The following is a 42,324-nucleotide window of genomic DNA, read 5'->3' as shown; positions in this document are numbered from 1 at the left end:
GGTTAACGTGCAGGACAGACTCGCTACTCACTTCCCGGTAGTAGATCATGCCCGGCTCCTGGGGAAAAGTCTCCAACTGATAGGTCCGCCTGGTCTCCAGTTCTCCCCTCGGGTGTGGGTCAACGCTGATGGTGGTCACCGTCCTGCCCTGGAAGGTGGAGAGAAGAGTTGTACCTCTTCCTCCCCGCACATCTTGGGCGTACCTCTCGATCTGCCTCTCCGCCCTGCGGTGCAAATCGCTCCGGTGGTAGTAGGTAATGGGCTTCAGTTCGTAGACCTCCATCCATCCGGTACGAAGCTCCGCCACGAGATCCGGCCTGCGCTTCAGGGACGAGTCGTCAATAATGGCAGAGATCGGTTGGTTAGCCCATATATATCTAACCCCCCGCAACGCTTCGCTCGTGAATAACAGCGTTGCCAGTTTCTTGAACTCACCGTGGACTTGGACACCCTCTTGGCAAATCCTAATCTCCCCGGTGGGGTCCACGTAGATAACCGGATTGTTCCCGCAGTATACGTACGGGTGCAGCGTTCCGGGATCGGCCAGTTCTCCTGGATAGGTGTCCCTAGTCAAGAAGCGCCCGGCAACCGGGTCATAATACCGTGCTCTAAGATAGATGAGCCCGCTCGGGTCCTGCCACTCCCCGGTGAAGAGGACCGGGTTATGGTAGACATCGCCGGTAACGGACCGGATGCTGCCGAAGGCGTCGTATGTATAGTGAACCAGCGGGGTGGCATAGACATCGCTGATGACGCTGGTGCTGCCCAGGGCGTCCGGGTGATAAAAGATTAACCCCTCCGGGCCTTCCCTGGCTATTAACCTTCCGGCGTAGAAGTAACTGTTTCCGGAACCGCTCAGCTCGTCTTCTTCGACCAGTACCCTGGCGATTCCTCCCAGGGGATCGTTGAGGTAGGTGTATTCAGCATAGACACTGCCGGCAACGCTCATTCCGACGCGGTTGCCGTCGCCGTCGTAGCTGAAGGTAAGCGTTTTCTCGCCGTCGGTGTAACTGATTAACCGGTTGGCGGCGTCGTAAGCATAGTAGACGGCGTCTCCCACGGAGAGGAGGTTGCCGTTGGCGTCGTAGGCGCAGGGGGTGCCGTCGATGTCCACCAGCCGGTCGGCGGCGTCATAGATGTAGGTGGTGGTGCCCCGGGAGCTGGTCAGGGCCGTCCGGTTGCCAACCGCGTCGTAGGTGTAGGTGACGTTCTCCCCGTCCGGGTAGGAGACTTCCGTCAGCCGGTACAGGTCGTCGTATGTGTACCTGGTAATCTGATCATCTTGATCCGTTACGCTCAGCCGGTTGCCCACGTCGTCGTAGGTGTACTCGAACCTCGCCAGAACCCTCCCGTCGTAGACGTGTTCCAGCACCGTGAGACGCCCGGCTTCGTCATAGGCATAGTTTACGATAACACCATTGGGCATGACCTCCCGCACGCGGTTGCCCACGGCGTCGTACGATACGGTCAACTCGTAGACCATTCCGGACACTGAGATGAGGCGGTTCACGGGGTCGTACCCATAAGACAGTCGCCTGCCGCCCGGGTAGGTGAGGGCCGTCAGGTTGTCGTTCCCGTCGAAGGCATAGGCGATTGTCCGCCCGTTCCGGGTAACGGCGGTGAGGCGGTTCTTGTCGTCGTAAGTAAAGACAGTGCCGCCATTGGGATCGTCCACGCCTACCCGGTTCCCCGCCGGGTCGTAGGTGTAGGTGACGGTTTGCCCGCCGGGGTAGTGGATACGTGATAACCGGTTGGCTTCATCGTATGTAAAGGTGGTGGTCCTTCCCAAGGCGTCGGTAAGACTTGTCCTGTTGCCCGCCGCGTCGTAGGCGTAGCTTGTGGCGTTGCCGAGCGGGTCCGTTATTCGGGTCAGGCGGTTCAGTTCGTCGTATTCATACGTTCGGGTGTGGTAGGCGGCGTCGGTGACCGAGGTGAGATTGCCGTTGAGGTCGTAGGCGTAGGTCCAGGTGTTCCCCAGGGTATCGGTAACGGCCGCAAGCCGGTTCAGTTCGTCGTAGGCGTAGGTGGTGGTGTTCCCGTTGGGGTCGGTGACCGTGGTCCGGTTGCCGTTGTTATCGTAACTATAGGTAACAGTATGCTATAATTTGGAAGGCAAGGTAGGCAAGAGTTAATTTTTGTCGTTTTTTGTCAAAGCCCCATAAGCTAAGCCGTCCGGGATCAAATCCCCCGGACGGCTTTCTTACTACCCACCACTGTCGCTACCCCATGCGTTTTACCCCCCGCAGGCGGCGCGGCCGGCGGTGGTCCGGCGGCGGCGGGCGACAAAACGCTCCATCCGCTTGAAGGCCTCGGTCAGCTGTTCGACGGAGGCGGCGTAGGAGCAGCGCACGTGGCCCTCCCCGCTCTCGCCGAAAGCGTTGCCCGGCACGACGGCCACCTTCTCCTCCATCAGCAGCCGCTCCGCGAATTCCTCGGACGTAAGCCCGGTGACGCCGATGTCCGGGAAGGCGTAGAAGGCGCCCCCGGGCTCGAAACAGGGCAGGCCCATGGCGCCGAAGGCCTCGATCACCAGGCGGCGCCGGTAGTTGTACTGGTTGACCATGCGCCGCATCTCGTCCCGGCAGTGCTTGAGCGCCTCCAGGGCGGCCATCTGGGCCGTGATCGGGGCGCAGAGCATGGTGTACTGGTGGATCTTATTCATGGCGGCGATGACGTCGGCGTGGCCGGCGGCGTAGCCGATGCGCCAGCCGGTCATGGCGAAGGCCTTGGAGAAGCCCTGCAGGAGGATGGTGCGGTCACGCATCCCCGGCAGGGAGGCGAAGCAGGTGTGTTCCCCCTCGTAGGTCAACTGGGCATAAATCTCGTCGGCGATGACGATGAGGTCGCGCGCCGCCGCCGCCTCGGCGACGGCCGCCAGCTCCGCCCGGGGCATGACCGCCCCGGTGGGGTTGCTCGGGTAGCAGAGGAGCAGGGCCTTGGTGCGCGGGGTAATCGCCCGTTCGATCTGCCCGGCGCTGACGCGGAAACCCTGTTCCAGCGTGGTCGGGACGACCACCGGCCGTCCCCCGGCCAGGGCCACGCAGGGCCGGTAAGAGACGTAGCAGGGCTCGGGGACCAGGACTTCGTCCCCCGGGGCGATGACGGCCCGCAAGGCCAGGTCGAAGGCCTCGCTGACGCCGACGGTGACCAGGACCTCGCCGCGCGGGTCGTACGTCACGCCGAAGGCCTCCTCCACGTAGCCGGCGATGGCCTCCCGCAGGGCCGGCAGGCCGCTGTTGGCGGTGTACATGGTGTAGCCCCTCTCCAGGGCGTAAATGCAGGCCTCGCGCACCCGCCAGGGGGTGACGAAGTCGGGCTCGCCCACGCCGAGGGAGATGACGCCCTTCATCTCGGAGGCCAGGTCGAAAAACCGCCGGATGCCCGAGGGTTTGATCTCCCGGACGGTCGGGTTCAAGCGCGCGCTCCAGTCGGTCATGGCGACACCACCAGCCTGTGGTCGCCCTCGCCGTCCTCGACGATGACGCCCTCTTCTTTGAAGGTCTGGAGCACAAAGTGGCTCGTCGTGCTGGTCACGCCCTCCAGCGGGGCGAGCTTGGTGGCCACGAAGAAGGCGACCTCCTGCATGGTCTTCCCCTCGACCAGCACGGCCAGGTCGAAGGCCCCGGACATAAGATAGAGGGTCTTGACCTCCGGGAAGCGGCCGACCCGCTCGGCGATCGCCTGGAAGCCCACTTCGCGCTGGGGGGTCACCCGGACCTCGATCAGGGCCAGGACGCGTGAGCGGCCCGCTTTATCCCAGTTGATGAGGGTCCGGTAGGCGAGGATGGTGTGGTTGGCCTCGAGTTCGGCGATGGCCGCGCACACCTCCTCCTCGGGCTCGCCGAGCATGACCGCGATCTGGCGCGCGGTCAGGCGGGCGTCGTTCGCCAGGAGTTCCAGGATCTCGAGACGGCGGTCGGCGTTCATGGTGTGGGGATCAGCCTCCTCCAATGAGATGTGGGATGCGGGAGGAATGAGAAGCCCCGCCCTGATCTAAGGGCGAGGCTCTCTTTCCTCGCGGTACCACCCTAGTTGGCTCCCCCTTCCCTCGTAGGGCGGGAGCCCGCTCCGGCCCGGTAACGGCGGGCGTCCGGAAGGGCTTGGCGGCGCGGCGGCCGTTCGTCCTTCGGCTCCGGGGTGGCCCGGGCGCCGGGAGGGCCGGGCTCCCACCGCCCCCGGCTCGCTATCCCGTCCCGCTGTGCGCCCTTCTTCCCTTCACAGCCGTTGCAGCAGAAAGTTTGCTTGTAACTGTAGCATCCGGCCGGGGATCTGTCAAGGGGTGGTCAACCTGTCAGCGGCGGCTTCGGCGCGGGGTCTTGCGTCACCCGCCGGCAGGCCCGCACCAGGGCGAGGAGCAGGCCTCCAAGGACCGCCAGGGCCGCAGGCAGGTTGAAGCCCCAGAAGACGGAGAACACCAGGATGCCCACGAGGACGCTCCCCAGGACCCTGAGCACAAACCGGTGCGCCCGGTCCGGGCTTTGTCCCTCCTCAAACGGAAGTTCTTCGGCCTCATCCAGGACGTGCGTCAGGCTCTTCCGCAGGAGCCAGACGAGAACGGCGCTGAGCCCCAGGCCGGCGGCGGCCAGAGCGGCAAGAACATACGGGTCGCGCAGGCCGAAGGCCCGGATGACCACCGCCAGGTAGGCGATGAAGGCCCCGGCGAAGAGGTAGCGGTACGACGGCGGCTTCACCCCGTACAGGTCGGGGAACATCAGGGGGCCCATGGCGTTGGAGAACAGGATCAGCGCCCTCTTGATCCGCCGCGGCAGAAGCGAGCTATAGAAGGCCTTGATGCGACGGGCGTTGCGCATCATCAGGGGCGCCAGCAGCGTCATGGTGAAGACGTACGCGCCGGTCAACTGGTAGAGGTCGGAGCTGATGGCCCCCGCCTGCTGTCCCAGCGCGGCGTAGAGCATGGCGTATTCGCCGCGGGACACCAGGCCCGTCCCGACGGCCACGGCGCCGGCCGCCGGCAGGCCGCTCAGGAAGGCCAGCGATGAGCTGACCACTAACTCCACGGCCAGCGATATGCCGACGACGGCCGCCAGCAGGCCCAGCACCGGCGGGATCATCGCCGGGTCGATGAGCATCCCGAAGGCCAGGAAGAAGACCACCAGGAAGGCGTCGCGGAAGGGAGCGATCTTCTGGTGGATCCGCTCCTCCAGGGCCTTGTTGTTGACGATCATGCCGAGGACGAAGGCCCCGGCGGCCGACGGCAGCCCGGCGGCCACCGCCCCCGCCCCGGCCAGGAGCACCGCGGCGGCGACGACGGCCACAAACAGTTCCTCGGAATCGACGGCCTCCAGCCAGGCGGCGATCCGGGGGAAAACCTTGGCCGCGACCAGGATGGCCAGGGCGTAAAACAGGAAGACCTTGCCGACGGTGACCGCCAGGGGGCCGGTCTGGACCAGCCCCGTGGCCGCGATGCCGATGAGGGCCCCCATGGCGACGATGGCCACGAAGTCCTCAAAGACCATGATCCCCATCAGGACCTCGGCGTCCCGGGTGGCGGTGCGTTTCAGGTCGAACAGGAGCTTGGCCGTGACCCCGCTGGAGCTGATGGCGATGATGGCGGCCAGGAACCAGCGGTCGATGTCGCTCCAGCCGAGGGCCAGCCCCAATAAGAGCCCGGCACCCATCTGGGCGGCGATTTTGGCCGAGCCCACGACCAGGGCCGAGTTCTTGATCTGCGCGAAGCGCGCCACGGAGAACTCCAGGCCCAGGAAGAACATGAGGAAGACGACTCCCAGTTCGGACAGGACGTGTATCAGGCCGTCGTCCCCGACCAGCCCGAGGACGTTCGGGCCGATGACGGTTCCCAGGACGATGTAGCCGACGATAACGGACTGTCCCAGCCGGGAGGCGAGCCAGGCGCCGAGAAAGCCGAAGAAGAGGACGAGGCCCAGATCAAGTAACAGGCTGTGCTCCGTCAATAAGCCCTCACCTCCTTGTCAGTCGTCAGTCGTCGGACGTCGGGGGAGCAAAGACCCCACGGGCGATGGAAGGTCTCCGGTGCCCGGGCGCTGTTTTCCAGGATAGCTACTACTTGCCTTGTAGAAATTGGCGGAAGTCTTTGAAATGCTTCGCCAGGGCGACGATGGTATCGCCCTCCTGCAGGACGCAGTCCGGACCCGGGTTGGGAATGCTGTCCTCGCCCCGGATGATGGCGATGATCGAGACCCCGGTCTTGTGCCGGATGCCAAGCTCGCCGATGGACCGGCCGGCGAGGGGGGAGCCCTCCGTCAGCTTGAACCACTCGATACGCAGGCCCTCGATGGCGACCTCCAGGTCCTCCACGGCCTTCGGCTTGAAGAAGGCGCCGGACAGGATGGCCCCCACCTGGCGGGCTTCGTCGTCCTGCAGAGTGATGCTGGCCAGGGGCTCATCGTGACGGTCCATGATGTATAGCTCGCGCTTGCCGTCGTGGTGGATGACAATGCTCAGGTTCTCTTTGCGGTGCGTCCGCAGGCTGTACTTTTTCCCCAGACCGGGCAGGTCCGCCTCACGGAAGTAACCCACTCCCGCACAACCCCCTTATCCCTTTTATTCTGCGACACGTAGCTTAGATCCACTTGTTCAGGCGGAAAACGGCGTACATCCAGATTGACACCCCGAGCAGGCCGGCGGCGATGACCACGGTCGACCAGAGCGTGTGCTGCCCGGGCAGCGGGACGTTCATGCCGAAGAAACCCGTGAGGAAGGTCAACGGCATGAAGATCGTCGAGATCACCGTCAGGATGCGCATGGTGTGCGCCGTACGGGCGCTGATGATGGAGTTGTAGGTCGCCATCGCCCCGTCCACCAGGTCCTTGAAGGAGTCCACGGAGTCGGTGATGCGCTCGATGTGGTCCACCAGGTCCAGGTAAAAGGGAACGTTTTCCTCGGCCATCGGAAAGGGCAGCTTCCCGTTGGCGCCGGTGAGCATGCGCTTCTGGGGCAGGATCGCACGGCGCATGGCCAGGATGGTGCGCTTCAGGGAGAGGAACTCCTCGGTGACCTCCTGGTTGCGCCGGTCGTACATCCGGTCCTCGATCTCGTCGATGCGCTCGTCCACCCGTTCCAGGATGGGGAAATACTGGTCGATCAGCCCCCCCAGGATGGCGAACAGGAAATGGTCCGGCCCGTGCCGCATGCCCTCCAGGTTGTTGGCCAGGCAGTCCCGGGCGATGCGGCCCAGGGGCGGCAGGGTCCGCCGGTGCAGGGTGACGACGTAGTTGGGCCCCAGGTAAATATTCAACTGCTCAAGGGTGATTTCCTCGTCGCTGTCCTCTTCGTAACGGATGGCGTGCAGCGTGAAAAAGTGGTAGCCCTCGTAGCGGTCGATCTTCGCCCGGGGGCTGTAAGTCAAGCAGTCCTCGACGGTCAACGGGTGGAAACCGAAGACGCGGGCCACCCTGTTGATCTCGGTCTCCGTGAAGTTGAAAAGGTCGACCCACAAGAGGTTCTCTTCGCCCGCCAGGAGTCCGGTGCCGTCCAGTTTGATATCGTGCAGGATGCCGGCGCTTTCGGCATGGTAGCAGTAGGTCTTGATCATGGTCTTCCCCTCCCTCGGCGGTGAAATGCGCAGGATGCACCGCCCCGCCGGCCGGTGCGGTCGCGGGTATCGACATGGTACTCGGGTAGCCGTCGTCCATGCGCATTCACCTCCCGGGGGAAAACGCCCAAACAAAAAGCCTTCTCGCGGCAAGATCGGGAAGGCCTAAGTGAGCGCACCCACGCCTTCTCCACTCGTCCCAGCTTTGGCTCTCCACGGCTAGAGAGGAGATCTCAGCCGCATAGGTAGAACCTTAAGCCGGTAGTACCTGTTGACCCGTTAGCGTCTCTCGACGTTTCCGGGCAGCGGCATGTGTCCGTGCAGTAGCCTCACCTAACGAAGAACTACGGTGGGTATGTGTTTTTCTGTTCTTAGAGTACTACTTTTTAGGGCCGGTGACAACGAAGACTTACATCGTCAGCGTGCCCTGGGGTTGCCCGACCAGCTCCAGGATTTTCTCCTCCCGCCCGTTTTCGGCGTTGATATAGACCAGGTAGGTGTTCCCGCCGGCCGTGCCCCGGAACTCCCAGGTGAGTATCTCCTTGCCCCCGTCGGTAGGGATCACCGCCAGGCGGGAGGCCGTGACCTGCAGGTTGGAGCTGAGCTTCTTCCGCGCCTCGGCCTCGGACAGCTTCGGCTTCAGGTCGGCCCGCGGGTGGTGCATCATCAGCCAGCCGGCCTGCTCCAAACCCACCACCTGGCCGTTGTCCAGGGCGACGGTAACCTTCACCAGGTCCGGGTAAAGAACGACTCCGTCCTTCAGGCCGGCGAAGTTGTAGACCACCGTGTTCCACTGGCGCTGGTGGAAGGTGGGGGTGGTGTTCGCCCGCCCGCGGGCGGCCAGGAAGCGTTCCGCCCGGGCCTGGGCCTCGGCGACGGAGATCCGCGCCGCGCCGATCGGGCGGCTGGAGAGGTACCAGACCGTCTCCCCGCCTTGCTTGGTAAGGTCGGCGACAATGATCTCGTCACCTCCCTGGCGCTTGCCGGTGATTTCAACCCGGTAGGACTCCAAGAGGCCGCGGGTCGAGCCGGTCACCCGGGCCGTATAGGTGATGCCCTGCCGGCGGTCGACGGCCTTCAGGGCGCGGGTGCGCGCCTCGGCGGCGCTGATTCTCTCCTCCGGCAGCCCAAGCGGTGTCCGGCGCTCCAGGTGGTCCGAGAAGGGCCCGTCATAGATCAGGGTTGGATAGACCTCCATCTCCCGGTTGAGGGCCTGGAAGTCATCCTCGCCCGGGTTCACCGGCGCCGGCTTGCGCAAGGCCGACCGGGCCCGTATCTGCTCCCGGATGGCCCAGAACCCCAGGCCCTGTTTCTGTACGTCCTGCTCGACCTCGTGAAGCTGGCGGTTCAGGACGGCCGCCTGGTCGTACAGACGCTTGAGCGTCGCGTAGTGGTCCTCGGACGGCTCCCGCCCGAGGGCGGCCGAGCGCATCAGGCTGTTGGCGTAATCGCCGACCTGGTTGAGAAACTTGGTGGTCCGGACGAGGGTTACGTCGGTGACAGGCAGCTGGGCCAGGCTGGCCTGGGCCATCAGCGCCTGGCGCCAGATATCGGCAAAAACGGCTGTGTTCAAGGGCTCTGTTTCGGTTACCAGGCTCTTGCCGAGCATGACCTGCAGGCCCTGGACATGGTTCAGCGTCTCATAGAAGGCCCGTTGGTATTGGTTATTGAGCGCGGTCTCCACGCCCTGGCGGGTACGGGACTGGTCAAAGCCCCAGGCCGAAACCGCGACCAGGAGGAGCAGGCTCAGGGCGGCCGGCAACATCCAGCGTCTTTGCACGGTGGAATACCTCCCTACTCAAGCTAAACTAACCAGACCGTTCACCCAGCACTCAACCTTCACAAGGACATAACATATCAGACGCCACCCTGGAGCAAGAGGTCTTTTCTCTAATAGTGCCGGGCAACGGTCCTCAGCGTCCGAATACATGGCGGCCGATCTGGGTCACGATCCTCCTCGTCCAGATCCAGGGCGAGACAGGCTTATAGGGGTTCCAGAAAAAGGTCGCGCCGCCGGTGGGGTCCCAGCCGGACAGGGCCAACTGCGCGGCGCGAAGGGACTCCAGCGAGACCGGAACGCGCCAGATCAGGCCGTTTAACACGGATTCAAAGGCGGCCCCCTGGAAGACCACCCCGGCGATGGTGTTCGGGAAGGAAGCGCTCCGCACCCTGTTCATGATCACCGCCCCGACCGCCACCTTGCCGATAAAGGGTTCGGCGCCCGCCTCCCCCTGGATGACCCGGGCGAGAAGCCAGATGTCCCACCCCGTCCCGCGGCCCGAGGTCGCCGGGGCCGTCCGCGTCACCGGGTCCGCCAGGCCCAGCGCGCGCCAGGTCCGGTCGTCGACGGTGCCGGTGACGGCAAGGCCGTTTCCGGCCTGAAAACTCCGCACCGCCCGCCAGGTACGGAAGCCGTAGGCCCCGTCGATGGGGCCGCGGTAGTAGCCCCAGGCCGCCAGGCGCTGCTGCACGCGCTGCACCTGGTAGCCCTTCGCGCCCCAGTGCAGGGTCGGTTCGGCCCAGGCCCGCTCGGCCGGCACCAGGAAGCACGCCGCGGCGACCACCAGGGCCGCCAGGGCGGTTACAGCTTTTCGCTTATACTCCACGGGACATCCCCCTCATCCAGCTTGTCGCCCGTTATTCTTCCTGGATGGGGGCAAAAAAATGAGTCCCCTTTGCAGGGGACCGGAGAAAAGTTCGTTTACAGATGCGGCAGCCTTACCCCCCGTTGGACTTTCGGCAGGCGTTTGACCGGAGGTGCGCCAGGCGGGTCGGCTCGGGCAGGCGGTAGCCCCGGCAGCAGGACAGGGCGAGGTCCACGGCCTGTTCCAGGCCGATGCGGTGGCCGACCGAAACGAAGACCGGGCGTACGCCGCGCTTGGTGCGCAGGACGCATCCCACCGGTTCCCCCCTGTCGATCAGGGGGGCGGTGTCGCCCGGCTCCGGCCCCGGGTCTTCGAACTCCCCGACCAGCCGTGACTTGGCGACCCCGACGGTGGGCCGGTCGAGGAGGATGCCGAAGTGGCTGGCGATGCCCAGGCGGCGCGGGTGGGCCAGGCCGTGGCCGTCGAAGAGGACCACGTCGGGCATGCGGCTCAGGGCGGCAAAGGCCCGCTCCAGGACCGGCCCCTCGCGGTAAACCAAAAAGCCGGGCACGTAAGGGAAGGTGGCGTCGCCTTCGGCGGTGGCGACGTCCACCTCGGCCAGGCCGGGATAGGTGAGCACGACCACCGCCGCATAGACCCGGTTGGCGACGCGGGAGAAGGACACGTCGGCCCCGGCGACCAGGCCGACGCTGTCGAGGTCCGGCGCGCCTCCCACGACCAGCCGCGACCGCAAGGCCTCCTGCAGCGCGCGGGCCTCGGCGACGGTCTCCGGCCAGCAGCTGCCCCCCGTGTTCACGGGCGGACCTCACCGGCGAGCCACTCCAGGAAGGGCGGGTAACCGCGCTCAACGTCGAGTACGAGCACCGCCGGCACCTCGTAACTGTGCAGTTCCTTCACCGCGGCCACGAGCCGCTCCGCCAGGGCGTCGGTGGTCTTGGCGATGACGACCGCCTCGTCATCCTCGCAGAGCCGGCCGTCCCACCGGTAGAAGGAGCGGATGCGGGGGATGACGTTGGCGCAGGCCGCCAGGCGCCGCTCGACGAGGCCCCGGGCAATCCGGCGGGCCTCGTCCTCGCTTCCCGCCGTGATGTATACGAGTTTAGCCGCCAAAGTGGCATACCGTCCTTTCGCGGGCCGCCCGGTAGGAGCGCGCCGCTTCCACGAACCGCGGCGCCCACTCGGGCACGCCCAGGGCATGGATGTGGTTGTAGGCGGCGAAGACGTTCCGGAAGACGGCCCCGTCACGCCGCCCGTCGATGCCGTAACCCCGCCGCACCTGCAGCGCCAGCCGCACGCGGCCCCGGTCCAGGACCGTGACGGAGGAATGGTGGAACTCATGCCCCCGGACGAGGGCGCCTTGCGGGAAGAAGGGGTTCTCTTCCTCCACCGCGCAGAGCATGTAACCGTGGCCGCGCGGTTTTTCGTCCAGGTCGACCTCCAGCGGCAGGGCCCCGGCCATGGCGTAACGCCGCCCCTTCCAGGTCAGCGCCTCGCCAAGGTACATCAGCCCTCCGCACTCGGCGTAGACCGGCATGCCTTCGGCGGCCGCCCGGCGGATGGCTTCGCGCAGCCCGGCGTTGGCCTCCAGCTCCCCGGCGAAGACCTCCGGGAAGCCCCCGCCGATATAGAGGCCGTCCACCGGCGGGAGCGCGGGATCGAGCAGGGCGTCGATGTAAACCAGTGCGGCCCCGGCGCTCTGGAGGGCCTCCAGGTTCTCCGGGTAGTAGAAGGTAAAAGCCCGGTCGCGGACGACCCCGATGCGCGGGGCGCCGGCGGCCGGCGCCGGCGAAGGCTCGGTGCTCTGGAGCGGGGCGTCGAGGGGCGGGGCGGAGGCGGCGATGGCCAGGAGACGGTCAATGTCCAGGCGCTCGGCGGCGTCCCGGGCCAGAGCGGCAACAGCGGCGTGCAACGAGCTGTCCTCCCCGGCCGGGACCAGCCCGAGGTGCCGGTCCGGGACGGCATAGTCGGCCCGCTTCGGAATCGCCCCGACCACGGGAAGCCCGCAGTAGCGGTCGATGGCGCCCGTCAGCATGTCCAGGTGGCGGGGGCGGGCCACGTTGTTCAGGACAACCCCCGCGATGTTCAGCTCCGGGTCGAATTTCTGGCAGCCGAGGACGACGGCCGCCGCCGAGCGGGTCATGCGCGTCACGTTGAGGACAAGGATGACCGGGGCGGCAAGGAGTTTGGCCAGTTCGGCCGTGCTGTTGCTGCCCTCCAGGTCCAGGCCGTCAAAGAGCCCCATCGCCCCTTCGACAACGGCGACGTCGGCGTCGGCGGCGGCCCGGAAGAAGCTGTCACGGACGGTCTCGGCCGGCATTAGGTAGAGGTCCAGGTTGCGGCACGCGCGGCCCGCCACCTGCGACAGCCAGCTCGGGTCGATGAAGTCCGGCCCCTTCTTGAAAGGCTGGACGGCAAGGCCCCTCGCCGCCAGCCCGGCTACCAGGGTGGCGGTCACCGTGGTTTTCCCGGAACGGCCCTGCGGCGCGGCGATCACCAGCCTGGGACGCGGTTCGCTCAAGTCTCCCACCTCTCACCTCTCACCTCTCACTTCCCACTTCCCCGGCCCACACGGTAAGAGAAAGGAAACCCGGGAGATATTCCACCCCCGGGTTAGCTTTTGTGCGAGTTATGGTTTTTAGACGCAACCGGTCGGCTTCGGCAGGCCGCCCAGCTTGCAGGCGCCTTTGGCGGGGCCCGTCGGGAAGAGCTCGTAGATCTCCTTCAGGGGGATGCCGGTGTCCTTGCACATCTTGCGGATCATCGGCGCGATCCCGTTCTGCTTGAAGTACTCCTTGAGGTAGTTGATGACCTTCCAGTGGTTCTCGGTGAGTTCGTCGATACCCTCACCCTTGGCGAAAGCATACGCAATATCCTCGGTCCAGTCCTCCGGGTTGACGAGGAAACCGTCCTCGTCGACCTCCACCTGCCTGCCGTTAACTTCGACAAACGGCATTCCTAAAACACCTCCTGAATTATTGTGTTCGTCTTTTTTTTATCATAGCACAGTACGGGGTGCCCGTCGCAAGACGTTCAGTCCCATACCAGTGCCTTGCCGACCAAATCGATCAGGCCCTTGACCTCGACGCCCAGCTTGTGCTCCTTCACCATCGGGTAGAACTGGGCCTTGCAGATGGAGCAGGGAGCGCAGAGGATCTCGGCCCCGGTCTCCCGGATCTGTTCGGCCTTTCTGTTCGAAGCCATAATGCGGAACTCGTACATCTCAGGGTCGTCGAAGAGGATACCGGATCCGCCGCCGCAACAGAAGTTCTGCTCGCGGTTGGGCTTCATTTCACGGAAATCGGTGGTGACGGCGCGGATGATCACGCGCATGTTGTCACACAGCCCGCATGCCCGCACGTAGTTGCAGGGGTCGTGCAGGGTGACCGGCTGGCTGATCCGGGTCGGGTCCAGCTTCAGCTGTCCGGCCTTAATGTATGCCACTACCTCATCGTGGATATGCGTGACCGGGATACGCTTGACCTGCGGCAGGTCCGCCATCGTCGGGATGTACATCTTCGCCGCCCGCCAGCCGTGGCCGCACTCGCCCCAGACGATCTTGGAGCACCCGAGCCGGGCGGCCTCGGTCATGGTCCGGGTGACCAGTTCGCGCTGGATGCGGGTCTGGTCGGAGAGATACCCGAAGTTGCCGGCCTCGGTGATGCGGCTGGAGATGGTCCAATTCGCGCCGACATACTTGAAGAACATCGCGGCGCCCTTCAGGGTGTCCGCGTTGAGCATAAAGTCGGCCGACGAAGGCACGTAAAGGATATCCGACTCCGGCTTGTCGACCGGGAACTCCAGCTTGACGCCGTAGTCCTCCTCGATCTCCTCGGCCAGGAACTCAAGGGTGTCCTCGATACCGGCCTTGGTCAGGCCCATGTGGTTACCGGTGTTCAGGATGGCGACGTCGGTCGCCCCGTGGAGCTGAGGCACAATCCCCAGGTTATAGAGGATCTGCCGCCCGACCATGGTCACCTCGCAGGTGTCGATGCCGAACGGGCAGACGTGGCCGCAGCGGCGGCACTCCGAACACTGGTAGAAGTAGCTGTACCACTTCTCCAGCATCTCCGGGGTCAGGTCCTCGGCCCCCACCAGGCCGCCGAAAAGACGGCCCTGAACCGTGAAGTAACGCTTGTAGACCTTCCGGATCAGGTCGGCGCGGTTGGCCGGGATATTGTTCGGGTCATGCGTGCCGAGGTAGGTATGGCAGTTCTCCGCGCAGAGACCGCACTTCACGCAGGACTCCATGGCCATCACAAAGGAGCGGACCTTCTTGCGGAAGTCGTCCAGGTACTTGATGGCCATCTCGACTTTCTGGTCGTCGGGAACCGGAATGACCCCCAGCTGGGACAGGACCTTGTCGGTGGCCTTCTTCGTGGTTCTCAGCTTGACGTCGAACATAGGCGGCGCATCCATGAGCTTGCCGCCGGTCTTCCCGCCGAAGCGGGCGATCCATTCATCTTTTCCTGGCGGTGCTTCCAAATTCTTAGCCACATCCAACACCCCCTTTCATACGGCCTCTACTTCTGTAAGGGGACCTGCACACCGGGCAGGCCCACGGGCCATTCCTTGTACGGGCGGTTGACGATCCACCGTTCCCAGAACATGCCGAAGGTGTGCATCAGCTTGGAGAACGGGAAGACGATCATCAGGATCTGCACGAACAGGAAGTGATACAGGAAGAACGCGTTATCCGGGAACGGCAGCGGTTGGAAGAGGAACAGGCCGGCCAGGAATTCCCGCACCTCGGCGTAGGTCATGTGCGCCTCGGGGACGAGACGCATGTAGTTGCCGATGCAGGCGATGGTGATCAGCAGCACCAGGTGCAGGTAGTCGCTGGTGGCGGAAACCGCCTTGACCTTCTCGACGGCGAAGCGGCGGTACAGGAGCCATACGAGCGCAAGGAGGAAAATCAGACCGAACATGGTGCCCAGGAAATCGGACGCCGCTGTGCTCTGCTCGGCGGTGATGATGCGCGGCGCGACCCAGTTGAACTGCTCGCCGAGGGTATAGAAACCGACGACGTGCCCGCCCAGGACGTTGATCAACGCGAAATGGAGCAGGAAAGCGCCCGGCCACAGCCCGCGGTCGAACTTCAGGACGTTCCACATGGTCAAAAGCTGGATCACCGGGTGCAGGACGGCCTCCACCCAGTTGCTGGCGAAAGGTGACAGGGTGATGTTGTGTACGATCCTCGGGATCATCCAGCGCCAGATGCGCCACGTGATGCCGCCGAGGAAGATGGCCACGGTAATGTAAGGCATTACCTGGCCGACGAAGACCTCCATTCCTTGCACCTCCTCCGGGCAAAGTAGCGATCAAACCTAAAGGACCTCAGGCTCTTGTGTTCACATTCCTAAAAGGCACGGATACCGGGAGAACTTACAGACATTCCGGCGATAACGGCACAGCCGTCCCCTGCCGGACGGGGTTTCTTTCTCTTCGCTCTCTTTCACCTCCCGGTATCTCCGCCGGATAGCTTCGGAACCGGACTAGAGTTCCTGCAACGTGGGAGCGCCGTTCGGGCAAACGGTGACGCAGGTCTCGCAACCCAGGCAGTCGGTCGGGTTCGTGACGTGGCACTTCCCGTCCTGCAGGACCAGAACGCTCGCCGGGCAAGCTTCGACGCACTCGCCGCAGCCGTCGCACTTGCTCTCGTCGATGGACACCATGAACATTGCCATACGCCTCCTTGAACTGCATGTAGTAGTGGTTTGGTCGTCAGTCAGTCCGCATCCGCGCAAACCGGCGCCTTATCCCCCCGGGCAACACCGGTGCCACGCCCCCCAGATCACGAGCCGGGACGTGGAAGAAGAAACAAGCCGCCTCCCATAGAACAGGGCCGGAATGCGAACGCCCCGTCATCCGCGCAGACCTATCCGGACGGACTTGAACGGCTACACAACCCCATATTTTTTTGTTCGTTATGCTCGGCAAGATTCCTTCTTGGCGATAAGAACTTTTTTAAGCAAATCCGGGCGCATAACCCGTCGGAGGCAACATAGCATTTCCCTGTGAGACGGTCAAGCCGTTTGTGAAGTCGCCCCCGAGGTTATTAATCGGGCTGTGCCCGGGCTACGGGCTCTTGCGGCCGCTGACCGATGATTTCGCGCCGCGGTGGCGTGGATCTCACTGGTAATGGACATTTGTCTTGAGGCAATTGACAAGGCCTTTCGGCCTGTACTATAGTAACGGTGAGCACATGGGGCGCCGGTCTTTGTGCGCTCAAGAGCAAGGTTGCGCCCAAGTTTTTACCGCCTGGTATTTGCACGCCGGGCCCGTATTCGCGCATTGCAGCGGGCGGGGCGTGGGAGGGGCGGTTTGTGGTATCCTTTACCAGGATACGGCGGGGTGGGCATTGTTTTTGGTCAGTCAGCCAGTTCGCTGAGGAGGAGGTGTGCGGAAAACACAGTCGTCGGCGCTGAGCGCCGGGTATCAAAGCCGGTTGCCGGGCATCACGCTGAGATGCCGGGCATTCAAGCTCTGCAGTTGAGCAGGTAGAAGGAGGTTTGATGGTCGCTATGTCTTTCGAATTCAAACCGAAAGTCCCCCAAAAGGAACTTAATTACCAGGAACTCCGCATCTACACCGACGAGGAGCTGCAGAACCCCTCTGACGAGGAGCTTAAGAGTTTTAAGGTCAAGTATGACATCCCCATGCTGGAGCAGCTCGAGTCCGGCCCGTGGCCCAGCTTCGTGGCCGACCTCAAGGTCGAGGCCCTGCGCCGGAGAAAGCTCGCCGATGACCGCATGATGATCTCCCGGGACGTCGTGGAGGACCTGCTCGGCCAGGTCGAACTCTCCTTCGAGCACGGCGAGACCCACTGGAAGCACGGCGGGATCGTCGGCGTACAGGGGTACGGCGGCGGCGTCATCGGACGTTACTCCGACGTGCCGGACAAGTTCCCCGGCGTGGCTCACTTCCATACGGTCCGCCTGAACCAGCCGGCCAGCAAGTTTTACAAGACCGACTTCCTCCGGGCGCTGGCCGACCTCTGGGAGTTCCGCGGCAGCGGTATCTTCAACCTGCACGGTTCCACCGGCGACATCGTCCTGCTCGGCACCTTCACCGAGCAGCTGGAGCCGATCTTCCAGGAATGCGCCCACCACCTCAGCCAGGACATCGGCGGCTCGGGCTCCAACCTGCGCACGCCGTCCTGCTGTGTCGGTAAGGCCCGCTGCGAGTTCGCCCTGTACGACACCCAGGAAATGTGCTACGACATGACGATGCACTACCAGGACGAACTGCACCGCCCGATGTTCCCGTACAAGTTCAAGTTCAAGTTCGACGGGTGCCCCAACGGCTGCGTGGCGTCCATCGCCCGTTCCGACCTCTCCTTCATCGGCACGTGGCGGGACAACATCCGCATCGACCAGGACGCCGTCCGGGGCTACGTTCAGGGCGACATCGTCCCGAACGCCGGCGCGCACCGCGGCCGCGAGTGGGGCAAGTTCGACATCCGGAAGGAAGTCGTCGACCGCTGCCCGAGCGGCTGCATGAAGTACGAGGACGGCGTGCTGACCATCGACGACGCCGACTGCGTCCGCTGCATGCACTGCATCAACACCATGCCGCGTGCCCTGCGGCCGGGTGTCGATACGGGCGTCACCATCCTCTGCGGCGCCAAGGCCCCCATTCTTGAGGGCGCCCAGATGGCGACCATGATCGTGCCTTTCATGAAGGCCGAGCCGCCCTACGACAACATCAAGGAAGTCATCGACAAGGCGCAGGAGTTCTGGATGGAAGAGGGCAAGAACCGCGAGCGCATCGGTGAATTGATCCAGCGCGTCGGCCTGCCGAAGTTCCTGGAAGCCGTCGGGCTGCCGCCCGCGCCGCAGCACGTTTGGAAGCCGCGGGAGAACCCGTACATCTTCTGGAAAGCCGAGGACGTGCCGGGCGGCTTTGCGCGCGACATCAGCGACTACCGGAAGCGGCACGCGCGGTAGTGATTCTTACGCCGGCCGCCCGGCGGCCGCGTAACGAAACGGTGAGACTATCTTACGGGAGGGTGTTAGTATGGGCCTCTCTACCACGAAGTTCGGGGTATACAACCCTGATAATCCGCAGGAGAACCGCATAACCGATATCGGGCCGCGCTACTACTGGGACTTCTTCCCGCCCATCATCCAGAGGAACTACGGCAAGTGGCTCTATCATGAGGTCCTGGAGCCCGGCGTGCTGGTGCACGTCTCCGAGACGGGCGAGAAGGTCTACACGGTGCGCGCCGGCGGGATGCGCATTATGAGCGCGGCCTTCGTCCGCGAAATCTGCGATATCGCCGACAGGCACTGCGACGGCTATGTCCGCTTCACCACCCGCAACAACATCGAATTCCTCGTCGACAGCCCGGAGAAGGTCGAGGCCCTTAAGAAGGAGCTTGAGAGCCGCAAGTTCTTCTCGGGCGCCAACAAGTTCCCGGTCGGCGGGACGGGCGCCGGCATCACCAACATCGTCCATACCCAGGGCTACATCCACTGCCACACGCCGGCCACCGACGCCTCTTCGATGGTCAAGGCGGTCATGGATGAACTATACAACTACTTCGGCAGCATGACCCTGCCGGCGAAACTCCGCGTTTCCATGGCCTGCTGCCTGAACATGTGCGGCGCCGTGCACTGCTCGGACATCGCACTGCTGGGCTACCACCGCAAGCCGCCGATCATCGACCACGAGTGGCTGGCCAAGATGTGCGAGATTCCAACGGTCATCGCCTCCTGCCCGAAGGCCGCCATCTCCCCCGGCGCGACTCCGGACGGAAAGAAGACGGTCAAGATCAAGGACGAGCGCTGCATGTTCTGCGGCAACTGCTACACCATGTGTGCGGCCCTGCCGCTGTCCGACAAGGAGGGCGACGGCGTGGTCGTGCTGGCGGGCGGCAAGCTCTCCAACCGCATCTCGGCGCCGAAGTTCTCGAAGGTCGTCGTGCCCTTCCTGCCGAACAACTTCCCGCGGTTCCCCGAGGTGTGTGAGACCGTCAAGCGTATCGTCGAGGTCTACGCGACGCATGCTAACAAGTACGAGCGGCTTGGTGACTGGGCCGAGCGGATCGGCTGGGAGAAGTTCTTCGAGCTGACCGGCCTGCCCTTTACCGACCACCTTCTGGACGACCACCGCCTGGCATACGATACGTACCGGACGAGCACCCTGTTCAAATACACGGACGCCGCATGGGCGGTTTCCAAGGCGGCAGGTGGCGTAGACTAGGAGTCCACACCCATTAGAAGGGGAGGTTTGATGCGTGGACGAGATCAAGAAGATTATCGTGGAGTACCTCACCAACGCGAAGAAGTCCAAGCACTACTTCAAGGACCTGGAAAAGGCCGTGAAGGATAAGGTTCCCGGCGCCGGCCTGAGGGACGTTAAGAAGGCCTGCAACGAGTTGGTGAACGAGGGGACGGTCGCCTACTTCATGACCGGCAGCACCACCATGTACTGCCTGGCCAGCCGCCAGAGCGAGACGACGACCAAGGACGAATAAGGAAACATAGCAGGGCGACCGCCGAAGGCGCCTTGCTCAGCGGAGGCCGCCCGCCCGTCCGGCGGGCGGCCTCTTTCCCTTTTAAACCTGAGGGGAAGGAGCGAGCATGCGCATGCCGACACCTCAAGACGCCGAGCGCTTCATCGAGGAACAGAAGCAATACCTGCGGAGCAACCCCGAGTGCGCCACCGCCCTCTACAACCTCGGCGTGGCCGCCATGCAGCAGGGCCGGCTCGACGAGGCCGCCGAGTACTTCCGGCAGTCCATCGAGGACGGCGCCCGAATGTTCGAGGCCTGGGTGAACCTGGGCTATATTTATTACACGAAGGGGGATCTCGAGGGAGTCATAGAAGCCAACAAGAAGGCCGTCGAGATCGAGCCGCGCTACGCCCGGGGGTACGCCAACCTCGGCTTCGCCTACCTGCAGGCGGTCCGCACCGAGGAGGCCATCGTCGCCCTCGAAAAGGCCATCGCGCTGAACCCGCGCATCGCCCAGGCTTGGGCCAACCTGATCAGCGCCTACCTGCAGAAGGGAGACGTCCAGCGGGCGGTGGAGACCGGCGAGAAACTGGTGGACATGGCCCCCGACTTCGGCCTGGGCCATAACAACCTGGCCTACGCCTATCACGTGCAGGGCGAGCACGCCAAGGCGGCGAAGCACGTGGACCAGGCCCTGGTTAACGGCTTCCCGGTCCACCCCGACTTCCTGAAGGAACTGGAACCCTACCGCGGAGAGCGAGGCGAGGCCGCCGATGTTTAACGACCTGATCACCCGCTACGAGCAGCTGGCGCTGGCGGCTGAGCAGGCCTTTGAGCAAATGCGGGGGGAATACCCGGAGGAGGTCAAGTGCGAGCGGGGCTGCATCGACTGCTGCCACGCCCTCTTCGGGCTCTTCCTGATCGAGGCCGCCTATCTGCGGGAGAAGTTTGAACAGCTCGGCCCGGACCGGAAGCGGGAGGTCCTGGCCCGCGCCGGGGAGGCCGAGGAGCAACTGCGCCGGATCCAGGAGAGACTGAAGGCCGCCTACCCGGATGATCCGGACATGCAGGCCTACGCCATGGCCAGGGAGCGCGTCAGGTGCCCCTTCCTTAACGACCGGGGAGAATGCGCCGGTTACCCCTTCCGGCCGATCACCTGCCGCGTCTACGGCATCCCGGTGACCGTCCAGGGCGCCGGCCGCGCCTGCTGGAAGGCCGCCTTTGCTCCCGGCCGGCCGTACCCGGCCTTCAACCTGGACCGGGTGTACAGGGAACTCCACGAACTGTCGCGCGCCTTGCTGGAAAAGGCCGGGCAGCAGGACCTGGACCGGGCGTCCCTGCTCCTTCCCGTGTCCACCGCCCTGAAGACGCCGCCCCAAAGCCTGCTGAGGGGCGAACCGCCCATAAATGAAAACGCCCCGGATCCCCGGGGCACGGAAGAGTGAGGCGCCCCGGCCCTCACTCCCCGGCTAGGGCGGAGGCCGCCAGGTCGCCGATCCTCTTCGGCCGTAATTCACCGTCTTCATAGGCAAGCACGGTTTCATCGTCGTGCAGCAGGTCCCTTAAGCGCTCATCCACGCCGTCCGTACCCAGGCACGCGAAAAACCGGACGGCGTTGCCTCTGGTCTCCGGGTCAGGGTCTTCCAGGAACGGCGCGACGCGCCGGGCCAGCCGCCGCATGAAGTCGGGCCTGGTCTCCGCGATCCTGCACAGCGCCCTCAGCACCGCCGGCCTCAAAGCATCATCCTCCAGGAACGGGAGTATCCGCGGCATGTAACGCACGAAAAGGTCCGGCGCGGCAGCGATAATCTCCCCGATGGCATCGATACTCCCCCAGTAGGAAGCGCTTGAGGTCTCAAACGGCGTGAACAGCCCCTGGAGAATGGCCACCGCCGTCGTCGGGTCAACGGGCGCGACAGCCTTCACCACCCTGCCCAGGGCCTCCGCGGCCCGCAGGCGGAGCAGTTCGTCGTCGCCATAGAGGAGCCTCTGCAGGTACCGGCCGGTCTTCTTGTCGCTCCGGGCGGAGGCCACGATCGGCCCCAACCGGTACTCCCTGATTAACCTCTCGACTTCTCCTTTGCTCAGCCTTTTCGCCGGCTCCCCGGCGTCCGGCTCAAGGTCGAGGGCCGTCCTCTCGGGGGACGCGGCCCTGCCTCCTCCCGCCAGCCTCTTGCGTACACCTTCGCCCTTTATTTCCTGAATATCCCGCTGGAGCCTGACGAAGCAGAGCGCCCCTCGCACCGTACGGCCTTCCAGGACCTTTTCCGGAAAGATCCGGTGCGTCGCCAGGTCATAGCCCTCAACAATCCTTTGGATGTAATCCTCGTCCGGCTGGAGGTCCCATGCCAGGTCCCAGTCCATGTCGCAGCCCAGGGTCAGGGCCTCGACAAAGGCCGCCCCCAGGTTATGCCCCGTAACGTCACAGGCGTAGACGGCGCCGCAGCCGGCACAACGCCCCGCGGGCATGTCCCGCGGCACTCCGTCGTCCACCTCGATCGGCCGGTCAACGGGCAGACCGCAGAACGGGCATGCCGCCTCCTCGGAGACATCCTTGACCACCGGCAGGTGTTTCACGTCCCTAATCACCCAGCCCGGGCAGTTCCAGAGTGTGGCAGGAGCTGCCGGGGCCGCAGGACTTGGTGGTCAGTTTCGGCTTCTTGCCTTCCTTGCCGGCCCCCAGCACGTAGTTGGTCTTGCTGATCACCCGTTCCGCCGTCTCCGCCCCGCACTTGGGACACTTTATCTCCACTTTCTCCTCGGTATCCCGGAAGAGCTTCTCAAAAAGGGCCCCGCACCCTGCACAGCGAAACTCAAAAATAGGCATTTTCCCCTTCACCTCTCGGAGCAGCCGCACTGAACGGCGGTTTCGTGATTTCCTGCATCCAACATTAAATTATACTCCCCCGCGGCACCCCCGGCAACCCGCCGGCGGAGGCCCCTAGACATCCTCCGCCCTGAGACGCCCGGCGATTCGGCGCAACAGGTCGTCCTCCTCCTCGGGCGTGAGAAAGCGCACGATACGACGGCTCAGGATGCGCCCGCCCCGCTTCGCGCGTCTCACCTCCAGGAGGACGATCCGCTCCTGGATTTCAACCACTTCCCCGTCGGATTCCGGGGGCTTCGTTCCTCTGTAAAGACGCTCCAACGACCCCACCGCCTTCCACTCTTTGCCATGCCCTATCCTAACACGTCTCCCGGCAGGCCGCAACAGTTAATACCCCGGCACCCGCAGGACCTACCAATGGTACGGCTCATGCCTCACGATCTTGCACACGCGGTAGAGCTGTTCGAGAAGGATGACGCGGAAGAGCTGGTGGGGAAAGGTCAGGCGGGAAAAGGAGAGGACCATGGCGGCCCGTTCAAGCAGGGCCGGGGCGAGCCCCAGGGGGCCGCCCACCAGGAAGATAAGGTGCCCCTGGCCGGCCAGGGCGCGTTCCTCGACCAGGGCGGCCAGTTCCTCGCTGGACGGTATTCTGCCCCTGGGCGCCAGGGCGATCAGGCAGCCACCCCCGGGAATATGCCGGGCCAGGCGCGCCGCCTCCTGCTCCCGGACGGCCCGGCTCTGGGCGGGCGAGGGGCGCGGCGGGAACGGCTCCTCCGGGACCTCGTGGACCTGGACGCGGGCGTAAGGCACCAGGCGGCGAAGGTATTCCTCCGCCGCCTCGACCAGGTAAGGCTCTTTCAAGCGTCCCACGGCAACGATCGTAAAACGGATCATTCGCGCCTGATGACCGCTCCCAGGGCCGCCAGCCGCGCCTCCAGGTGGCGATAGCCGCGGTCCAGGAAGTGCACGTTGCAGATCTCGGTCCGGCCCTCGGCCATCAGTCCGGCGATAACCAGCGCCGCAGCGGCCCGCAGGTCGGTGGCCTTGAGCGGCGCCCCCTGCAGGTGCGGGACGCCCTCGACGACCGCCACGCGGCCCTCGACCTTGATCCGGGCGCCCATGCGGCGGAGTTCCTGGGCCACCTGAAAGCGGTTTTCGAAGATGTTTTCCACGATGACGCTCGTTCCGGGCACCGCCGAGAGCATGCTCATCATCTGCGACTGCATATCGGTGGCGAAACCGGGGTAGGGCATGGTCTTGATGTTCACCGGACAGAGCGGGCCGGGGCTCGCCACCCGCACGCGGTCCTCGTCCGCCTCCACGACGACCCCCGCCTCCCGCAGCTTGGCGCTTAAGGGTTCAAAGTGCGTCGGGATGACGTTTTCCAGGACCACGTCGCCGTGGGTCGCGGCGGCCGCCACCATGTAGGTCCCGGCCTCGATACGGTCCGGGATGACGGCGTAGCGCACCCGTTCGCCCAGGGCCTTGACGCCCTCGATCTTGATGACGTCCGTGCCCGCGCCACGGATACGCGCCCCCAGGCTGTTCAGGAAGTTCGCCAGGTCGACGACTTCGGGCTCCCGGGCAACGTTTTCGATAACGGTCTGTCCCTCGGCGAGGACGGCGGCCATCATAATGTTCTCGGTCGCCCCGACACTGGGGAAGTCAAGGTAGACCCGGGCGCCGCGCAACGGGCCGGCCCGGCCGATGATGTAACCGCTCTCAAGGCTCAGGTCGGCACCCAGCCCGGCCAGGCCTTTGAAGTGCAGGTCCATCGGCCGGCTGCCGATGTTGCACCCCCCGGGGAGAGCCACCCGCGCCTGCCCGTAACGGGCCAGCAGCGGTCCCAGCAGAAGGTTGGACGCCCGCAGCTTCTTCACCAGCTTGTAGGGCGCTTCCAGGAACCTGGGTTCGCCGGGGCGGATGCGGACGATGTCCTCCCCGAGCCACTGGCTTTCCATGCCCAGGGCACCGATGATTTCAAGCAAAATCCTGACGTCACTGATGTCCGGAACGTTCTCAAGGACGACCTCTCTGTCGGCCAGGATGGCCGCACAGAGGATGGCCAGGGTGGCGTTCTTGGCCCCGCTGACCCGTACTCGACCCCTGAGGGGGCGCCCCCCCTCGATTACAATCCTGGTCAAGTCTTGTATGTCCTCCCGGCAAGGATTTGGACCGTTCGGGGAGACCCCGGCCGTCTCCTGCTTAGGTATTCGCCCGCCGGCCGCCTTATTCCTGCCCCGTGGCCAGCCATTCACACCATGCGCCCATCAGGGCCGCCTGGTCGCAGCCGGTATGATCCTTAAGCGCGGCATCAAAGCCGCGGCCCCTTCCCAGGTCGGCGAGGACCCCGCGCACCGCCTCCCACCCGTTCCGTTCCACCAGGAAAGAGACCATGCTGAAGGCCTGGTGGTAAGCCCGGTCCTGGTCCTCCAAGGCGTCGAACCGGCCGAGGTCCTCAAGGGAAAAGGCGCGGGCGGGGTCAAAGGCGTCCGCCTCCGCGAAGCGAAAACCGGTCAGGCGGTACTCCTCGTACTGGGCCACCCCTTCGTTGAACCAGCGGGGGCAGTTGCCCCGCGTCAGGTGATCCACGAAAAGGTGGGTGATTTCATGGGCCATCGGCCCCGAGTGCGTAAAGACGGCCTCCCGCTCCGCCGCTTCGGCACCGGCGATCCAGGTTTCGGGTGCCAGGACGCGGATGCTCCCGGCCCAGTAGACCCCCATGGTCCCGATGTTTCCGGACCAGCCGAAGCTGCGGTTCAGGGCCTCCATATCCCGGTACAGAAGGACCGGCGTGCGGTCCGGGACCTCAAGGCCCAGGTCGCGGGCCACGCGGGGGTAGAACTCTTCCGCGGCGGCCAGGACCAGGCGCGCGTCGTCGGGAGCGCCGCGGTGCAGGACGGTGAAGTGCTCTCCTTCGACGGCTTCGGCGCCGCGGGTCTGCCAGAAAACGTACCGTTTATTCCATTCCCGGACCAGGGAATTGATATACAGACTGGCAGGCGCGGCAAAGGTTGCCAGAGCCAGCCAACCAGCCAGCAAGCAAAGAGCTACCGCCTTAATGACCGGTACACGGCCATGTACCACTCTTACCCCTCCCTCCCGCCTTCCATTATAAGGCCGGCCACTGCTTGCCGAACAGTGGCAAAAAGAGGTCGGGGCAAGGGGCAAGTCGTCGGGCGTCAGACTCGATGGGATCCGCTTCGCGAATCCCTTCTATCCCGATGCCCGATGCCCGATGCGCGACGACTGACGACTAAATAATAAATCCGGCTTGCGCCGGATTTGCGATTACTCCTTTGTCGCCTGCTGCTTTGATTCCTGGTCTTTTTCTGCCTGCTCGGCCATCTGGCGGTAGAAGTCGATCATCTGCCTGGCCGCCTCGGCCTCCGGGCCGTCACCGACCACCTTAACGTAATTCTCCAGGCGGGCGATCGCCCCCTGATAGTCCTGTTTCCCCAGCGCCGCGACCTCCACCGCCATCCCCAATGCACCCTGGTGGCGCGGGTTGGCGGCCAGCAGCCGGTCCAGTTCGCTCAGGGCCTCGTCGTACCGTTCCTGGTAAGCATACACTTCGGCCAGGCTCAGGCGGGCATTCTGGTTATCCCCGTCGAGCTTGAGGATCTCCCCGTACGCGGCGATGGCCTTGTCAAACTCCCCGGCGTTCCGGTAGGCCTGGGCCAGCTGGAGCCTTGCCGGGATGTCCCGGGGGTTGGCTTCAACCTTGGCTTCCAGCGCTGAGAAGTCCGCCGGGTTCGCGGCCTCCTGCGGGGCGTTCTCCGCTTCAGGCGGCGGGGTGGGCGGAGCCGACGCCTGGTCCGGGAGGGTCCAGACCACCGAAGAGGCTACCAGCCCCACGCCGATAAGGATCGTCAAAACCCAGAACACCGCTTTCTGCGTTTTCTTACTGGGCATAACCATTTTCTCACCCGGCCCCCGTCCGGTTATTTTCCGCCCGTCGCGACGGCGGGGCCACGGAATACATTATAGCACAGCCCCGGGTGCCCGCAAAAGTAAAGGGAAGGCCATTTAGGACCTCCCCTTGTGTATGCCTGACTACAGGTAATTTAATGGATTGCGCGGGCTGCCGTTCACCAGTATCTCGAAGTGCAGGTGCGGTCCGGTGGCGTTGCCCGTGCTGCCCACGCTGCCGATCCGCTCCCCGCGCTCGACCTCTTCCCCGACCGAGACGCTGATCCTGGACAGGTGCGCGTAGCGGGTAACGACCCCGCCCCCGTGGGCGATCTCCACGCATCGCCCGTAACCGCCGGCCCAGCCGGCCGAGATCACCTGCCCGGCCTCGGCGGCGACCACCGGGGCGCCGGCGTCGGCCCCGATGTCGATCCCGGTGTGCATCCCGTCGCCGCGCCGCCCGTAAGTGGAGGTGATGCCGCCGCGCGCCGGCCAGATCAGGTGCCCCCCGCCGCGGGAGGCGAGCATGAGCTTGGTGCCGCGGGCCTCCACCTGGACCACGGGCTGCTGCACCACCCGGGAGTCGATCATCCTGCGGGAAACCAGGCGACCGTTATAACGGGTGACCTCAACGATAAACTCCTTCTGCCCCTGGCGCCCGGGCTTGATGACCTGCCGTTTGCCCAGGGCCAGGGAGGAGTCCTTCTTCACCGTCACCGGGTAGGGTATGGGGACGGTCTCCTTGAGGCGGGCAGTGGCCACCACGGTCAATAGCGGCTGAACCTTGCCCACATTCAGACTTTGGCCGAGCGCCAGTACGGTGTCCTCGCTCAGCCCGGGGTTGGCGGCCAGCAGTTCATCCACCGAAAGGCCGTTTTTAATGGCGATGTCCCAGAGGGTGTCGCCTTCCTTGACGATGTACTCCTTGTTCTGCCTGCGGGCCCGGGCGGCGGCCGCGAGCGCATCCTCGACCGAATGGAGCTCGCTCCCGGGCACGCGGACCTCAACCAACCGCACGTCCTGTAAGAACCCCACCTCGGCCCCCGGATCGGCCGGATAACCCTTCTTTAACTGATCAAGGAACGCCAGGGCGGTCGAGCGGTCGGTAAAGCAGAACCTCACCTTCCCGTCGATGGCTACCCCCACCGCCCTTTTCTGCAGCCCGAGGGCATCCGCCAGCCTGTTCTCGATCTCCGCGGCGCCCGTAAACTCCTGGTTCCGCGCCGCGGGAACCTGTACCACCCGGACCCCTTCCAGGGCCGCATCCGGGCCGTACGTCCGCTCCAGGGAAGCCACCGCCCGGTCCACATCCCGGTGGTCCCGGGCCACGGCGACCTGGTGCCCGCCGACCTCCACCGCCCAGACGGCCGTCGCCGCCTGCCAGAGGAACCCGGCCAGCACCAGTGCACCGGTCAACAAGAGGCCCAGCCCGAGAGGATGGGAACCCCGGCGCTTAGGCCTGCGGCCGGTGTACAGGAGTAACAAAAGCGATCATCCCCCTCCCGTAAGCATACTGCGTGCCAATCTTATCACAAAAAGGGCCGTCCTGTCTAACCAATTTATGCCGTTTCAGGCTGGATTATGCCATTCTACGTCCAATAACTCCTTCTAGCGCGCACAATCAAACTCCCGGGCCTTAATATAGAGCGCGCACTCCAAACGGGCGCGCATCAGCTCACAGGCCACAGCAGACGGCTCCAGAAGATTCCGGTTGGCGAAATACGCCGCCGCGTGACAGCCCCCGCTGCAGAGAAACTTCGCCCAGCAGGACCGGCAGGCCTTCTTCCGGTAGACATGCGCCTGCCGGAACAGCTCCACCATGTCCCACCGCCTGATGCCTCCCGTGACGTCGCCGACCAGAAAGCCCTCCTGCCCCACAAACTGGTGGCAAGGGTACAGACCCCCGTCGGCGGCCACCGCCAGGTAGTCCGTGCCCGCGCCGCAGCCGGTGAGGCGCTTCGGCAGACAGGGCCCGCCTTCAAGGTCCAGCTCGAAATGGAAAAAGCGCACGCCGTCCCCGCGCCGGGCCAGGTCCAGGTAAACCTCGGCCAGGCGCCGGTACTCCTCCCGTATTCGTTCCACGTCGCCTTCCCTGACGGCATAGGCCTCCGCCGGGTCGGAGACCACCGGCTCCAGCGATACGTGGCGGATGCCGGAGGCGGCGAGGTGCTCGAAATCGGCCGCGAAGTCCAGGTTGTTCCGGGTGTAGGTACCTCTCACATAGGCGTAGCCCTTGGGCCCGTCCCAGGCCGCCCAGCGCTCCAGGAACCGCCTGATCCTGGGGAAGACAAGGTCGTAGGAGCCATCCCCGCCCCGCGTGCGGCGCAGGCGGTCGTGGACCTCCGGGCGGCCGTCAAGGCTGAGGACGACGTTGATCGCGTTGGCCAGGCAGAAGTCGGTGAAGTCCTCGTCCAGCAAAACGGCGTTGGTCGTTACGGTGAAAGAGAAAACCTTTCCCGCGGCGGCCCCCCGCTCCCGGGCATAGGCCACCGTCCCGCGGATCACGTCGGGATTCAGGAGCGGCTCGCCACCGAAGAAATCGACCTCCAGGCGGCGCCGCCGGCCGCAGCCGGCCAGGAGAAAGTCAACGGCCCTGCGCGCCGTTTCCGCCTTCATCAGCCCCGCCCCGCCGCCGTAGGACCCCTGGCCGGCGAAGCAGTAGCCGCAGGCCAGGTTGCAGGCATGAGCGACGTTCAGGCAAAGGGCCTTGACGCAGGGCTCCGGCGGGGTGTAGGCGCCGTAGGGGTCGGGCGCATTGAGCAGCCCTTGCCGGGTGAGGGCGGCGATCTCATCCAGGGCCTCGTCGATCTCCTCCCGCGGGTACAGGCCGGCCAGCTCCGCCGGGCTTTGCCCCTCGAGGAGCGCTAGGGTGAGATCGTCCACCCGGTGCAGCGCCTGGCTGTTAGCGTCAAAGACCAGGTGGCGGCCCTTGATGGAGAAGCAGTGAATCAAGGCTCTCTCCTCCCCGAAAGACAACAATAACGCCGGCCGAAAACCGTCAGCGGCCGGCGGTATGAGAGGCGCGAGGTGTGAGGTGAGAGGTGAGAGGTGGGAGGTGTGATGTGGGATGCTGGAAGGAATTCGCTTCGCGAATTCCACTTCTGTTCTCACTTCCCACTTCTCACATCACTTCTCACTTCTCACTACACATTTCTGGTTGCCCACCGTGCAGGACGTCTTGCAGGCCGACTGGCAGGAAGTGGCGCACTCCCCGCAGCCCCGGTGCTCCCGCGGCGCTGCGGATCCCTTGCTGATGGTCGTGATATGCTTGCCCATGTCTTGCTTTCCCTCCTCTCTCTAACTAACCGAAACGACGCTGAAGCCCTTGGCCTCCAGCTCGGACACCAGCGGGCCGGCGTCGGCCAGACTGACCCTCAGCATCAGGTGGTAATGGCCGGGCTCGACCTCCATCGTGGCCACGCTGCGGATGTTGATGTCCATGTCCTTGAGGATCTTGGTGAGGTCGGCGAGCAGGCCGGTGCGGTCCCGGGTTTCGATGACGAGGCGGGTACCGGCCTTGTGCAGGCCGAAGAGGCGCACCACGGAGGCGATGACATCCGTCTGGGTAAGGATCCCTGCCAGGCGGTCATCCTGGGTCACCAGGAGGCTGCCGATCTTCTTCTGATGCATAATCTGGGCCGCCTCTTCGATCGGAAGCTCCGGATCGACCGAAACCGGGTTCTTTACCAGCGCTTCCTTGACGGTGACCTTGGCCAGGACGTAGTTCAGCTCATAGACGCTGAGGGTTGTCGCCGGTGAAGGGGAGACCTGGAGCAGTCCCCGCTCGGTTACCAAACCGACCACCCGGCCGGTCTTGTCCAGTACCGGGAGGTGGCGGACCTTCTTGCGGGTCATGATCTCCAACGCCTGAAAGATAGGGGTTTCCGGAGTAATCGTGATGGGATTGGCGGTCATGTGGTCCTTGACGAACAATACGTTCGCCTCCCCTACCAGGTTTTACACTCATTATAAACAAGGATGGGGATACTAACAAGCGCTCCCCTTTTCAACCGGCCACGGAGCCTGTCCCCCGACGGCGTACGGCCGGTTCCAGGAACCCATAAAAAAGGGCCCTCCTGCCGGGGGCGGGCCGGAAAGCGAAAGCGTAATTTCTTTGGACATGGCAATATGACGGGGACCGACGGATGTAATACCTCAAAACGTGGGGGCGGCCCACATAACGGGTACGCCCCCTGGTTTTTTAAGTTAGGGGCCTGACCCCAAACTTAAACCGGCCCCTGAGTTAAAGCTATGCCTTGATGAGCTTGATCAGGCAGCGCGACTTCAGCGGGTTTTCCCTGTCGTAACGCGTAAAGCGGTCTACTTTTAGTTCGGGGATCTGCTCGATCAGTGCCGGGAAGTCAAGCGTGATGCTGAAGACGATTACACCCTCCGGATATCCGTACTTCGAAGTAAAGTGGTTGATGACATATTGGTTTCCGGCCACATACGGAATATCCGAGAGGACGCTGTCCCAAATGGCGATCCGGCCGCCGGGCTTGCAGACGCGGGCCATCTCCCGCATCGCCTGCAGCGGTTCGGGCACGACGGATATCGCATAGGTCGCCAGGATGCCGTCGAAGCTCTCGTCCGGAAAAGTCATCTTCGTCGCATCCATGTTTACGAGGTTGACCGCGAGCCCCATCCCGGCGGCCTTTTGCCCGGCGACGTCCAGCATGGCCTCGGTGAAGTCGATGCCCGTGACGCCGACTCCCGGCGGGTAATGGGGGAAGTTCAGGCCGGTGCCCACGCAGACGTCGAGCATCGATTGCCCCGGCTGCAACTCCAGGCACCCCACCACCTCGCCCCGCGGGGTATCCCGGTCCCAGTCGCCCTGCATCAACGAGTCGTACTGCGAAGCGCCGGCCGTATACACCCGCTTGACTGTCTCCTTCTCCATCAACAATCCTCCTTGCACCTTGCCTGCCGGAACGTCCCGGCGGCCCGGCTGTTGTATTTAACCCAGTTTATGGAACTCACCCGGACACGGTTCTTTCGGAGGCAAAGCCCCTAGGGTCCGGGAATCCTCAGGTCCGGCGCCCCCGGGAGTGACGTCTCAAAAGCGGCCCCGGAGTCCTCGAGGAGTTCCTGGAGAATGGCGGCGTACTTCACCTTCTGCCGCACCCAGAAGCACCGGAAATCGGGGGTGAGCCACGGCTTGTAGTGGTCCATTTCCGAGCGGCCCGGCTCGATCTTGAGGTAACAGGGAGAGCAGACCCGGATGATCTCACTCACCTCGTGAAAGCGGTGCATGCCGCCCCACGACTCGATACAGGAGACGTAGATGTCCATCGGGATGTCGATGGCCCGGCGGACGGCCGCCAGCATAGACAGGGAGAGGTCGGGCAGCGGGTTGACCGTGGTGGCGCCGAGCTGCTCCAGGAGCCGCAGAGCGGCGGGGTTGGCGTGGCCGGCGTAAACCGAGAATTTGAAGCCGGTCTCCGGAGGGATGACCCCTTTCTTCCGGAGGGCATTGAGCACCATGAGCAGCCCCTCGTCGACCACCAGGAAGGCCCGGACCCCCTCCTCCAGGCAGCGGGCGATGTCCCGCAGAACGGCGGCGAAGTTGTCGGCGCCGCGGATGCGGATGCCCGACATGTACCCCTCAGGGGTGGCGATGACCCGCCCGGTGTCCCAGGCCCGGATGGGCAAAGGAGGCATCACCACCTCAACGCCGGCGGCACGGGCGAGTTCCGCAAACTCGCGCAACTCCCGCCTGGTCAGGAGGGCGGCGCCCTGCACCGAACCGATAATGCGGTGGATGACGACCCCGCGCTTTTGCGCCTCGTCCAGCATGGCCTCCAGGGCCGTCCTGTCCTCCACCCCGGAAATCTCGAAGCGGTAGTGCGCTCCGTCGGAGAAGGTATACCCCGATGTGGGATGGTCATGGAGATCCCACGGCGGCAGCCCGAGCTCCGCCAGAGCCCCATGCAGGTTAAACCGGGCCATAATCATTCCTCCCCGCAGTCGTAGCGTTTCTCTTCTCACTTGCGCTCCACCAGCGACTTGAGGCGCCTGAGTCCCTCCTCGATGTCGGCGAGGGGCAGGGTATACGTGAGGCGGACACGCTCGCCCGTTTCCCCGGGGTTACGCGGGCCGAACCAGTCGCGGGCCAGCAGGGCGACCCGGCACTTCTCCAGGACCAGTTTCTGGAGGGCCTTGGCGCCCTGGAGGCCGAGGCGCCGGCAGGCCTCCGTCACCTCCGGGAAGACATAAAAGCTGCCGGCCGGGACGGGGCATACGACCCCCGGGACGGCGTTGAGGCCGGCCACGATCCGGTCGCGGCGTTCCCGGTAGAGGGCCCGCATGCATGCCGCTATCTCGTCGTGGCGCCGGAGGGCCTCGATCCCGCCGTGCTGGATGAAGGTGTTGACGGAGAAGTCCACCAGGGCGAAGAGCGTGCCGAGGCGTTCGATCAGCGGGCGCGGACCGACGGCATAACCCAGGCGCCAGCCGGTCATCGCGAAGGTCTTCGAAAAGCTGTCGATCAGGAGGACGCGCCCGCGCGCCTCCGGACGCGAGAAAACGCTCTCGAACCGGCCTTCGTAGACAAAGTCGGCGTACACCTCGTCCGACAAAAGCCAGAGGTCGCGGCCGGCCGCCGCTTCCGCGAGCGCGGCAAGATGTTCGGGCCCCAGTACGGAACCTGTCGGATTGTTGGGGGAGTTGATAATGACGGCACGGGTCCGAGGAGTGATGAGGGCCGTGAGTTCCCGGGGGTCGAAGGTGTAGCCGAGTTCCGGGCGCAGGGGGAGGGGTACGGGCTCGCCCCCCGCGGCCTTAACGGCCGACGGGTAGAGGGGGTAGCCCGGGTTGGGATAGATAACCTCGTCGCCCTCGTCGATGACGAGCAGCAGGCCGAGAAAGACGGCCGGGTTGGCCCCGGGGAGAACGATCACCTCTTCCCGGGAAACGGGCACGCCCCGGGTTCGGCCGACGTGCTCGGCGACGGCCTGCCTGAGGGCGGTCAGGCCCAAGGTATCGCTGTACCTGGTCTCGTTCCGGGCAAGAGCCAGGCAGGTCGCGGCCTTGACGGCCTCGGACGTGGGCTGGTCGGGGTCGCCGTGAGCGAAGTTGATGAACGGGATCCCGGCGCGGCATAGCTTTTCGGCCTGCTCGAAAGCCGTCTCCACGGGCAGACGTCCGGCCCTGGCCGCCAGCTTCATAGCCCCGCCTCCTCCTTTCCCCTTCCCCCGGATAGGGACGGACATCCCCGCCGTTGGGCTTGCGCTTTTTCCAACGGAGCTCCCTGCCGGGGAACGCCCCGCCTTTGAACCCCATATTATGAGACCACGGAAAATTTTGTGAGACTGCCGCTGCGACATCAGGGAAGGAGGAGATGCATTAAGTGACATCGCCGGACCAAAGCCGGTTGCCTATTGTCGAGGCCATCCGGGACTACCTGGGAGTCGGGCGGATCCACATGCCCGGGCACAAAGGCGGAACCGGGGTGGCCGAACCTTTCCTCTCCCTGGTGGGATACGGCGCCTTTCAGGCCGACGTGGTGGGAGTCGAGGGGTTGGATGACTTCCACGCGCCGCACGGCTGCATCGCCGAGGCCCTGGCGCTGGCGGCGGAGGCCTGGGGCGCGGACCATACCTTTTTCCTGGTGAACGGGACATCCTGCGGCCTGCACGCCCTGGTCCTGGCCCTGTGCGGCCCCGGGGACGAACTCATCATCCCGCGGAATGTACATCGCTCCGTGGTCGGGGCACTGATCCTCAGCGGCGCCCGGCCGGTTTACATGGAGCCGGACTTGGAAGAATCCTTCGGCCTGCCGCTCGGGGTCTCACCGCGGACCGTCGAGAAAACGGTCGCTCAACACCCCGAGGCCAAGGGCGTTCTCATCGTCGGCCCCACCTACTACGGAGTCATCCCCGACATCCGCGCCATCGCCGAGATCGCTCATGCTCACGGGCTCCCCCTGCTCGTGGACGAGGCGCACGGGGCGCACCTCGGGTTCCATCCCGGCCTGCCGCCGTCCTCGCTCCAGCAGGGCGCCGACGCCGTAGCCCAGGGGGTTCACAAGACGGCCGGAAGCTTCAGCCAGGGGTCCATACTTCACCTCCAGGGGGAGCGGGTTCCGGTCGAACGGGTAAGGGGGTACCTGCGCATCCTTCAGACCACCAGCCCTTCTTACCTCATCCTGGGCTCCCTCGACGCCGCCCGCTTCCTGCTGGCCAACGAAGGGCACAACCGCCTCCAGAGGGTTCTGAACATGGCGGCACGGATTACGGCCGAGGTCGGGACGATGGAGCGGACCGGGACGGGTGTGCGCTGCCTGAACCCGGACTTCTTGCAGGGGCCCTTTCGTACCGACCCGACCCGTATCGTGATCAACGTCCGGGAAACCGGCCTGTCCGGGCACAAGGTGGAGCGCGTGCTCAGGTACGAGCACGGGGTCCAGATCGAACTCTCCGACTTCTCCAACATCGTTCTCTTACTCAGCCCGGGCGATACGCCGGAGACCATTGACGCCTTTCTGACCGCCTTTAAGCAGGTGATCAGCGGCGCCCCCGGCGCTTCCCCGACACCCGCCCGTGAAGCGGGGCTTGCGGGCGGCCTGCTCCCGCCGACACCCCCTATGGTCCTGATCCCGGCCCACGCCTTCGGACGGCCGGCACGCCGCGTGCGGCTGGACGAGGCCGCCGGCCTTGTCAGCGCGGAGATGGTGGCGGCGTATCCTCCCGGCGTCCCCGTGATCTATCCCGGTGAGCGGCTGACGCCGCCGGTTATCGCCTACCTGGCCCGGGCCAGGGATGCCGGGGTTCACCTGCAGGGCGCCGAGGACGGGCGGCTGGAGTTTATCAACGTAATCGACTGAGGAGGCGGTACACAGATGGCGGAAACCAAAGAGGAGTACCGTTTCGGTGAGGAGACGAGGCGGCTTAAGGCGCTGCGGGAGCAGTTCGTGGCGCGGGGAGTGTATTCGGCCACCCCGGTCTTCGCCGCGTCGGCCCGCGGGTCGCGGGTCCGGGACATCGAAGGGCACGAGTTCCTGGATTTCGCCGGGGGCATCGGGACGCTGAACGCCGGCCACAACCATCCGGACATGGTGGCCGCCGTCCATTCTCAGGTCGAGCGCCTCATCCACACCTGTTTCTCGGTGCTGATGTACGAGCCCTACGTGCGATTATGCCGGAAACTCGTCGAACTTATGCCGGGCGGCCACCCGAAGAAGGCCTTACTGGTCAACAGCGGGGCCGAGGCGGTCGAAAACGCGGTCAAAATCGCGCGGGCCTACACCCGAAGGCCCGCCGTCATCGCCTTCTCCCACGCTTTTCACGGCCGTACCCTGCTCACGCTGTCCCTTACCGGCCGCGAGCATCCCTACAAAGACCACTTCCGCCCACTGGCGCCCGAGATCTACCATGCGCCGTACCCGTACCCTTACCGGGGCGGGCCCTATGGTACCGCACAGGCCTGCCTCGATGCGCTGCGGGAGGCCTTGGCGACGCAGGTCGCCCCCGAGGAGGTGGCGGCGGTCATCGTCGAGCCGGTCCTCGGCGAGGGCGGGTTCGTCGTGCCCCCGGCGGGGTTCCTGCCCGGCCTGGAGGCCATCTGCCGGGAGCACGGCATCCTGCTCATCGTGGACGAGATCCAATCGGGGTTCATGCGGACGGGCCGGATGTTCGCCTTCGAGCACTTCGGCATTACCCCGGACCTGGTGACGGTCGCCAAGTCACTGGCCGGAGGGCTGCCCCTTTCCGGGGTGATCGGCCGGCGCGAGGTGATGGACGCGCCCGTCGTCGGGTCCCTCGGCGGGACCTACGGGGGGAACCCCGTGGCCTGTGCGGCGGCGCTGGCGGTCATCGAGGTCTACGAGGACCCGGCCTTCCAGGAGCACGTCCGGGAGCTTGGACGGCGGGTTTGGGAGAGGCTCCTCGCCTGGAAGGAGCGCTTCCCGGCGGTAGGCGACATAAGGGGCCTCGGTCTTATGCCGGCTATGGAGCTGGTGAAGGACCGGGAGACGAAGGAGCCGGCCCCCGAGTTAACCCAGAGCATTGTCGACTGGTGCTGGCGCCACGGGCTGGTGATCCTCAAGACCGGCACCTTCGGCAACTGCATCCGCTTCCTGATGCCTTTGGTCATCACCGACGAGGAGCTTAACGATGGCTTCTCCATTCTGGAGGCGGCCCTGGAGGAACACGCGGGGGCCGGCGCCTGAGCGCCGACCCCCGGCGGCATTGCAAAAAGGTCGGCCTCCCGATAGCCGGGAGGCCTTGCCGTTATTGACGAAAATGGAGCGGGTGAAGGGGATCGAACCCTCAGCCCTCAGCTTGGGAAGCTGATGCTCTACCATTGAGCTACACCCGCGTGTTATGGTGACCCCACCGGGATTCGAACCCGGGTTACCGGCTTGAAAGACCGGTGTCTTAGTCCACTTGACCATGGGGCCACATTGTCTCGCACATTGTATGTTACTATAGGTGCGCCCGCCTGTCAAGGCCGGGCGGCAAAGCACATCCTGCCACCGTTCTACTCGAATACCCCGCAGCGGACCAGGGTCTGGCTGCGCTTGACGCCCACGCCGACCAGGGCCACCGGCACGCCGGTCAACTCGGTGATCCGTTCCAGGTAGTCCTGCGCCGCAGGCGGCAGGTCGTCGCAGCGCGTGGCCGCCGACAGGTCCTCGTCCCAGCCCGGCAGTTCCTCGTAGACCGGCTCGCACTCCGCCAGGACGTCCAGGCTGGCCGGGAACTCGGTCAGGAGTTCGCCGCGGTAGCGGTAGGCGCGGCAGATGCGCAGGGTTTCAAGGCCGGTGAGCACGTCGAGCTTGGTCACCGCCAGGTAGCTGAGGCCGTTGACCCGCGCCGCGTAGCGCACGATCACCGCGTCGAACCAGCCGCAGCGCCGCGGGCGGCCGGTGGTCGTGCCGAACTCCCGGCCCTTCCGGCGGATCAGTTCCCCGGTCCCGTCGTGCAGTTCGGTCGGGAAGGGGCCCTCCCCGACGCGCGTGGTATAGGCCTTGGCGATGCCGATGACGGTGTCGATCCGCGTCGGCCCGATTCCCGCCCCCAGTGCCGCCCCGGCGGCCGTCGGGTGGGAGGATGTCACGTACGGGTAGGTGCCGTGGTCGATGTCCAGCAGGGTGCCCTGCGCCCCCTCGAAGAGGACGTTCTGGCCCCGGGCGATGGCCTCGGAAATCAGGAGCGAGGTGTCGGCGGCCAGCGGCCGCAGGAAGTCGGCGTGCTCCTCGTAGGACCGCAGCACCTCGTCGTAGTCCAGGCCCTCGGCACCGTATACACCGCCCACCAGGCGGTTCTTGGCGGCGATGTTCCGCGCCAGCTTCTCGCGGAAGCCATCCCGGTCGATGAGATCGATAACCCGGATCCCGCTGCGGGAGGCCTTGTCGACGTAAGCCGGGCCGATCCCGCGCCGGGTGGTGCCGATTTTCCCGGCGCCGCGGCCCTCCTCCTCCAGCCCGTCAAGCAGGAGGTGGTAGGGCATGATGACATGCGCCCGCTCGCTGACCTTCAGGGTCGCCATTGTCACCCCGCGCTCCTTCAGCGCCTCCACTTCCCGGCGCAGGACGGCCGGGTCGATGACCACCCCGTTGCCGATGATGCACAGTTTATCCGGGTAGAGGATGCCCGACGGGATGAGGTGCAGGCGGAATTCCTGGTCCCCCACCACCACGGTGTGGCCGGCGTTGTTGCCGCCCTGGTAGCGGACGATGATATCGGCCGACCGGGCCAGGAAGTCGGTCACCTTCCCCTTGCCCTCGTCGCCCCACTGGGCGCCGACAAGTACGATCACGGCCATCGGTTTTTTCGCTCCTTCTTATCCGGTAAGTCCGGTTTACTCCCAGCCCCGCCGCAGGATCTCCCGCGCCGCCACGACGCCCGAGGCGGAGGCCTGCGCCAAGCCCCGGGTGACCCCGGCGCCGTCGCCGGCGGCGAAGAGGTTGCCCACCTGGGTCTCCAGGTGCTCGTTCAGGGACAGGCGGGACGAATAGAACTTGACCTCGGCCCCGTAGAGCAGGGTGTCGCGCGAGCTGACCCCGGGGGCGATCTTGTCCAGGGCCTGCAGCATTTCAATGATCCCCAGCAGGTGGCGGTACGGGAAGACCAGGGAGAGGTCGCCCGGCGTGGCCTCGGGCAGGGTCGGCCTGACCAGCCCCCGCGCCACCTTCTCCTTCGTGCTGCGGCGCCCGTTCATCAGGTCCCCGAGGCGCTGCACGATGACCCCGCCCCCGAGCAGGTTGGCCAGGGAGGCGATGTAGCGCCCGTAGGCGATCGGCTCCTGGAAGGGCTCGGTGAAGCTCTTGCTGACCAGGACCGCGAAATTGGTGTTCTCGGTCTTCCGGTAGGCGTGGCTGTGGCCGTTGACGGTGATGACCCCGTCGTTGTTCTCCATGACCACCTCGCCGTTCGGGTTCATGCAGAAGGTCCGGATGCGGTCCTCGAAGGTCCTGGAGATGTAGGTGCATTTCAGCTCGTAGAAGAGGCGGGTCAGGGGCTCCAGGACGACCGCCGGCAGCTCCACCCGCACCCCGATGTCCACCGGGTTGACCACGGTCTTCAGGCCCAGGCGGTGCGCCTCGTTGGTCAGCCACTCGGCCCCCTCCCGGCCGGGGGCGACGACCACGTAGCGGGCGCTGAAGGTCTCCCCCTCGGCCGTCTCGACCCCCACCGCCCTCTTGTCCCGCGTCAGGATGCGGGTCACCAGGGTGTTGGTCCGGATGTCGATCCGGGGGTTCAGATAGTCGTACATCAACTGGAGTATCTCGGCGCAGCGCCCGGTCCCCAGGTGGCGGATCGGGAGCGGCACGAGGCGCAGCTCGGCCAGGACAGCCTTTTTGCGGACGGCCTCGAGTTCTTCCTTGCAGCGGGTGCCGTAGACGTCCTGCGGGGCCCCGAAGCGCAGATAGATCTTATCGATGTACTCGATGAGCCCGGTCAGGGCCTCGTCCCCCACGTAGCGGTCGAGGCTCCCGCCGACCTCGGTCGAAAGGGTCAGCTTGCCGTCGGAAAAGGCGCCGGCCCCTCCCCAGCCGCAGACTGTGGCACAGGGGACGCAGTGGCGGCAGTTGCCCGTACGCACCTGGGAGGGACAAAGACGCTTCTTCAGGTCCAGCCCCTTTTCCAGGAGCAGGACCCGCGGAACCTTACCGTTGTCCTTAACAAGCTCAAGGGCCGCGAAAATTCCCGCCGGCCCTCCACCGATGATGATTACGTCGTACTGTCTCTGTGTCAAGCGGCCAAACCCCCTTACACAGGCCCCTTCAAATTTAGCAAAGGGCCCCCCCGTTGTCAACTTGCTCCCGAGGCTTTGGCCAGGTTAACGAAGCGGGTAAACTCCTTCATGAAGCCCAGTTCGACGATACCCACCGGGCCGTTACGCTGCTTGGCGATGATGATTTCCGCCACGCCCTTTTTATCGCTCTCCGGGTTATAATACTCATCCCGGTAGATGAACATCACGACATCGGCGTCCTGCTCAAGGCTCCCTGATTCCCTCAGGTCCGACATCTGCGGTTTCTTTTCCTGCCGGGACTCCACGGCGCGGGAAAGCTGCGAGAGGGCCAGGACGGGGACGTTCAGTTCCTTGGCCAGGCCCTTCAGGCTGCGGGAGATCTGGGAGATCTCCTGCTGCCGGTTTTCGGCCCGGGTCCCCGACTGCATCAGCTGTATGTAGTCAATCACCACCAGGGCGAGGCCCTTCTCGGCCTGCAGCCGCCTGGCCTTGGCCCGCATCTCCCGCACCGAGCCGGCCACGGTGTCGTCAATGTACAGCGGTACATCACTCAGGTTCGCCATGGCGTCGCTCAGGCGTTCCCAGTCCTCCTCGCGCAGGTTGCCGGTGCGCAGGCGGTACTGGTCCACCCCGGCCTCGGCGCAGAGCAGCCGCTGCACGAGCTGCTCCTTGGACATTTCCAGGCTGAAGACGGCCACCGGCAGGCGCTGCTTGACGGCCACCTGGTAGGCGATGGACAGCGCCAGGCTGGTCTTGCCCATGCTCGGGCGGGCGGCCAGGATGACCAGGTCGGCCGGCTGCAGCCCGCAGGAGAGCCGGTCCAGGTCGGCGAACCCGGTCGGCAGGCCGGAGAGGCCGCCCTTGCTGGCATAGGCCTCCTCGACGAAGGACCAGACGGCGAGGAGGATCTCCCGCAGGGAGGCGAAGCCCCCCGCGGCGCGGCGCGCGCCGACCTCCAGTATCATCCGCTCGGCCTGCTCGAGAAGACGGGTGGCGTCATCCCCCCCCTCGTACCCCATCTCGGCGATGCGCGTGGCGGCCATGATCAGCGTCCGCAGGAGGGACTTCTCCTCGACCATCCTGCTGTAGTACTCGATGTTGGCCGCGGTGGGGACGATGTCCAGGAGAGAGGCGACATAGGCCGCGCCCCCGGCCTTCTCCAGCACGCCCTGCTCCCGCAGCTGTCCGGTGACGGTCACCAGGTCCACCGGCTGCCCCTGTTCGGCCAGGCTCAGGGCGGCCTCGAAGATGAGGCGGTGCCCCTGGTGGTAGAAGTCGTCAGGGCGCAGCGTGGAAGGCAAGTGGTGCACGGCCTCCGGGTCCAGGAGCAGGGCGCCGAGGACGGCCTGTTCGGCGTCGATGTTCTGCGGCGGCAGGCGGTCAAGCACCGCTGTTCACGACCTCCACGGTAAACTCCGCCTGCACCCCGGGATGCAGCCGGGCCAGAACGGTATAGCGACCCAGGGCACGCACGGGCTCCTTGATCTCGAACTTCTTGCGGTCGACCTTAAGGCCGAGCTGGGAGGCCACGGCCGCAGCGATGTCCTTGGTCTGCACCGATCCGAAGAGCTTGCCCCCCTCCCCGGCGCGGACGGCGACCTTCACCGCCCGGCCGGTCAACCGGGCGGCCACGGCGCGGGCCTGCGCGGCGGCACGCTCTTCCTTCTTCGCCTTAAGGTCAATGTTATGGGCGATTTCCTGCATCCGGCCCTCGCTGGCCGGCTCGGCCAGGCGGCGGGGCAGCAGGTAATTCCGGGCGTAGCCCTCGGCGACATTGACCACCTCGCCGCGGCGCCCGAGGTTGGGCACGTCTTTCAGCAAGACAACCTTCACCGTTATTCCTCCTTCTGCGGTGGCCGGGGCTGGCGTTCCCGCAAGTTGACCAGGCTGTCGGACAACCCGAACATGGCTAAAAATGTAAAGGTCACGGGCCAGTAGAAGACGGCGAGCGCCACGGCCAGGAGTTTCCAGGGACGGGCCCAGTTAAGGCGGTGGTAGTAATGGGCGGCCAGGCTCACGCCCGCCGTGAAATAGACAAAGGCCATCAGGAAAAGGATGTTCTGGCCGGCGGTTCTCCAGAGCGCCTGGCGCCAATAGTCCCCGGCCAGGACCAGGGTCAGCGCGGCGATAAGGCCCCAGACCGCATACCAGGGAAGGCGCCAGGAACTGAAGGGGATGGTCCGCTGACCGGCCAGGCCCAGCTGACGCAGCACTTCCTGGCTCAGGAAGAAGCCCGCCAGGCCCGTGGCGAAGGCCCAGACCGCGTAGCTGCCGGGGAGCAGAACGGCGGCCAGGCGGATGGCTTCCCTCGCGGCCGGCGTCTCGGCCCCCGGGCCGTTCAGCACCCCGGTGGCGTCCATAGGGTTAAGCCCCCACCCGAACCAGCCGAGGGCCAGGCCCAACCCCACAAACACCGGCGCCGCGAAAAGGGTCGCTGCCAGGATAAACTCGGGCGGGGCCCCGTTCTTGAAGCCCAGGGCGGGAACAAGCCCCAGGAACCCGAACTCCAGCACCATTATCATCGGGTCGGGAGACCAAAAGACAACGGCCAGAACTCCGCCGCAGGCCGCCAGCACGATGAGGGCCAGCACGGCCGTCTGCCGGCGGGCGGTCACCACCGTGAGCACCAGCAGGGCCATCCCGAACAGGAAATGCAGGAAGGGCAGGTAAAGGCCGGCGAGGAGCAGACCCGTGACGGCCAGGGCATAGGTTCCCGCCTCCCGCACGGCCCGGCCTTCAGGCAAGCGGATCACCTCACTGATGGGAAGTGGGAAGTGAGAGATGGGAA

The 42,324-nt window shown here is 65.1% G+C and carries 41 protein-coding genes, 2 tRNA genes and 1 riboswitch; of the genes, 7 read left to right on the top strand and 36 right to left on the bottom strand.

The features are described from left to right. The 15 genes from QMC81_07140 to QMC81_07070 form a co-directional block, all read right to left on the bottom strand. A partial coding sequence (locus QMC81_07140) for an RHS repeat-associated core domain-containing protein (GenBank protein ID MDI6907241.1) occupies positions 1–1,789 on the bottom strand: 1,789 nt, incomplete at its 3' end. Positions 1,790–2,233: 444 nt separating this feature from the next. After that, positions 2,234–3,436, bottom strand: coding sequence for an aminotransferase class I/II-fold pyridoxal phosphate-dependent enzyme (locus QMC81_07135; GenBank protein MDI6907240.1), 1,203 nt, complete (start codon positions 3,434–3,436; stop codon positions 2,234–2,236). Further along, positions 3,433–3,927, bottom strand: a complete 495-nt coding sequence (locus QMC81_07130; GenBank protein ID MDI6907239.1) for an Lrp/AsnC family transcriptional regulator — start codon at positions 3,925–3,927, stop codon at positions 3,433–3,435. The genes QMC81_07135 and QMC81_07130 overlap by 4 nt, the downstream gene beginning before the upstream one ends. A gap of 356 nt (positions 3,928–4,283) precedes the next feature. After that, positions 4,284–5,933, bottom strand: coding sequence for a cation:proton antiporter (locus tag QMC81_07125; GenBank protein ID MDI6907238.1), 1,650 nt, complete (start codon positions 5,931–5,933; stop codon positions 4,284–4,286). A 109-nt stretch (positions 5,934–6,042) separates the two neighbouring features. Then, the gene (locus QMC81_07120; GenBank protein MDI6907237.1) at positions 6,043–6,519 is read right to left on the bottom strand and encodes a cation:proton antiporter regulatory subunit; all 477 of its coding nucleotides are present in this window, start codon (positions 6,517–6,519) and stop codon (positions 6,043–6,045) included. A gap of 43 nt (positions 6,520–6,562) precedes the next feature. Continuing rightward, a complete protein-coding gene (locus tag QMC81_07115; protein MDI6907236.1) occupies positions 6,563–7,534 on the bottom strand; it encodes a magnesium transporter CorA family protein in 972 nt (323 codons plus the stop codon). Positions 7,535–7,716: 182 nt separating this feature from the next. Then, positions 7,717–7,882, bottom strand: a riboswitch (M-box (ykoK) riboswitch). A gap of 61 nt (positions 7,883–7,943) precedes the next feature. Further along, a complete protein-coding gene (gene ypeB, locus QMC81_07110; protein MDI6907235.1) occupies positions 7,944–9,314 on the bottom strand; it encodes a germination protein YpeB in 1,371 nt (456 codons plus the stop codon). Positions 9,315–9,447: 133 nt separating this feature from the next. Then, the gene (gene sleB / locus QMC81_07105; protein ID MDI6907234.1) at positions 9,448–10,140 is read right to left on the bottom strand and encodes a spore cortex-lytic enzyme; all 693 of its coding nucleotides are present in this window, start codon (positions 10,138–10,140) and stop codon (positions 9,448–9,450) included. Positions 10,141–10,252: 112 nt separating this feature from the next. Then, the gene (gene nfi / locus QMC81_07100; protein ID MDI6907233.1) at positions 10,253–10,936 is read right to left on the bottom strand and encodes a deoxyribonuclease V; all 684 of its coding nucleotides are present in this window, start codon (positions 10,934–10,936) and stop codon (positions 10,253–10,255) included. Further along, positions 10,933–11,250: a divalent-cation tolerance protein CutA gene (cutA, locus tag QMC81_07095; protein ID MDI6907232.1), complete on the bottom strand. Its 318-nt coding sequence runs from the start codon at positions 11,248–11,250 to the stop codon at positions 10,933–10,935. Before cutA ends, nfi begins: the two co-directional genes overlap by 4 nt. Then, a complete protein-coding gene (locus tag QMC81_07090) occupies positions 11,240–12,658 on the bottom strand; it encodes a cobyrinate a,c-diamide synthase (GenBank protein MDI6907231.1) in 1,419 nt (472 codons plus the stop codon). The genes cutA and QMC81_07090 overlap by 11 nt, the downstream gene beginning before the upstream one ends. A gap of 117 nt (positions 12,659–12,775) precedes the next feature. After that, the gene (locus QMC81_07085) at positions 12,776–13,093 is read right to left on the bottom strand and encodes a TusE/DsrC/DsvC family sulfur relay protein (GenBank protein ID MDI6907230.1); all 318 of its coding nucleotides are present in this window, start codon (positions 13,091–13,093) and stop codon (positions 12,776–12,778) included. A 77-nt stretch (positions 13,094–13,170) separates the two neighbouring features. Continuing rightward, positions 13,171–14,634: a (Fe-S)-binding protein gene (locus tag QMC81_07080; GenBank protein MDI6907229.1), complete on the bottom strand. Its 1,464-nt coding sequence runs from the start codon at positions 14,632–14,634 to the stop codon at positions 13,171–13,173. A 26-nt stretch (positions 14,635–14,660) separates the two neighbouring features. Next, positions 14,661–15,428 carry a respiratory nitrate reductase subunit gamma gene (locus tag QMC81_07075; protein MDI6907228.1) on the bottom strand — a complete coding sequence of 256 codons (768 nt, stop codon included), beginning with the start codon at positions 15,426–15,428 and terminating at the stop codon, positions 14,661–14,663. Between the two features lie 204 nt (positions 15,429–15,632). Then, positions 15,633–15,818: a 4Fe-4S binding protein gene (locus tag QMC81_07070; protein MDI6907227.1), complete on the bottom strand. Its 186-nt coding sequence runs from the start codon at positions 15,816–15,818 to the stop codon at positions 15,633–15,635. Positions 15,819–16,661: 843 nt separating this feature from the next. Between QMC81_07070 and dsrA the strand changes: the two genes are divergently transcribed. The 5 genes from dsrA (at position 16,662) to QMC81_07045 (ending at position 21,042) form a co-directional block, all read left to right on the top strand. After that, positions 16,662–18,086 (top strand): dissimilatory-type sulfite reductase subunit alpha, encoded by a 1,425-nt coding sequence (gene dsrA, locus QMC81_07065; GenBank protein MDI6907226.1) that lies wholly within the window; start codon positions 16,662–16,664, stop codon positions 18,084–18,086. Between the two features lie 70 nt (positions 18,087–18,156). After that, complete coding sequence (dsrB, locus tag QMC81_07060) at positions 18,157–19,344, top strand: dissimilatory-type sulfite reductase subunit beta (GenBank protein ID MDI6907225.1); 1,188 nt, start codon at positions 18,157–18,159, stop codon at positions 19,342–19,344. 34 nt (positions 19,345–19,378) lie between these two features. Continuing rightward, entirely contained in the window at positions 19,379–19,618 is a 240-nt protein-coding gene (locus tag QMC81_07055; protein MDI6907224.1) for a dissimilatory sulfite reductase D family protein, read from the top strand. A 106-nt stretch (positions 19,619–19,724) separates the two neighbouring features. Continuing rightward, complete coding sequence (locus tag QMC81_07050; protein MDI6907223.1) at positions 19,725–20,378, top strand: tetratricopeptide repeat protein; 654 nt, start codon at positions 19,725–19,727, stop codon at positions 20,376–20,378. Further along, entirely contained in the window at positions 20,371–21,042 is a 672-nt protein-coding gene (locus QMC81_07045) for a YkgJ family cysteine cluster protein (protein MDI6907222.1), read from the top strand. Before QMC81_07050 ends, QMC81_07045 begins: the two co-directional genes overlap by 8 nt. Before the next feature lie 13 nt (positions 21,043–21,055). On the opposite strand, the gene QMC81_07040 is transcribed toward QMC81_07045, so the two are convergent. From QMC81_07040 to QMC81_06975, 14 genes are all read right to left on the bottom strand, one after another. Continuing rightward, positions 21,056–22,174, bottom strand: a complete 1,119-nt coding sequence (locus QMC81_07040) for a hypothetical protein (protein ID MDI6907221.1) — start codon at positions 22,172–22,174, stop codon at positions 21,056–21,058. 4 nt (positions 22,175–22,178) lie between these two features. Next, positions 22,179–22,424: a zinc ribbon domain-containing protein gene (locus QMC81_07035; protein MDI6907220.1), complete on the bottom strand. Its 246-nt coding sequence runs from the start codon at positions 22,422–22,424 to the stop codon at positions 22,179–22,181. Positions 22,425–22,538: 114 nt separating this feature from the next. Next, on the bottom strand, positions 22,539–22,745 hold the full coding sequence (locus tag QMC81_07030; GenBank protein MDI6907219.1) for a hypothetical protein: 207 nt from the start codon (positions 22,743–22,745) through the stop codon (positions 22,539–22,541). A 90-nt stretch (positions 22,746–22,835) separates the two neighbouring features. Beyond that, positions 22,836–23,318 carry a 23S rRNA (pseudouridine(1915)-N(3))-methyltransferase RlmH gene (locus QMC81_07025; GenBank protein ID MDI6907218.1) on the bottom strand — a complete coding sequence of 161 codons (483 nt, stop codon included), beginning with the start codon at positions 23,316–23,318 and terminating at the stop codon, positions 22,836–22,838. Beyond that, entirely contained in the window at positions 23,315–24,568 is a 1,254-nt protein-coding gene (gene murA / locus QMC81_07020) for a UDP-N-acetylglucosamine 1-carboxyvinyltransferase (protein ID MDI6907217.1), read from the bottom strand. Before murA ends, QMC81_07025 begins: the two co-directional genes overlap by 4 nt. A gap of 85 nt (positions 24,569–24,653) precedes the next feature. Next, positions 24,654–25,466 (bottom strand): hypothetical protein, encoded by an 813-nt coding sequence (locus tag QMC81_07015; GenBank protein MDI6907216.1) that lies wholly within the window; start codon positions 25,464–25,466, stop codon positions 24,654–24,656. Between the two features lie 249 nt (positions 25,467–25,715). Then, on the bottom strand, positions 25,716–26,339 hold the full coding sequence (locus QMC81_07010; GenBank protein MDI6907215.1) for a tetratricopeptide repeat protein: 624 nt from the start codon (positions 26,337–26,339) through the stop codon (positions 25,716–25,718). A gap of 141 nt (positions 26,340–26,480) precedes the next feature. Next, positions 26,481–27,821 carry a M23 family metallopeptidase gene (locus QMC81_07005; GenBank protein MDI6907214.1) on the bottom strand — a complete coding sequence of 447 codons (1,341 nt, stop codon included), beginning with the start codon at positions 27,819–27,821 and terminating at the stop codon, positions 26,481–26,483. Positions 27,822–27,944: 123 nt separating this feature from the next. After that, complete coding sequence (scfB, locus tag QMC81_07000) at positions 27,945–29,288, bottom strand: thioether cross-link-forming SCIFF peptide maturase (protein ID MDI6907213.1); 1,344 nt, start codon at positions 29,286–29,288, stop codon at positions 27,945–27,947. Between the two features lie 174 nt (positions 29,289–29,462). Continuing rightward, positions 29,463–29,612, bottom strand: coding sequence for a six-cysteine ranthipeptide SCIFF (scfA, locus tag QMC81_06995; GenBank protein ID MDI6907212.1), 150 nt, complete (start codon positions 29,610–29,612; stop codon positions 29,463–29,465). 21 nt (positions 29,613–29,633) lie between these two features. Further along, positions 29,634–30,269: a CBS and ACT domain-containing protein gene (locus QMC81_06990; GenBank protein MDI6907211.1), complete on the bottom strand. Its 636-nt coding sequence runs from the start codon at positions 30,267–30,269 to the stop codon at positions 29,634–29,636. Between the two features lie 316 nt (positions 30,270–30,585). Beyond that, positions 30,586–31,236 carry a methyltransferase domain-containing protein gene (locus QMC81_06985; GenBank protein ID MDI6907210.1) on the bottom strand — a complete coding sequence of 217 codons (651 nt, stop codon included), beginning with the start codon at positions 31,234–31,236 and terminating at the stop codon, positions 30,586–30,588. 110 nt (positions 31,237–31,346) lie between these two features. Further along, a complete protein-coding gene (locus QMC81_06980) occupies positions 31,347–32,285 on the bottom strand; it encodes a hypothetical protein (protein MDI6907209.1) in 939 nt (312 codons plus the stop codon). A gap of 35 nt (positions 32,286–32,320) precedes the next feature. After that, on the bottom strand, positions 32,321–33,502 hold the full coding sequence (locus tag QMC81_06975) for an aminotransferase class I/II-fold pyridoxal phosphate-dependent enzyme (protein MDI6907208.1): 1,182 nt from the start codon (positions 33,500–33,502) through the stop codon (positions 32,321–32,323). A gap of 182 nt (positions 33,503–33,684) precedes the next feature. Between QMC81_06975 and QMC81_06970 the strand changes: the two genes are divergently transcribed. Together QMC81_06970 and gabT are read left to right on the top strand one after the other, a co-directional pair. Next, positions 33,685–35,160: an aminotransferase class I/II-fold pyridoxal phosphate-dependent enzyme gene (locus QMC81_06970; GenBank protein MDI6907207.1), complete on the top strand. Its 1,476-nt coding sequence runs from the start codon at positions 33,685–33,687 to the stop codon at positions 35,158–35,160. Positions 35,161–35,175: 15 nt separating this feature from the next. Continuing rightward, positions 35,176–36,504: a 4-aminobutyrate--2-oxoglutarate transaminase gene (gabT, locus tag QMC81_06965; GenBank protein ID MDI6907206.1), complete on the top strand. Its 1,329-nt coding sequence runs from the start codon at positions 35,176–35,178 to the stop codon at positions 36,502–36,504. Positions 36,505–36,578: 74 nt separating this feature from the next. Here the strand turns inward: gabT and QMC81_06960 are convergent. The 7 genes from QMC81_06960 to QMC81_06930 form a co-directional block, all read right to left on the bottom strand. Next, positions 36,579–36,653, bottom strand: a tRNA-Gly gene (locus QMC81_06960). Between the two features lie 6 nt (positions 36,654–36,659). Beyond that, positions 36,660–36,735 (bottom strand) — tRNA-Glu (locus QMC81_06955). Between the two features lie 80 nt (positions 36,736–36,815). Continuing rightward, positions 36,816–38,102 carry an adenylosuccinate synthase gene (locus QMC81_06950; GenBank protein ID MDI6907205.1) on the bottom strand — a complete coding sequence of 429 codons (1,287 nt, stop codon included), beginning with the start codon at positions 38,100–38,102 and terminating at the stop codon, positions 36,816–36,818. A 36-nt stretch (positions 38,103–38,138) separates the two neighbouring features. After that, positions 38,139–39,536, bottom strand: a complete 1,398-nt coding sequence (locus QMC81_06945; protein MDI6907204.1) for an NAD(P)/FAD-dependent oxidoreductase — start codon at positions 39,534–39,536, stop codon at positions 38,139–38,141. 56 nt (positions 39,537–39,592) lie between these two features. Next, on the bottom strand, positions 39,593–40,924 hold the full coding sequence (gene dnaB, locus QMC81_06940) for a replicative DNA helicase (protein MDI6907203.1): 1,332 nt from the start codon (positions 40,922–40,924) through the stop codon (positions 39,593–39,595). Then, entirely contained in the window at positions 40,917–41,369 is a 453-nt protein-coding gene (gene rplI / locus QMC81_06935; GenBank protein ID MDI6907202.1) for a 50S ribosomal protein L9, read from the bottom strand. Before rplI ends, dnaB begins: the two co-directional genes overlap by 8 nt. A gap of 2 nt (positions 41,370–41,371) precedes the next feature. Continuing rightward, the coding region (locus QMC81_06930; protein ID MDI6907201.1) for a DUF2232 domain-containing protein at positions 41,372–42,324 on the bottom strand (953 nt) is incomplete at its 5' end.

This window comes from Thermoanaerobacterales bacterium, assembly GCA_030019475.1.
GTDB lineage: Bacteria > Bacillota > Desulfotomaculia > Desulfotomaculales > JASEER01 > JASEER01.
This window is presented reverse-complemented; position numbering and strand designations above follow the sequence as displayed.

What these genes read in the sequence shown, in the direction of transcription:
- QMC81_07035 (MDI6907220.1), bottom strand. Translation starts at nt 22,424, where the DNA reads ATGCCTATTTTTGAGTTTCGCTGTGCAGGGTGCGGGGCCCTTTTTGAG.
- QMC81_07045 (MDI6907222.1), top strand. Translation starts at nt 20,371, where the DNA reads ATGTTTAACGACCTGATCACCCGCTACGAGCAGCTGGCGCTGGCGGCT.
- QMC81_07050 (MDI6907223.1), top strand. Translation starts at nt 19,725, where the DNA reads ATGCGCATGCCGACACCTCAAGACGCCGAGCGCTTCATCGAGGAACAG.
- dsrA (MDI6907226.1), top strand. Translation starts at nt 16,662, where the DNA reads ATGTCTTTCGAATTCAAACCGAAAGTCCCCCAAAAGGAACTTAATTAC.
- gabT (MDI6907206.1), top strand. Translation starts at nt 35,176, where the DNA reads ATGGCGGAAACCAAAGAGGAGTACCGTTTCGGTGAGGAGACGAGGCGG.
- scfA (MDI6907212.1), bottom strand. Translation starts at nt 29,612, where the DNA reads ATGGGCAAGCATATCACGACCATCAGCAAGGGATCCGCAGCGCCGCGG.
- QMC81_07025 (MDI6907218.1), bottom strand. Translation starts at nt 23,318, where the DNA reads ATGATCCGTTTTACGATCGTTGCCGTGGGACGCTTGAAAGAGCCTTAC.
- QMC81_06985 (MDI6907210.1), bottom strand. Translation starts at nt 31,236, where the DNA reads ATGGAGAAGGAGACAGTCAAGCGGGTGTATACGGCCGGCGCTTCGCAG.
- QMC81_07010 (MDI6907215.1), bottom strand. Translation starts at nt 26,339, where the DNA reads ATGCCCAGTAAGAAAACGCAGAAAGCGGTGTTCTGGGTTTTGACGATC.
- QMC81_07075 (MDI6907228.1), bottom strand. Translation starts at nt 15,428, where the DNA reads ATGGAGGTCTTCGTCGGCCAGGTAATGCCTTACATTACCGTGGCCATC.
- QMC81_07085 (MDI6907230.1), bottom strand. Translation starts at nt 13,093, where the DNA reads ATGCCGTTTGTCGAAGTTAACGGCAGGCAGGTGGAGGTCGACGAGGAC.
- QMC81_07115 (MDI6907236.1), bottom strand. Translation starts at nt 7,534, where the DNA reads ATGATCAAGACCTACTGCTACCATGCCGAAAGCGCCGGCATCCTGCAC.
- QMC81_06950 (MDI6907205.1), bottom strand. Translation starts at nt 38,102, where the DNA reads ATGGCCGTGATCGTACTTGTCGGCGCCCAGTGGGGCGACGAGGGCAAG.
- QMC81_07070 (MDI6907227.1), bottom strand. Translation starts at nt 15,818, where the DNA reads ATGTTCATGGTGTCCATCGACGAGAGCAAGTGCGACGGCTGCGGCGAG.
- dsrB (MDI6907225.1), top strand. Translation starts at nt 18,157, where the DNA reads ATGGGCCTCTCTACCACGAAGTTCGGGGTATACAACCCTGATAATCCG.
- QMC81_07130 (MDI6907239.1), bottom strand. Translation starts at nt 3,927, where the DNA reads ATGAACGCCGACCGCCGTCTCGAGATCCTGGAACTCCTGGCGAACGAC.
- QMC81_06975 (MDI6907208.1), bottom strand. Translation starts at nt 33,502, where the DNA reads ATGAAGCTGGCGGCCAGGGCCGGACGTCTGCCCGTGGAGACGGCTTTC.
- QMC81_06980 (MDI6907209.1), bottom strand. Translation starts at nt 32,285, where the DNA reads ATGGCCCGGTTTAACCTGCATGGGGCTCTGGCGGAGCTCGGGCTGCCG.
- QMC81_07135 (MDI6907240.1), bottom strand. Translation starts at nt 3,436, where the DNA reads ATGACCGACTGGAGCGCGCGCTTGAACCCGACCGTCCGGGAGATCAAA.